Genomic DNA, 47143 nt, shown 5'->3' on the forward strand with positions numbered 1-47143 from the left:
CTATCCGTTGCCTTGAAGCCGCCATGGATCATGATAAAAAAATCATGCTGGTTGCGCAGAAAGAAGCATCAACGGATGAGCCGGGTGTAAACGATCTTTTCACCGTCGGGACCGTGGCCTCTATTTTACAAATGCTGAAGCTGCCTGACGGCACCGTTAAGGTGCTGGTCGAGGGGCTGCAGCGTGCGCGTATTACCACGCTGTCTGATGATGGCGAACACTTCGCGGCAAAAGCGGAATACCTTGAATCGCCGCAGCTTGATGAGCGTGAGCAAGAAGTGCTGGTTCGCACCGCGATTAGCCAGTTCGAAGGCTATATCAAGCTGAACAAAAAAATCCCACCGGAAGTGCTGACGTCGCTGAACAGCATCGACGATCCTGCGCGTCTGGCAGACACCATCGCTGCGCACATGCCGCTTAAGCTGGCGGACAAACAGTCCGTACTGGAGATGTCCGACGTTAACGAACGTCTGGAATATCTGATGGCGATGATGGAATCGGAAATCGATCTGCTTCAGGTTGAGAAACGCATTCGCAACCGCGTGAAGAAGCAGATGGAAAAATCTCAGCGCGAGTACTATCTGAACGAGCAGATGAAGGCTATTCAGAAAGAGCTCGGCGAGATGGACGATGCGCCGGACGAAAACGAAGCGCTGAAGCGTAAGATCGACGCGGCAAAAATGCCGAAAGAGGCAAAAGAGAAAGCCGAAGCAGAACTGCAGAAGCTGAAAATGATGTCTCCGATGTCGGCCGAAGCGACCGTCGTGCGTGGCTACATTGAGTGGATGGTACAGGTTCCGTGGAACGCCCGTAGCAAGGTCAAAAAAGATCTGCGTCAGGCACAAGAGATCCTCGATACCGACCACTACGGTCTGGAACGTGTTAAAGATCGCATCCTTGAGTACCTTGCGGTTCAAAGCCGTGTGAACAAGCTCAAGGGCCCGATCCTGTGCCTGGTAGGACCGCCGGGGGTGGGTAAAACCTCTCTGGGGCAGTCCATTGCCAAAGCGACCGGACGTAAATACATCCGTATGGCGCTGGGCGGCGTTCGTGACGAAGCTGAAATCCGCGGTCACCGCCGGACCTATATCGGCTCTATGCCGGGCAAGCTGATCCAGAAAATGGCGAAAGTGGGCGTTAAAAACCCACTGTTCCTGCTGGATGAGATCGACAAAATGTCGTCCGATATGCGCGGCGACCCTGCGTCTGCCCTGCTTGAAGTGCTGGATCCGGAACAGAACGTGGCGTTCAGCGATCACTATCTGGAAGTGGACTACGATCTTAGCGATGTCATGTTCGTGGCGACCTCTAACTCCATGAACATTCCTGCTCCACTGCTGGATCGTATGGAAGTGATCCGTCTTTCGGGCTACACCGAAGACGAAAAGCTGAACATCGCCAAGCGCCACCTGCTTTCTAAGCAGATTGAGCGTAACGCGCTGAAAGAGAGCGAAATTACGGTAGAGGATAGTGCGATTATCAGCATTATTCGTTACTACACTCGTGAAGCGGGCGTGCGTAGCCTGGAGCGCGAAATCTCCAAGCTGTGCCGTAAAGCGGTGAAGAAGCTGCTGCTGGATAAGACCCTGAAGCACGTTGAAATTAACGGCGACAACCTGCACGAATATCTCGGCGTTCAGCGCTATGACTATGGTCGCGCGGACAATGAAAACCGCGTCGGTCAGGTGACGGGGCTGGCGTGGACGGAAGTGGGCGGCGATCTGCTGACCATTGAAACCGCCTGCGTACCGGGTAAAGGCAAACTCACGTATACCGGCTCGCTGGGTGAAGTGATGCAGGAGTCCATTCAGGCTGCGCTGACCGTGGTGCGTGCGCGCGCGGAAAAACTGGGTATCAATGCGGACTTTTACGAGAAACGCGATATCCACGTTCACGTACCGGAAGGGGCAACGCCGAAAGACGGCCCAAGCGCCGGTATCGCCATGTGTACCGCGCTGGTCTCCTGCCTGACCGGCAACCCGGTTCGCGCCGATGTGGCGATGACCGGCGAAATCACCCTGCGCGGCCTCGTGTTGCCGATTGGTGGTTTGAAAGAAAAACTGCTCGCGGCTCACCGCGGTGGGATTAAAACCGTCCTGATCCCGCATGAAAACAAGCGCGATCTGGAAGAGATCCCGGACAACGTGATTGCCGATCTGGATATCCATCCGGTGAAGCGCATTGAGGAAGTTCTGGCGCTTGCGCTGCAGAACGAGCCTTATGGAATGCAGGTTGTAACCGCAAAATAGTGACCTCGCGCAAAGAGCGTCAATAAAAACAAGGTTGGTAGGCTAATTCGTGCTTGCCAGCCTTTTTTTGTATAGCTAATTTAGATCCCTGATTGGGCCAGCCTCAACAACGGGTGTTGTAAGGTCATGGCAGGCCTGATATAACTGCTGCGCGGTCGCGTTGTGAAGGATTCAGGCGCGATATAAATTATAAAGAGAGGAAGAGAAGAGTGAACAAATCTCAACTGATTGACAAAATTGCTGCGGGTGCTGATATCTCCAAAGCTGCGGCTGGACGTGCGTTAGATGCTTTAATTGCTTCTGTTACCGAATCTCTGCAGGCTGGGGACGACGTAGCGCTGGTTGGTTTTGGTACTTTTGCTGTTAAAGAGCGTGCTGCCCGTACTGGCCGCAACCCTCAGACCGGCAAAGAGATCACCATCGCTGCTGCTAAAGTTCCGGGCTTCCGCGCGGGCAAAGCGCTGAAAGACGCAGTAAACTGATCGCATTCTTGCATCAGGGAAGTTAAAAAGTTAAGGGCGCATCATTTGATGTGCCTTTTTTGTTTGTCCAGAGCCTATTTATGCGAGTTTATGCATGTTCTGGGCTGACAATTGCCCCGGTTTCTTGTCACAATACGCCTTTATGCGCAGCGGTCGGGATTTGCCGTTAGCGTGAGGTCACCTGTCACCTACAGCGGAGTGTGGTTACACCATGATGGACAGCTTACGCACGGCTGCTAACAGTCTCGTGCTCAAGATTATTTTCGGTATCATTATCCTGTCGTTCATTTTGACCGGCGTGAGTGGTTACCTGATTGGCGGTAGCGCAAACTACGCCGCACAAGTGAATGGCCAGGAAATCAGCCGTGGGCAGTTCGAGAATGCATTTGCCGGTGAACGTAACCGCATGCAGCAACAACTGGGCGAACAGTTCTCTGAACTGGCGGCAAATGAAGGCTATATGAAAACGCTGCGCCAGCAGACGCTGAATCGTCTCATTGACGAAGCGCTGATGGATCAGTACGCCAGAGACCTTGGTCTTGGGATCAGCGATGATCAGGTGAAGAAGGTAATTTTCTCCACCGCGGCTTTCCAGACGGACGGCAAGTTCGACAACAACCGCTACAACGCCATCATCAGCCAGATGGGGATGTCGGCCGATCAGTACGCTCAGGCGCTGCGTAACCAGCTGACGACTCAGCAGCTGATTAACGCCGTTGTGGGTACCGATTTCATGCTCAAGGGCGAAACTGACGAACTGGCGGCGCTGGTTTCTCAGCAGCGCGTCGTGCGTGAAGCCACTTTCGACGTTAACGCGCTGGCTGCAAAACAGCAGGCGAGCGACGATGAAGTGAACAGCTACTACGAGCAGAACAAAAGTAACTTTATGGCGCCTGAGCAGTTCCGCGTGAGCTACATCAAGCTCGATGTGGCAGCAATGCAGGGCGACGTATCAGATGCGGATATCCAGTCTTACTACGATCAGCATCAGGATCAGTTCACTCAGCCACAGCGTAACCGTTTCAGCGTAATTCAGGCTAAAACCGAAGCCGATGCGCAAGCTGCTCTCGACGAGCTGAACAAGGGCGCTGATTTCGCAACGGTCGCGAAAGAGAAATCCACCGACATTATCTCTGCCAAAAACGGCGGTGACATGGGCTGGCTGGAAGACGCTACCACGCCTGAAGAGCTGAAAAACGCCGGCCTGAAAGAGAAAGGCCAGCTGTCAGGGGTGATCAAATCGTCCGTGGGCTTCCTGGTCGCACGTCTGGACGACGTTCAACCGGCAAAAACCAAGCCGCTGGCTGACGTACGTGATGAGATCGCCGCGAAAGTGAAGCAGGAAAAAGCACTGGATACCTTCTATGCGCTGCAGCAGAAGGTGAGCGATGCGGCCAGCAATGACAACGAATCGCTGGCCGGTGCTGAGCAGGTTGCAGGCGTAAAAGCTGTTGAGACCGGCTGGTTCGGTCAGGACAGCCTGCCGGAAGAGCTGAACTTCAAACCGGTTGCCGATGCTATCTTCAACGGTAGCCTGGTGGGCGAGAACGGTAGCCCGGGCAGCAACTCTGACATCATCACTGTTGATGGCGATCGTGCCTTTGTGCTGCGCGTGAGTGAGCACAAGCCGGAAGCGATCAAGCCGCTGGATACTGTGAAAGATCAGATCGTCGCGCTGGTGAAGCATAACAAAGCTGTTCAGCAGGCGAAGCTGGATGCTGAGAAGCTGCTGGCCGAATTGAAAGCCGGTAAAGGTGACGACGCGCTGAAAGCGGCGGGCCTGAGCTTCGGTGCCGCGAAAACGCTGAGCCGCACCGGTCAGGATCCGATTAGCCAGGCCGCATTCGGCCTGACCCAGCCGGCGAAAGACAAACCGAGCTTCGGTATCGCTAACGATATGCAGGGCAATGTGGTGGTTCTGGCACTGGACGAAGTGAAAGCGGGTACCATGCCGGAAGAGCAGAAGAACGCGATGGTGAAGGGGATTACGCAGAATAATGCCCAAATCGCTTTCGAAGCGCTGATGAGCAACCTGCGTAAAGAAGCCAAAATCAAGCTGGGCGATATCATTACTCAACAGCAGTAATTACGTCACTGCTCGCAGATTTTCGCAACGTAATGCAATAACAAAAGGCCGCTTTCGCGGCCTTTTCCATTTCTGCAATCTGCTGTTTGTTCTCCAAATGCGGCCCGCTTATTGTGATGTGGCTGTCAACAAACAAGGAGACAACAGCATGAAACATGGAATCAAAGCCCTCTTTATGACGCTTGCCCTCGTCACGGTGGGAATGAGCCACAGCACGCTGGCGGCCACTCAGGCGGGTAAAACGGAGGCCACGCAAAGTAAGGTCGAGGCGTCTACACCCAAGCCGCCGGAGGCGAAAGCCCCCACAGGCGGCAAAACTGCAGAGGCATCAGGGGAGCGGGTAAGCATTAATGCCGCGTCGGCAGAAGATCTGGCGCGGGTAATGAACGGCGTGGGTCTGAAAAAAGCGCAGGCGATAGTCAGCTACCGTGAAGAGTACGGTCCCTTCAAAACACTCGACGACCTGACGCAGGTTCCCGGCATTGGCGGGTCGCTGGTGGAGCGGAATCTCGCGCATCTGATGCTGTAATAACTTGCACAGTGGCAAAAATTTGCCAGGATAAAGAGGTCATACCAGTTATGGCCTCTGAATCTTATAAATAACAACCCTGAAGGTTATTGTGCTATGCAGACCCAAATCAAAGTTCGCGGCTTTCATCTTGACGTTTATCAGCATGTTAATAACGCCCGTTATCTCGAGTTTCTTGAAGAGGCGCGTTGGGATGGGCTGGAAAACAGCGACAGTTTTCAATGGATGACGGCGCAGCGCATCGCGTTTGTCGTGGCGAATATCAATATTAACTATCGCCGTCCAGCCGTGCTCAGCGATGTGTTGACCGTGACCAGTCAGCTTCAGCAGTTAAACGGCAAAAGCGGTGTGCTAAGTCAGGTCATTACGCTAGAGCCCGAAGGGCAGGTGGTGGCGGACGCGTTAATTACCTTTGTCTGTATCGATCTGCGCACGCAAAAAGCGCTGCCGCTGGAAGGGGAGTTGCGTGAAAAACTGGAGCAGCTAATTAAATAACCCACTGCGAGGGCCGGGCGAAAAGGCTTTTCACCCGGCAACACGACGGTTACTTAAGACCGGTTTTGTTTTTCAGGGCCGACATCACCGACGGCTTATCCGCCAGGTACTGATTCAGGCCGTTGGCCCGCAGGTTACAGGCGGCGCACTGACCGCAGCCATCGCCCTGAATACCGTTATAGCAGGTCAGCGTTTCGCTACGCACCAGTTCCAGCTTGCCCCAGTAGTCCGCCAGTGCCCAGGTTTCGGCCTTGTCGAGCCACATCAGCGGCGTTTCAAAGCGAATATCTTTCGCCATCCCGAGGTTCACCGCGTGGTTGAGAGCCTTCACAAACTCATCCCGGCAGTCCGGGTAGCCGGAGAAATCGGTTTCGCACACGCCGGTGATCACCGCTTCGGCCTGGACCTGATACGCATAGATGGCGGTCAGCGTCAGGAAGAGGATGTTACGTCCCGGCACGAAGGTATTAGGAATACCGTCTGCATTCGGCTCATAGTCCGGCACCGGGATGCTATCGCGCGTCAGGCTGCTCACCGCCAGTTCGTTTAACAGAGTGACATCCAGAACCTTATGCGCCCGCGCACCGAGTTGGACCGCCAGTTTCTGTGCAACCTTGATCTCTTCGCTATGGCGCTGGCCATAGTCAAACGTCACACAATGGACTTCATCATATTGATGTAAAGCCTGAACCAGACAGGTGGTGGAATCTTGCCCCCCACTGAACACAACAACGGCACGTTTCATTATTCTTTCCAACTTTGACGAGTAAAGACGCATGGTAACGTCTGCCCGTGACGGCGACCAGCTTCTTCACGCTTTCGGGGCCGGTAGCCAGGCTTCGGTAAAGTTAAACCAGCCGCGCGGGTTGAGCCGGATGCCGTTCACCCCCGGCGGGGCGCTGATTTGGTACTGATAGTTAAACAGCGGCGTCAGCACCGCGCTCTCCATCAGTCGGGCGAAGACTGCTTTTAATCCCTGATGGCGTTCTTCGGCATCGGGTCGGGACTGAACGGCATCAAGGGTTGCCATCAGATGGGCAAACTGCGGTGCGCTGAGCAGATGCGGCCACAGCGCATCGCAGCGTAACCACTGTTCAAGGGTATATTCCGGCGCTTCGCCAATTAACCTATCGCCCATCATGATATCGGCATCAGCAAGCGACGTGCAGCCATCCCAGTTTTTGGCATCATGAAAAATCACCGTCAGCTGACATCCTTCCTGCGCCAGATAGCGCTTGAGCTGTTCAGCCATGGTATGTAACTCCACCGGCAGGTGATATGCCAGGGTCAGCCTCTCGGGCAGGGGGATACACTTTGCCTGCGGCCATTGGGGAATGGTCCATCCCGGCAGCAGTTCCTGCGTTGGGGTGATCAGGTTTTCGTCCAGCGGCAGCGTATGCAGCAGCGACGACTGATGAATGATCTCCACCAGCCTGCGGGCCTGCATTTCGCTGAGCCGTCCGCTCTGTTTCAGCGTGAGGTAACAAAAGCCAAGGCTGATACTGTTACTGACCAGCCGTAAACTGGCGAGTTCTTCCGGCTCGCCAATGGCAATTTGTACCGGATGACGGCAGCTGGTGCCTAAATCCTGGTCAAACAACTGGGGGGTGATCCAGAATTCGATCGCTTTCAGCAGCGGATGCCCCAGATGGTACTGCTCGTGGCTTTCCAGCCGAACCAGATCCGGGTCGAACAGGGTCAGCCGAAACGGTCCGCTGCCCGTCAGCGGCTGTTCCGGGTGCGCCAGGCGACTGCAATAGCTTGCCAGACGGTGCGCCAGCCAGTAGTCCGGCTGATGCAGCACAAACGTCAGGCACTGAGGATGCGTCAGCTCGATCTGCTTTACGCTGTTAAACAGTTTGCGCAGCGCGGGCAGGGTCAGCAGCATCATCAGCCGTTTCTGCAGTTGGCCCGTCTCGATCTTGTCGCCCGTATGCCAGTGCAGCGTGGAGCGGATGTAAAAATGCCAGCGTAACCCGTCAGCAGAAATCTCCCAGTGATGGGCCAGATCGCCAGTGGGTTCACTGTAGGTGTCGTTAAAGCGCGTCAGCCCGGAAAAAATTTCTCCCACCAGATGCTGTTCTGCGCGCCCCGGTAAAAAGCCCGGATGCAGCGGGTCGAGCGGGCGATAGTAGGGAATACGCAGCGTAGGGGTGTTGTTCTGCCACTGTCCGCCCAGAAAAGGGTGCAGCAACGCGCGCAGCGCCTGGGGGGCAAGCTGGGCCAGCTCCAGCGCATTATGCTGCTGACCGCTTTTTAGCGCCTCTTCCATCATTGCATTGCGTAACGACTCCGGCGTCACGTGAAAGCGCAGGTCGCCGCGCTTTCCGCGTCCGGACTGCGCGTGCCAACTTAGCCAGCCTGCATCCTGCGCCTGACGCAAAAGTGTGCGCACATGACGTTCACTGCAAAAGCAGCGGCTGGCCAGTTCGGCCACGGTCACCTGTTGCGGCCCACCTGCTGAGGGTTGCCACAGCCGTTGGTACTGATTGAGTCGATTAAGCAGTCGCATATAAAAACCCGGAACAATAATGTTTAACTATTCAGTATTACTTCCGTATATATCACGCAATACTGATGCACAAGTTAAACCCTTCACATTTTCGGGAGCACTATGGCGCGGTTGGCTGCATTTGATATGGACGGCACCTTGTTAATGCCGGACCACCGTTTAGGCGACAAAACCCTGCGTGCGCTCAAACGACTGCACGAGCGCGACATTACCCTCACCTTCGCCACCGGACGACATGTGCTGGAAATGCGCCATTTGATGGGCGCGCTATCGCTCGACGCGTTCTTGATCACCGGCAACGGGACGCGCATTCACTCGCTGGAAGGGGACGTACTCTATCGCCAGGATCTGGCGCCGGACGTTGCCGAACAGGTCTTGCATACCAGCTGGGACACTCAGGCCAGCATCCACGTTTTTAACGATACCGGCTGGCTGACCGGCCAGGAAATTCCGGCCCTGCTCGAGGCGCATGTTTACAGCGGCTTCCAGTATCAATTGACCGACCTGCGCCGGATCCCGGCCCACGCGGTAACCAAAATCTGTTTTTGCAGCGATCACGACGATCTGTGCCGTCTGCGCATTCAGCTCAACGAGGCGTTGGGCAGCCGCGCGCACCTGACCTTCTCCGCGCTGGATTGCCTGGAAGTGCTGCCGGTGGGATGCAACAAAGGTTCCGCCCTGGCGGTGCTGAGCGACCATCTCGGCTTCAGTATGCAGGAGTGCATGGCGTTTGGTGATGCCATGAATGACCGGGAGATGCTGGGCAGCGTCGGCCGCGGCTTGATTATGGGCAATGCGATGCCGCAGCTGATGGCTGAACTCTCGCATTTGCCGGTTATTGGACACTGCCGTAATGAAGCAGTGTCCCATTTTCTAACTCATTGGCTGGACACACCCGATCTTCCTTATTCCCCCGAATAGTGAGACCCTTCCAGCAAGCCAGACGAATGTCTGGCTTTTTTTATTTTAGCAGTCGGGCAATTTCTGCTGACCACGGCGTCACATCGCCAATGTTAGCCTTTACCCACTCTGCGTTGTAATAGGTGTCGAGGTAGCGCTCACCGCTGTCGCACAACAGGGTAACGATGGAGCCAGTTTGCCCCGCCTCGCGCATCCGCGCGGCCAGCTGTAACGCGCCCCACATGTTGGTGCCGGTAGAGGCGCCCACCTTGCGGCCCAGCTGCGTTTCCAGCCAGTGGGCGGTGGCAACGCTGGCGGCATCCGGCACCCGCAGCATCTCGTCGACCACATCGGGAATAAACGACGGCTCGACGCGCGGGCGGCCAATCCCTTCAATTTTGCTGCCCACCGGGCTGCGCAGGGAGAGATCGCGCTGCTGCCAGTAGTCGAGGAACACCGAGTTTTGCGGATCAACTACCATCAGGCGTGTATCGTAGCCCTGACAGCGAATATAGCGGCCAATGGTGGCTGAAGTCCCGCCTGTACCGGCGCTCATTACGATATGGGCGGGCACCGGGTGAGGTTCGCTCTGCATCTGACGGAAGATACTGTCGGCAATATTGTTATTGCCGCGCCAGTCCGTCGCGCGTTCGGCGAAGGTGAACTGGTCCATATAGTGGCCATTCAGCTCGCGGGCCAGCATCTCTGAGGCGGCATAGATTTCGCAGGCGCTCTCTACGAAGTGGCAGCGACCGCCGTAGAATTCAATCTGTTCGATCTTACGTTTAGCGGTACAGGACGGCATCACGGCAATAAAGGGCAGGCCCAGCAGACGCGCGAAATAGGCCTCAGAGACGGCGGTTGAACCGGATGACGATTCAATAATGGTGGTGCCTTCATTGATCCAGCCGTTACATAGCCCGTACAGGAACAGCGAACGCGCCAGACGGTGTTTAAGGCTGCCGGTAGGGTGAGTGCTTTCGTCTTTCAGATAGAGCTGAATACCCGCAAACCCCGGCAGAGCAAGGCGAATAAGGTGTGTATCGGCCGAGCGCTGATAATCGGCATTAATTTCGCTGATGGCGTGTTTAACCCAGGTGCTATTCATCACAGTAATCCGTTTGTCATTTTGTGCCCAGCATAGCGAAAAGCACAGAAAAAATTGTTGCTATCTGACCTTTAAAATACAATGTCAGGAGAAAAATTTTCTCTGCGGGGTGGGTATGCTAGATAAAATTGACCGTAAGCTGCTGTCCTTGCTGCAAAGTGACTGCACCCTCTCTTTGCAGGCGCTTGCGGATGCCGTTAATCTGACCACCACACCCTGCTGGAAACGCTTAAAGCGCCTTGAAGATGAAGGTATCCTGCTGGCACGCGTGGCCCTGCTGGATCCCGAAAAACTGGGGCTTGGATTGACCGCGTTTGTTCTGATAAAAACGCAGCATCACAGCAGTGACTGGTACTGCCGGTTCGTTACCGTGGTATCCGATATGCCGGAAGTGCTGGGCTTCTGGCGCATGGCGGGCGAATACGACTACCTGATGCGCGTTCAGGTGGCGGACATGAAACGCTATGATGACTTCTATAAACGGCTGGTGAACAGCGTGCCCGGTCTGTCGAATGTCACCTCCAGCTTCGCGATGGAACAGATAAAATACACCACCGCCTTACCTATTGAATAACTGCCGGATTACAATCCTCAGGAATAGACCGCGTGCGATTATTTGCTCAGTTAAGCTGGTACTTTCGCCGGGAGTGGCAACGCTACCTCGGCGCAGTGGCCCTGCTTATTATCATTGCCATTTTGCAGCTCATCCCGCCAAAAGTGGTGGGCTACGTCGTGGATGGCGTGACCGAACAGCACTACACCACCGCACGGGTGATGATGTGGATTGGCACGCTTGTGCTGACCGCCATCGTCGTCTATCTGCTGCGCTACGTCTGGCGCGTGCTGCTGTTTGGTGCCTCCTATCAGCTTGCGGTAGAACTGCGGGAAGATTTTTATCGTCAGCTTAGCCGCCAGCACCCGGAATTTTATCTGCGCCACCGAACCGGCGATCTTATAGCCCGCGCCACCAATGACGTTGACCGGGTAGTGTTTGCCGCTGGGGAAGGGGTGCTGACGCTGGTGGATTCGCTGGTGATGGGCTGTGCGGTGCTGATCGTGATGTCCACCCAAATCAGCTGGCAGCTGACGCTGCTGGCCCTGCTGCCGATGCCGCTGATGGCGCTGGCGATCAAACGCTATGGCGATCAATTGCATCAGCGCTTCAAGCTGGCGCAGGCGGCGTTTTCATCCCTGAACGATCGAACCCAGGAAAGCCTGACCAGCATCCGGATGATCAAAGCTTTTGGCCTGGAAGATCGCCAGTCGGCGCTGTTTGCCGCCGATGCTGCTGATACCGGCGCCAAAAACCTGCGCGTGGCCCGCATCGATGCCCGCTTTGATCCCACTATTTATATCGCCATCGGCACCGCCAACCTGCTGGCGATTGGCGGTGGCAGCTGGATGGTGATTAACGGCTCCCTGACGCTCGGGCAGCTGACCAGCTTTGCCATGTATCTGGGGCTGATGATCTGGCCGATGCTGGCTCTGGCCTGGATGTTTAACATTGTTGAGCGCGGGAGCGCCGCTTACAGCCGCATACGCGCCATGCTTGCCGAAGCGCCGGTAGTGAATGACGGCAGCGAAACGGTGCCGGAAGGGCGCGGCGAGCTGAACGTGGCTATTCGCGCGTTCGCCTATCCGCACAGCGAACAACCTACGCTCGAAAACCTGCACTTTACGCTGCAGCCGGGGCAAATGCTGGGCATCTGCGGCCCGACGGGCGCCGGGAAAAGCACCGTGCTGTCGCTTATCCAGCGCCATTTTGATATCGATCAGGGTGAGATCCGCTTCCACGATATCCCGCTCACGCAGCTGCAGTTAGACAGCTGGCGCAGCCGTCTGGCAGTGGTCAGCCAGACGCCATTCCTGTTCTCGGATACCGTCGGCAACAACATTGCGCTGGGTTGCCCGCAGGCGACCCGGGAAGAGATCGAGCACGTGGCCCGCCTCGCCAGCGTGCATGAAGACATCCTGCGCCTGCCGCAGGGTTATGAAACCGAGGTCGGGGAGCGGGGCGTGATGCTCTCCGGCGGGCAGAAACAGCGTATTTCCATCGCCCGCGCGTTGCTGCTGAATGCCGAAATCCTGCTGCTGGACGATGCGCTCTCTGCTGTGGACGGACGTACCGAACATCAGATCCTGCACAATTTGCGCCAGTGGGGAGAAGGGCGTACGGTGATCATCAGCGCGCATCGGCTGTCGGCCCTGACCGAAGCCAATGAAATTCTGGTGATGCAGCACGGGCACATTGCCCAGCGCGGCGAGCATGAACAGCTGGCTGAACAGCCAGGATGGTATCGCGATATGTATCGCTATCAGCAACTGGAAGCGGCCCTCGATGACGCGCCGGAAATCAACGAGGAGGCCGCCGATGCGTAGTTTTTCCCAGCTGTGGCCAACCCTTAAGCGCCTGCTGGCCTACGGTTCGCCGTGGCGCAAACCGCTGTCGCTGGCGGTGGTGCTGCTGTGGGTCGCCGCGATTGCCGAAGTGAGCGGTCCGCTGCTGATCAGCTACTTTATCGACAATATGGTGGCCAAAAGCTATTTGCCGCTGGGGCTTGTCGTCGGGCTGGCGGTCGCTTATATCGGCTTGCAGCTGCTGGCGGCCGGGCTGCATTACGTCCAGTCGCTGCTGTTTAACCAGGCCGCCGTCGGGGTGGTGCAACAGCTGCGAACCGACGTGATGGATGCCGCGCTTCGCCAGCCGCTGAGTGAATTTGACACTCAGCCGGTCGGGCAAATTATCTCCCGCGTCACCAACGATACGGAAGTGATCCGCGATCTGTACGTCACGGTGGTGGCGACGGTGCTGCGCAGTGCGGCGCTGGTGGGGGCCATGCTGGTGGCGATGTTCAGTCTCGAGTGGCGAATGGCGCTGGTGGCGATGGCGATCTTCCCGGCGGTAATGATCGTGATGATCATCTATCAGCGTTACAGCACTCCGATTGTGCGGCGTATGCGCGCCTATCTGGCGGATATCAACGATGGCTTTAACGAAGTCATCAACGGTATGAGCGTCATTCAGCAGTTCCGTCAGCAGGCGCGATTTGGCGAGCGAATGGGTGAGGCCAGCCGGTCGCACTATATGGCCCGCATGCAGACGCTGCGGCTGGACGGTTTTTTACTGCGCCCGCTGTTAAGCCTGTTCTCTGCACTGGTGCTGTGCGGCTTGCTGATGCAGTTTGGCTTCGCCGCAGGCGGGACCATTGAGGTTGGCGTGCTGTATGCCTTTATTAGCTATCTGGGGCGGCTTAATGAACCGCTGATCGAGCTGACCACCCAGCAGTCGATGTTGCAGCAGGCAGTGGTCGCCGGTGAGCGCGTCTTTGAGCTGATGGACCGACCGCGTCAGGCCTACGGGAATGATAATCGCGACCTGCAAAGCGGCACTATCGAGTTTGAGAATGTCTCCTTTGCCTATCGCGAGGATCGGCTGGTGCTGCAGGATATCAACCTGACGGTGCCGTCGCGCAGTTTTGTCGCACTGGTCGGGCATACCGGCAGCGGGAAGAGCACCCTCGCGAGCCTGCTGATGGGTTACTACCCGCTGACCGAAGGCGAAATTCGTCTGGACGGTCGCCCGCTGGAGACCCTGAGTCACGCTACGCTGCGTAAAGGGGTGGCGATGGTGCAGCAGGATCCGGTGGTACTGGCCGATACCTTCTTTGCCAACGTCACCCTGGGCCGCCCGTTTACGGAGGAGCAGGTGTGGGAAGTGCTGGAAAAAGTCCAGTTGGCGGCGCTGGCACGCGGCCTGCACGACGGCATTCACACCCGACTGGGCGAGCAGGGTAATAATTTGTCGGTCGGGCAAAAGCAGCTTCTGGCGCTGGCTCGCGTCCTGATTGACACCCCGCAGGTGCTTATCCTCGACGAAGCAACGGCCAGCATCGACTCCGGTACCGAACAAGCCATCCAGCAGGCGCTGGCGGCGGTGCGCGAGCACACCACGCTGGTCGTCATAGCCCATCGCCTGTCGACAATTGTAGAGGCGGATACCATTCTGGTGCTTCATCGCGGGCAAGCGGTTGAGCGCGGCACCCACAAGCAACTGCTTGAGGCGAAAGGCCGTTACTGGCAGATGTATCAGCTGCAGTTGGCAGGTGAAGAGCTGGCCGCCAGTGTGCGGGAGGAGTCGCTCAGCGCCTGATGCACTAAAAACAGGCAACTTACCGGCCGCTGAAACGGTTGGTGCAAAAATGAAACGCATCATGCACTGTCATGGTGCGTTTTTTTTCGCCAGTTATTCGCGACGCCTCGTATTCCCGCTCTTTTCACTTTTGGCACACCGCTTGCAATACCTGATCTGTTCGCAAGCCAATACCGAATTCTGACTGGAGGGGATATATGAAGCTGGTTACCGTGGTAATCAAACCATTCAAACTTGAAGACGTGCGTGAAGCGCTGTCTTCCATGGGTATTCAGGGTCTGACCGTCACCGAAGTGAAAGGCTTTGGTCGACAGAAGGGGCATGCGGAGCTGTATCGCGGCGCCGAATACAGCGTCAACTTCCTGCCAAAAGTGAAGATTGACGTGGCGATTGCCGACGATCAGCTGGATGAAGTTATCGACGTGATTAGTAAAGCAGCCTACACCGGCAAAATTGGCGACGGCAAAATTTTCGTTGCTGAGCTGCAACGCGTTATTCGCATTCGTACGGGTGAAGCCGACGAAGCGGCACTGTAAAACACCTGGCACACAGTGATAGGGATCAAAAAGATGAACACAACAACACTTAAAGCAGGTCTGGGGTCTCTGGCACTGCTGCCAGGACTGGCAATGGCTGCCCCTGCGGTGGCCGACAAAGCCGACAACGCCTTTATGATGATTTGCACCGCGCTGGTGCTGTTTATGACTATTCCGGGGATTGCGCTGTTTTACGGCGGCCTGATCCGCGGCAAAAACGTCCTCTCCATGCTCACCCAGGTGACCGTGACCTTTGCGCTGGTCTGCGTGCTGTGGGTGGTCTACGGTTACTCGCTGGCCTTCGGTGAAGGCAATGCCTTCTTCGGCAGCTTTAACTGGGCAATGCTGAAAAATATCGAACTGACCGCCGTGATGGGTAGCTTCTATCAGTACATTCACGTGGCGTTCCAGGGCTCCTTCGCCTGTATCACCGTCGGGCTGATTGTCGGCGCGCTGGCGGAACGTATTCGTTTCTCCGCGGTGCTGATCTTCGTGGTGGTATGGATGACGCTCTCCTATGTGCCGGTGGCGCATATGGTCTGGGGTGGTGGTCTGCTGGCCGCACACGGTGCGCTGGACTTTGCAGGCGGTACCGTTGTTCACATCAACGCTGCGGTGGCGGGCCTGGTGGGTGCTTACCTGATTGGCAAACGCGTCGGTTTTGGCAAAGAAGCCTTCAAACCGCACAACCTGCCGATGGTCTTTACCGGTACCGCGATCCTCTACTTCGGCTGGTTTGGCTTTAACGCCGGTTCCGCAAGTGCCGCTAACGAAATCGCTGCGCTGGCATTCGTGAACACCGTCGTGGCGACCGCAGGTGCAATCCTCGCGTGGATCTTCGGTGAGTGGACCGTGCGCGGTAAACCTTCCCTGCTGGGTGCCTGTTCTGGTGCGATTGCCGGTCTGGTCGGTATCACCCCAGCCTGTGGCTTTGTGGGTGTCGGCGGGGCGTTGATCATCGGTCTGGTGGCGGGTCTGGCGGGTCTGTGGGGCGTAACCGCACTGAAACGTGTACTGCGCGTTGATGACCCTTGTGATGTGTTTGGTGTGCACGGCGTATGCGGCATCATCGGCTGCATCATGACCGGTATCTTCGCCTCAACGTCGCTGGGCGGCGTGGGTTACGCAGAAGGTGTCAGCATGGGTCATCAGGTTCTGGTCCAGCTGGAAAGTATCGCTATCACGGTAGTCTGGTCGGGTGTGGTCGCCTTTATCGGCTACAAACTGGCGGACATGACGGTGGGTCTGCGTGTTCCGGAAGAGCAGGAACGCGAAGGTCTGGACGTCAACAGCCACGGCGAGAACGCGTACAACGCTTAAGTAAAAGCAAACGGCAACCTGAAGGTTGCCGTTTTCTTCTTTGCACCCTCTCCCTGTGGGAGAGGACCGGGGTGAGGGCATCAGACCGCATGCTTTTATCCCCGGTTACGCATTACCCCTTCCTGCACCGTCGATGCCACCAGCACACCCTCCTGGGTATAGAACTCACCGCGAACAAATCCGCGCGCGCTCGACGCCGAGGTACTCTCCACGCTGTACAGCAGCCATTCGTTCATATTGAACGGACGGTGGAACCACATGGAATGGTCGATGGTCGCCACCTGCATGCCTTTTTCAAGGAAACCGACCCCGTGCGGCTGCAGGGCAACCGGCAGGAAGTTGAAGTCCGAGGCATAGCCGAGCAAGTACTGATGGACGCGGAAGTCTTCCGGAACCGTGCCGTTTGCGCGGATCCACACCTGACGTGCGGGCTCAGCAGGGTGCCCCTTCATCGGGTTATGGAACTCAACCGGGCGGATCTCCAGCGGTTTATCGCAGAGAAACTTCTCTTTAAGCTGCGGGGGCAGGAGGTGCGACAGCGCGCGGGCGATGTCGGTTTCTGAACGCAGGTCGTCCGGCGCTGGCGCAGGCGGCATGCTTTTCTGATGCTCATATCCCGGCTCTGGCGCCTGGAAAGAGGCGGTCATATAGAAAATCGGTTTGCCGTTCTGGATGGCGGCAACGCGACGGGCGCTGAAGCTGTTGCCATCGCGCAGGACTTCAACGTCATACACGATCGGTTTTTGGCTGTCACCGGGGCGCAAGAAGTAGCTGTGAAACGAATGCACCAGACGGTCTTCCGGTACCGTCTCTTTGGCGGCATAAAGGGCCTGGCCTACAACCTGGCCGCCAAAAACCTGGCGCAGACCCAAATCTTCGCTTTGTCCCCGAAAGAGTCCTTCTTCAATTTTTTCCAGGTTTAATAATGTCAGCAGATTGCCTAGTGCTTGACTCATAGTCGTCCTCAATGAATACGCCGTGGCGAAAGATAGGCAGAGTATAACGCAGAATAGCAAGTGGTCCGATGGGTGCAATAATCTGAATAACGAGGCGATTCCAGGCATAAATAATTGCTATGTGCCACACTTACTTTCGTTATCTTTATGTTAGCCACTCATCTGGCGGTATCGATCCCGCTGGTGCATTGATGATAAGGAGAACTCAATGAAACTCGTGCACATGTTAAGTGGTTTAGCGGTAGCGGTTGCTCTTTCTGCCTGTGCGGATAAAAGTGCAGACATTCAGACGCCAGCGCCAAACCCTAACACTTCTGCCGCGACGACGGCGCCCGTTATTCAGCAGCCAAATGTTTCAGGTACGATCTGGATCCGTCAGAAAGTGGCATTGCCACCGGATGCGGTATTAACCGTGACCTTATCTGACGCTTCGCTGGCGGATTCCCCGTCAAAAGTGCTGGCGCAGAGCGCGACGCGTACTGAAGGTAAGCAAGCCCCGTTTAAATTTGAACTGCCGTTTAACCCGGCAGATGTCCAGCCTAACGCGCGTATCCTGCTGAGTGCGGCGATCAGCGTAAACGACAAGGTTGTGCTGATGACCGATATCGTGAAGCCGGTCATTAATCAGGGCGGTACGAAAACCGATCTGGTGCTGGTGCCCGTTCAGCAGACTGAGCTCCCGCTTCAGCCATCCGGCGGAGCCGTCAATACGGTTCCTTCGACCTCACCAACCCAGGTTAATCCGTCTTCGTCAACGCCTGCCCCGACCCAGCTTTAACTCGTACGCCCCTCATTGTGAGGGGCGGTTCAATAGCGCCAGCGGTAGCGCAGCAAATCTATCTGCCCACTCCCCGAAACCTGCACCCCTTCAGACAGCAGCGCCTGACGCTGGCGCTGGAGATCCGGGCCGGTTAAGGAAATGGCACCGCTGCGGTTAACCACCCGATGCCAGGGGAGGGTGCTGCCTTCCGGCAGACGTTTTAGTACGCCTCCGACCTGTCGCGCCGCACGCGGTGAACCCGCAAGACGTGCAACCTCGCCGTAAGTGGTCACCGTGCCTTCGGGGATAGAGGCCACTATCTGCCAGACTCGCTGAGGAAAAGTATCGTGCTGGTCCATTTTTACTCCTGTGTGGAGCCTAAGAATAAGGATTACCTGACCAGATGGGAAGAAAGCGCGCACTCTGTAAACGTTTTGGGTAATAAACCATCACCCGGACGCGGTTAACTTGCATTTGCTATCCTGTACAGTGATAATGCGCCAGCGCGTTGGTTAACAACGCTCTCAATGGGGGCTCTGTTGGTTCTCCCGCAACGCTACTCTGTTTACCAGGTCAGATCCGGAAGGAAGCAGCCAAGGCAGACGACGTGTGTGCCGGGATGTAGCTGGCAGGGCCCCCACCCATTTCTGGGTATCAATCATCAAGACGCGCCAGGCGTCGCCATCCAGTCTCTCCCCCTTAAACGCAATAGCCCTGATAAACATACGTATATTTTATCTTTTCATCCCTGCCTTTTTATTTTCGCGATTGTCATCATACTGAAATATGGCTGTCATTATTTTGTCATAAATGTTGTGCAGTGTGAGTGTGACATTTTTATGATATATAAGCAGAGAATATATATCTGGATAATAATGTTAACTTCGTGTATTAAATTAAGAAATTATTGCCAGGGATGTGAAAAACATGACGACTGCGGTCCTGAACGTAAAGATTGACGAAGCGTTAAAAGAAAGACTTCGTCATTATGCTGAAGTAAACAATGAGAATTTAAGCGTTACCACAGAGAAACTGCTGTTACTGGCATTCGCGGCAGCAGAAGAGGCGGGAGTAACGGAAGAAGATATCGATAATCAGCACACGGAAGAAGAGAACGTAACCCCATTTACTCCTAAAGAAATCAAAGCATTACGTAAAATTCTGAAGAAGAGAAAATGAAACAACATCAGCAAACCACCGCCAGTGACTACTCAGAAGCCTGCCTGCTTCTGCGCTCTGGCTATGTCAAACATGTCCGCCTTGGCTGGGATGTTGGCAGTGATGAGTTCTTTCGAATTGCGTCTGACTGGTGTGATACCGGCGCAAAAATAAAGAAAGAAGGCGATAATTTTGTTATTTCGCTCAAAGGTTTTCCTATTCCTGCTCAGCACTGATCGCCCGCTGCTGAAAATGTCTGACTGTAATCATTACAGTCAGACGTTTTTAACATCCTGCTCCCCGTCATTTGTGCAATTGCTCACTCTTTCTTGTAATAAATATCAGCATTGCAGTCACCTTTGTTAAGCGCAGAGATTAAACCAGCATTTGCTTTAATGATTGCTCGCTTTTATTGATGCCCAGCCACAGCGGTTTAAGCCGCAGCAGCGCACTCTCCAGCTCGGCAGGTTCGAGTGAAAAAGGCATCCGCAGATAGCGATCAAAGGCCCCGGAAAGACCAAAGCGCGTACCGGTCCCCAGATGAATACCGGCAGCCTCTGCACGCGCGGCCAGCTGGGTAGCCAGCATATCCGGCAGTTCAATCCAGAATGAAAGACCGCCCTGCGGCATCTGAAAGCGCCAGTCCGGAAAATGTTCCCTGAGCAGCGCCGCACAGCGATCGCGCCGCTCACGCAGCATCAGCCGTCGGGCGGGTAAAAATGTGTCGCTGTTGTCGATAAGCCACAGAGTTGCCAGCTGTTCCAGCAGAGGGGAGCCCAGATCGAGCGTATCGCGGGTCTGGGCAAGGGTGGCGATAGTCCGTGCCGGAGCGCGAATCCATCCCAGACGCAGACCGCCCCAGAAGCTTTTTCCCGCCGAACCCAGGGTGATAACCGTGCCGTTCGGGCAGAAGGCCGCCAGCGGCGGCGGTGGGGGGGCATCGAACCACAGATCGACCATGGTTTCATCCACCACCAGCGTGGTGCGTGACCGGGCGGCAACCGCCGTAATGGCCTGGCGGGTGCTCACATCCATGCAGCGTCCCGTGGGGTTGTGAAAATCGGGCATCAGGTACGCCAGGCGCGGCGCAGTCTGGGCGAGGATGGCGGCAAAGCCGTCACTGTCCCAGCCGGTCTGCGGCAGCGACACGCCGACCGGTCGGCACGAGGCCCCCTGGATGGCGGCGATCGCCAGCGGATAGGTAGGGTGATCCACCACCACCCGGTCACCCGGACCGGTGAGCATGCGCAGCACCAGCGCCAGCCCGCTGACGGCACCGTTCACTACCATCACTTCTTCTGCCCGGGTGGGCAAACCGCGTGCCGTATAGCGTGCAGCGATGGCCTCGCGCAGGGCCAGGAGCCCCAGCTGATCGTAGCCGGTTTGCGTCAGATGCTGCGTAATGGCGGTCAGCGCGTGGGTATACGCCTGATGGATCTCCGGCCCGGCACCCAGCGCGGCGGTAGAAAGATCCAGCGCCGCGCTGGCATGGGCGCGGGTAGGGAGCGTCCGTGTGTCGGGCAGGATCACCCGCGATCCGCTTCCGTGTCGGCTTTCAAGATAACCTTCATCCCGCAGGTGCGCGAGGGCGCTGCTGATGGTGGTCCGGCTGACGTCCAGAGTTAAGGCCAGCTCGCGCTCGCCGGGCAGACGGGTATCCAGCGCCAGCCGCCCGTCAAGGATCAGCAGGCGCAGCGCGTCGGCCAGCTGTCGCCAGAGCGGAATACGGGAGGCGCTCTGCTGCCAGTGACCCAGCAGGCGAGCTAACGACTGACTTCCAAATCGACGTGATGACATATGCAGTCCACTTTTTCAAAACTGGACATTAATCATAGTGCCATTTCAGGTAATGATGAAAGCAGAGACCATCGAAGAGAGAAACACCATGTCGCGTCGATTACTGCAGCTTTATGTCGGATTGAGCCTGTACGGGCTGTCTACGGCGATGTTTATTCGGGCGGATCTGGGCGCCGATCCGTGGAACGTGTTCCATCTGGGGGTGGCAAAGCTGCTGGCGATGGATATCGGCACCATCATGATCCTCACCGGTGCGCTGGTGCTGCTGTTCTGGATCCCGTTGCGACAGCGCCCGGGCCTTGGCACCATCAGTAACGTGATTGTCATTGGGCTGGCCGCCGATGCGTGCCTGTCCCTGATCCCCACTCTTGATTCACTGCTGGCGCGCAGCGTGCTGCTGGCGGCAGCGGTGATCGTCAATGCGCTGGCGACTGGCATGTACATAGGTGCAGGCTTTGGTGCCGGACCGCGTGACGGCCTGATGACCGGGATCAATGCCCGTACCGGCTGGTCGGTGCGTAGCGTGCGCACGGCAATTGAAATCTCCGTTCTGCTGATTGGCTGGGCGTTGGGCGGCACGTTTGGCGTGGGAACCGTACTGTATGCGTTAAGCATTGGCCCACTGATCCAGATCTGCCTGCCGTGGTTTCGTCAGCGGCCGAAGGTGATCATCGCCCCAGAACCGGAACGCGTTGTCTGAATTTGCGAAGCGCTCACAAGCTTTGTGCGCCGGGGTGTGACAAAATAGTCGCATCCGTTATCGCAACGCAGACCCCATGAAAGCCATAACCCTTTACGACGTCGCCCGCCTGGCGGGCGTTTCTTATCAGACCGTTTCACGCGTCATTAACGATGCGGCGCATGTCTCCGCCCGTACCCGGGAAAAAGTGCAGCAGGCGATGGCTGAACTGCACTATGTTCCCAATCGCGGGGCTCAGCAGCTGGCGGGGAAACGCACCCGTACGCTGGGGCTTATCACTACCGATCTGGCCCTGCATGCGCCGTCGCAAATTGCCTCGGCGGTCAAATCCCGCGCGGGCGAACGCGGTGCGAGCGTCCTGATCTCAATGGTCGAACATCCCCAGCAGTGCCTGGCGGCAGTGCAGGAGCTGCTGGCGCAGCGGGTCGAGGGCTTACTGGTTAACGTGCCGCTGGAAGATAAGCAGGCAGAGGATCTGCAGGCGCAGGCCGGTTCGGTGCCGGTGTTATTTCTGGATGTCTCGCCCACCGCCCGGGTGCATAGCCTGGTGTTTGACGCACAGCAGGGGGCTACGCTTGGGGCGCAGCATCTGCTGGCGCTGGGCCATCAGCGGATCGCCCTGCTCGGCGGGCCGCAAAGTTCGGTCTCCGCGCGGGCGCGCCTTGCGGGCTGGCTGTCGGTTCTGAGTGCGGCGGGTGTGGAACCCTGCGCTGTTGCTCAGGGCGACTGGAGTGCCGCCTCGGGGTATGAAAAAGGCCATCAGCTGCTGGCGGCGGCCACGCTGCCTCAGGCCATTCTGGTGGCAAACGATCAAATGGCACTGGGCGTGATGCGCGCCTGTGCAGAGAAAGGGGTCGCCGTTCCCGGGCAGCTTTCGGTGGTCGGTTTTGACGACACCGCCGACAGCGCATGGTTTACCCCGCCGCTGACCACTGTCCGTCAGGCGTTTCGCGAAGCCGGACTGCGCAGCGTCGAGTGGCTGCTGGTCCGGCAGGGGCAAACCGAGCCCGCGCAGATGCAGATCCCGGTGATGCTGGTGGAGCGCCATTCCACGGCCCGCCACGGCGTGCCGCAGGGCAGCGAAGAGCTGGCCCAGCAGCTAAAATCCCTGGCGATCCTCGCCGAGCAGCTGGCGCGTCGCTAAGACTTTTGTGATCGTCATCGCTTTGCCGCGTTCTGCTGCTTTACCCTGCAACCCTGTCAGGGCATTGTAGAGAAAATTGTGAGCGCTTCGCAAAGAGGTAATTATGTCCCATCCTGCTCCGCTGACTCTCAGCGCCCTGATCACTCGCCGTGACTGGGAAAATCCCGGTGTCACCCAATGGAATCGACTCGCCGCGCATGCGCCGCTTAACAGCTGGCGTGAAGAGATAGCTGCGCGGGAAGAGGGCCGGACGCCTTCCACCCGCTCGCTAAATGGCGACTGGCAGTTCAGTTTCTTCAGCGCCCCGGAGCAGGTTCCCGACGGCTGGACGGTAGAAGACTGCGCGGATGCTGTCACGATGCCAGTGCCCTCTAACTGGCAAATGCAGGGCTTCGATACCCCGATCTACACCAACGTCACCTATCCAATCGCCGTTACGCCGCCGTTTGTTCCGGCCGAAAATCCCACCGGTTGTTACTCGCTCACATTCGATATGGACGCCAGCTGGCTGGAAAGCGGCCAGACGCGGCTGGTGTTTGAAGGTGTCAACTCGGCATTTTATCTCTGGTGCAACGGCCAGTGGGTGGGTTATTCCCAGGACAGCCGTCTGCCTGCGGAATTTGACGTCACGACCTTCCTGCGGTCGGGCAGCAACCGGCTGGCGGTGATGGTGCTGCGCTGGTGCGACGGCAGCTATCTTGAGGACCAGGACATGTGGCGGATGAGCGGAATATTCCGCGACGTGACCCTGCTGCATAAGCCTGACACCCACATCGCCGATTACCATGTCGTCACGGAACTCAATGCCGATTACGACCGCGCCCGGCTCCAACTGGGGCTGACCCTGGGTGGGACGGACTATGCAGACTGCAAGGTCGACTTTACGCTCTGGCGCGCCGGAGAGCGCGTCTCCAGCGTCACCGGACATCCAGGGTCGACGGTGGTCGATGAGCGCGGTAACTGGCAGGAGCGCGTCAATGTCTCGATGCCGGTGACTGAACCGGCCCTGTGGAGCGCCGAAACGCCGGAACTCTATCGCTTAACCATTGTGCTGCGCGATGGGCAGGATCAGGTACTTGACGTTGAAGCCTGCGACGTCGGTTTCCGTCAGGTCGAAATCAGTAACGGCCTGCTGAAACTCAACGGCAAACCGCTGCTGATCCGCGGGGTGAACCGTCATGAACACCATCCTGAGAACGGGCAGGTGATGGATGAAGCCACCATGCGCCGCGACATCGAGCTGATGAAGCAGCACAATTTTAACGCCGTGCGCTGCTCGCATTATCCGAATCACCCGCTCTGGTACCGGCTGTGCGACCGCTACGGGCTGTACGTCGTGGATGAGGCCAATATCGAAACGCACGGCATGGTGCCAATGAGCCGCCTGGCTGACGATCCGCGCTGGCTGCCGGCGATGAGCGAGCGCGTAACCCGTATGGTGCAACGTGACCGTAACCATCCGTCGATCATCATCTGGTCGCTGGGGAATGAATCGGGTCACGGCGCCAACCACGATGCCCTGTACCGCTGGGTGAAGACCACCGATCCGACGCGCCCGGTGCAGTACGAAGGAGGCGGTGCCAACACCGCCGCGACCGACATTGTTTGCCCAATGTATGCCCGCGTCGATCAGGATCAACCCTTCCCGGCGGTGCCGAAATGGTCGATTAAAAAGTGGATCGGCATGCCGGATGAAACGCGCCCGCTGATCCTCTGTGAGTACGCCCACGCAATGGGCAATAGCTTTGGTGGCTTCGCCAGTTACTGGCAGGCCTTCCGTAAACACCCGCGCCTGCAGGGCGGGTTCGTCTGGGACTGGGTTGACCAGGCACTGACGAAGCACGATGAGCAGGGTAATCCGTTCTGGGCCTACGGCGGTGATTTTGGTGATACCCCTAATGACCGGCAGTTTTGTCTGAACGGGCTGGTTTTCCCGGATCGCACGCCGCATCCTGCCCTGTTTGAGGCCCAGCGCGCGCAGCAATTCTTTACCTTTACGCTGCAGAGCCACTCGCCGCTGGTCGTCGAGGTGCACAGCGATTATCTGTTCCGCCCGACGGACAACGAGCAGCTGCGCTGGTCTGTGGTTCGTGAAGGGGAGGTGCTGGCAACGGGCGAGACGGTACTTGATATCGCGCCACAGGGCGTTCAGCGGCTGGCGATCACCCTGCCACAGTGGGATGCCGCACCGGGTGAGGTTTGGCTGAATGTGGAAGTCTGGCAGCCGGCGGCCACGCCGTGGTCCGCGGAAAACCATCTGTGCGCCTGGGACCAATGGTCGCTGCCTGCGCCATTAACGATCGCCCCGCCGACGCCAGCGGGAGAAACGCCGCAGCTGAAGGAAGAGAGCGATGGGCTGGTGGTCACGCATCAGCAGCAGCGCTGGGCGTTTAGCCGCATTAGCGGAAACCTGACTCAGTGGTGGCGAGCGGGCGAGGCGACGCTGCTGTCGCCGCTCTGCGATAACTTTACCCGCGCCCCGCTGGATAACGATATCGGCGTCAGCGAAGCCACGCGCATCGACCCGAACGCCTGGGTGGAGCGCTGGAAGGCGGCGGGGATGTACAACCTGACACCGCGTCTGCTGCAGTGCGACGCTGAACAGCTGGCGCAGGCAGTGACTATCGTTACCCTGCATGCCTGGGAGCACGAGGGCCAGGTGCTGTTCCTGAGCCGTAAATGCTGGCGTATTGATAGCCTCGGGGTGCTGCACGGCGACGTGGAGGTGCAGGTGGCAAGTGATATGCCTGAACCGGCACGCATCGGCCTGAGCTGCCAGCTGGCGCACGCGCCACAAACGGTAAGCTGGTGTGGATTGGGGCCGTATGAGAACTACCCTGACCGTAAGCTGGCCGCCCGTCAGGGACGTTGGGAACTGCCGTTGGCAGAATTGCACACGCCGTATATTTTCCCCACGGAAAATGGCCTGCGCTGTGATACCCATGCTCTGAACATCGGTCACCACCAGCTGCGCGGTGATTTCCACTTCGGCGTAAGCCGCTATAGCCAGACGCAGCTGCGTGAGACAACCCATCACCATCTGCTGCGCGAAGAGCCCGGCTGCTGGCTGAATGTGGATGCGTTCCATATGGGCATCGGGGGCGATGACTCGTGGAGTCCCAGCGTGTCGCCGGAGTTCATCCTGCAGAATAAGAGGCTGCATTACACCTTTAGCTGGCAGCAGAACTAAACTTAATCGGCTGAGGCGGCTGCACCATGTGGCCGCACATTCACTTCGGAGGTTTATCTGATGAAGTATGTCGATGGTTTTGTGGTGGCCGTTCCCGCACAAAATAAGGAGGCTTATCGCGAGATGGCTGCGAAAGCCGCGCCGCTGTTTAAAGAGTTTGGCGCGCTGCGTATTGTTGAGTGTTGGGCAGATGACGTGCCCGACGGCAAATTAACTGACTTTCGTATGGCCGTGAAAGCGGAAGAGGGCGAAGAGGTGGTTTTTAGCTGGATCGAATACCCGTCGAAAGCGGTTCGCGATGAGGCGAATCAGAAGATGATGAACGATCCCAGAATGAAAGCCTTTGGTGAATCGATGCCGTTTGATGGCAAACGGATGATCTACGGCGGCTTCTCTCCCCTGCTCGACGAGTAAGCGTCAATCCCGGCGGCCATCAGGCCGTCGGGTACGTTATGTTTCCGGCTCGAAGTTGTTTTCAGCCCACTGGATAAAAGCCTCTTTCGGCAGGGCCTTACTGTACAGCCAACCCTGTCCGTACTGCACCCCGTGGCGCCGCAACCACGCCAGCTGGCCTGTAGTTTCCACGCCTTCTGCCACCATCGCCAGATTCAATGATTTGGCCATCTCAATAATATGTGGGGTGACGTTTTTATATTCCACGGCGTCAACAAATGACTTATCGATCTTCAGGGTATCCACATCCAGATCCTGCAAATAGCTGAGGCTGGAGTACCCGGTTCCGAAATCATCAATATAGACAGAATGGCCCGCACGCCGGAAACCGGCAATTGCCGGGGCGCTTACGGCAGGATCAGCAAAACCGCGCTCGGTAAGTTCCAGCGCAATCTGTGAAGGCGACAGCTGCCAGTGATTGAGCAGACGGCTTAACTGCGGGGGCACGGCGCCAGAGAGTAAATCCGCCGGGGCAAGGTTAATCGAAATATGCTGGTCGGGATGCTGGCGCAGCCACGCCCCCATATCTTCAAACACCTTTTCAATGATAAGCGCCGTCAGCTGAGGCGTCAGGCCCGTTTGCTCAGCAAGTGTGATGAAAACATCCGGAGACAGGTAACTGCCGTCTGGCTGTCGCCAGCGGGCCAGCGCCTCGGCCCCCACCATTCTGCCGCTGCTTAAGGCGACAATAGGCTGGAAATAGACCTGCAGCTCCCGGGCATTGATGGCATCCAGCAACTGGTGCCGTGGCGATTGTAGCCGCCGCAGAATACGCAGGACGAACCAGGCCGACACCAGGCTGAGTAATATCCCGATGGGTAGCCAGAAGAAAAGCTGGTGGTGCCAGCTCTCTTTTAACGGCGTCATGGAGGCCCATGCCACAATGGAAAACCCCAGTTCGGGCACGTTGCGGATGCTATACATCATGCCGTTATGCTGAAGATGACTGTTGCCTTCCTGCTGCAGTTGATGAAAAACCTGCATATCCAGATTGCCGCTGCTGGCGAAAATAATGTTATGAAGGGTACCGACCAGCGCAGCGTGAATCGGCCAGGCACCAAAGGGAATCACGTCTATCATCGAGGCCGGATCGATCATCACGAGGTACTGCTGTGTGCCAATCGCCGCCATATAGCGATCGAGGCCCAAATCGTTTTGCGCAGTCACCCATGCCCGGTAGCCGTCGGGTGTGACGCGGATTGGCGGTGGTAACGAGGCGGCGTGACTCACTTGTTCCAGCGAGGAACAGAGCGGTTTCAGATCGTCGATATAAATCACTTCCTGGACGTAGCGCCATGAAATCGCGGTGCGGCGCATGGTCATGGTGTGTTCCCGACTGCAGGGGATGCCTTTGAACGTTTCCATCTGCGCCAGGGCAGACTTCGCCTGCTCAAACACTCTGTCGGTACGGATCTGTACGCGCGACGAGTAACTCTCCAGATCGGAAAAAAACGTCTCCTCCGCATTACGGTGCGCCAGCCACACGCTCAGGCAAACAGGAATGAGTACTGACGCGATCAGTACGCAGGTCACCAGGCCCACCAGTTGTCGGGTTGTCATGCTCCTGTTTCCTTTTTAAAACGCCGGGAAAGGGCGGCGCGGAAGCTAATGACCATTAAGTGAAAAAGCCTGTTAAGCATAGCGGTATAGGATAGCGCTTACCTTGATTGTATTCACAGGGAAACATCCTGCACGCCTTCAGCAGGGTTGTTTTTCACACGACGCTCGGATATGCTAATTGTTATGTTATAACAAAACACTCAACGCACGGTATTCGACACGAGGTGAGATATGCAGGTTCTTAATTCTTTGCGCAGCGCCAAACAGCGTCACCCTGATTGCCAGATAGTAAAACGTAAGGGACGGCTGTATGTAATATGTAAATCCAATCCGCGCTTTAAGGCCGTACAGGGAAGAAAGAAGAGACGTTAATCGGGCCGGGGAGAGGGATCGCGCTTGCTGCTGGCAGTGACCCTGCTGGCAGCAAGCCGGTAACGCGGCTTAGCTTGCCGTGCGGGACAGGGTGAAAACGTCGTAAAATGAGAGTTCGCCTTTGGTGGCGACCATCTTCTGTAATTTTTCTTTTTCCTGCGCGTTCACTGCCGGGGAATGCAAAATGCTGTCGATCAGCTGACCCGGGACAAAACGGGTGTTGTACCATTCGCCGTTGTAGCAGACGCGAAAATCGAGCACATCAATATCTTCGTAGCGATAACGTGGATTAACGTCGAAAAAGAAGAAGGCATTAAACACCACAAACAGTACAACCAGCAGCCAGACGGAATCGATCAGGGTTTCTGACAGCAGCATCACCGCCAGCGTGGCCAGCAAGGCAGCGTACATGGCCAAAAACAGACCGGGATGTTTGCGAATAAAACTGATGCTAAAGCGTGGCTTGTTGTCGCGCTTTTCGCGAACGTTAAGGTCATTGATGGTTTCGGTAAGCAGGCGTTGTATCTCGGTCATCTTCTGCCTTTCAGGATAGTAACGAATAAACACGGGGATCCGTGCATTTTAAGTGACCATTTTGTTTGAAAAAAGTAACAGTTGCGCTAAGAAAAATCATAACAGTTGCCGGTATCAGGCAAGAAATCTGAGGTGGGCTGGTTTGGCGAACTGACGCCCTGGGGCGATAACCTTCGCCCACCCGGGTAAGAACCTGCTAACCACTCAGCGTGTGTCGCAGTTAAAAGCATGAGAATAAAACCGGAAAAGTTAGCCTGGCTGTTGCGGATGTCTGACCAGCAGGATCAACGTATAAATTTCCACACTGCCGTCGGGATTTTATCGTACAGCTTATTCATTGTAAGTTCGGCCAGACGATGATCCGCTGCTGAATAAAAGACCGCAAGCTCATTATCAGAAAGCTCATATTTATTTTTTTCAATGACACGTTCCAGGGTATCAATTGACTGACAACGTCGCAAACGCATCAAATAATCGATTTTTGTTAAGGGTTTATCGGACATAAATTCACCTAATTGTTTGTAATAGTTTTAGCTGGAGAAGCGAGTGGGTTAGCTCTGCTTGCAGTGACAAAACAACGAAAAAGCCGATTACCCGATTTACGCCATTTTTGCAAATCCTGCGCGTTAATGCCGTAGCTACTGAATAACATAAAAGTGTCATCCAGGTATTCGTCAATTTGCTCAATCATCTTATTATCTTCGTTATACTTAATTTTATAATTAAGCGCGAAGGTCGCTATATGCTCAATCAACTCGTTTAACTGCAAATTAATGGCAGAGGTTGGATCGTTTACCCAGCCATGGTTGCTTTCATCGAGGTTGGAAAGGCAGTCATGGTACAAGGATTCACAAAGGAATTTCAACTGTGCAATATCTTGCCTTTTGGGCGAGTATTCGTCCATAGCGCATCCCCTTCTGAGTGATTTTTTACTCACCGAACCGCGTTGTCGGGATGGGTACAACTGACTTACGTCAATGACGACTGCGACTTGTGTTTACGCTGTTGTCTTTAACTATAATCTACTCTGAAACGGATTTCACCGCGCTATTACGAAAAATTACAATTACGCAGCACATTACGCATTTTTCAGACTGAGCGGCTTTATTTTAACTTCTCGCCGGCACCCAAAAAACACCAGGAATTGTCTTAATAACTCAGATGCTACGCAACAATTTGAGAATTTCTGTAAGCGTATTCACTTAATTATGAGAAGCGGTATAACAGTGGCATAAAATATATAAGTCGCCAATAAGCTTATTTTATGATTTTCAATTGCGAAAAAAAAGGCCGCAAACGCGGCCTTTTTAACAGTTAAAGCAAAACCAATCACATTACACCGGGTGATTGTGCTCGATATCGTCGTTCTTACGGCTGAAGCGGCGACGAACCACCACAAAGAACACCGGAACGAAGAAGATAGCCAGCACGGTCGCGGTCACCATCCCGCCCATTACGCCCGTACCTACGGCGTTCTGCGCACCGGAGCCGGCACCGGAGCTGATAACCAGCGGCATAACCCCGAGGATAAACGCCAGTGAAGTCATCAGAATCGGACGCAGACGCATACGGACAGCATCCAGCGTCGCTTCAATCAGACCTTTGCCCTCTTTATCCATCAGATCTTTGGCGAATTCGACGATTAAAATCGCGTTCTTCGCCGACAACCCAATGGTTGTGAGCAGGCCCACCTGGAAGTAAACGTCATTCGTCAGGCTGCGGAATGTGGCCGCCAGCAGGGCACCGATGACCCCCAGTGGCACAACCAGCATAACGGAGAACGGAATCGACCAGCTCTCATACAGCGCTGCCAGACACAGGAACACAACAATCAGCGAAATGGCGTACAGGGCAGGGGCCTGGTTGCCGGACAGACGTTCCTGATAGGACATCCCCGTCCAGTCATAACCGATACCGGATGGCAGTTTACGCGCCAGTTCTTCCATCATATTCATGGCTTCACCGGTACTTCTTCCTGGCGCTGCCTGACCCAGAATCTCCATTGATGGCAGACCATTGTAACGTTCCAGACGCGGTGAACCGTATTCCCAGTGTGAGGTAGAGAACGCGGAGAATGGCACCATCTGCCCGTTACTGCCGCGAACATACCAGCTGTTGATATCGTTCGGCAGCATACGATACTGCGCTTCGGACATGACGTACACTTTCTTCACACGACCGCGGTCGATGAAGTCGTTGACGTAGCTACCGCCCCAGGCTGCGCCCAGAGTGGTATTGATGTCGCTGATCGATACGCCCAGCGCCTGGGCTTTTTCCTGATCGATATCGACTTTGTACTGCGGCGTATCTTCCAGGCCGTTCGGACGTACACCCACCAGCAGATCCGGATGTTTGGCCACTTCACCAAACAGCTGGTTACGCGCCTGAGTCAGTTTTTCATGGCCCAGACCACCCTGGTCGATCAGCTGGAAGTCAAAGCCGGTTGCCGTACCCAGTTCAACAATTGCTGGCAGGTTAAAGGCGAACACCATCGCATCTTTAATCTGCGAGAAGGTGCCCATCGCGCGGCCAGTAATGGCTTCAACTTTGTTCTCTTCGCCAGGGCGTTCACTCCAGTCTTTCAGAGAGACGAAGGCGATACCGGTGTTCTGACCACGACCCGCAAAGCCGAAGCCGTTAACCGCAAACACCGATTCAACGTTGGCTTTCTCTTTGGTGAGGTAGTAATCCGTCACTTCATCCAGCACCTTCTGGGTACGCTCTTGCGATGCACCCGCTGGCAACTGCGCCATCGTCAGGAAGACGCCCTGATCTTCGTCCGGCAGGAACGAGCTTGGTAGACGCACGAACAGATACGCCATGCCGACCACGATGATGATGTAGAGCAGCAGATAACGGCCGGTGCTGCGCAGGATGTTACCCACGCTGTCGGTGTAGTGATGCGTACTCTTATCGAACATGCGGTTAAACCAGCCGAAGAAACCGGTGGTAGCACCGTGGCTGCCTTTCGAGACCGGTTTCAGCATGGTGGCGCACAGTGCCGGGGTCAGGATCAGTGCGACCAGCACCGACAGGGCCATCGCCGATACGATAGTGATGGAGAACTGGCGGTAAATCGCACCGGTGGAGCCCCCGAAGAAGGCCATCGGGATAAATACCGCTGACAGCACCATCGCGATACCGACCAGCGCACCCTGGATTTGTCCCATCGATTTACGGGTCGCTTCCTTCGGCGGCAGCCCCTCTTCGGACATCACACGCTCGACGTTTTCTACCACCACAATGGCGTCATCTACGAGCAGGCCTATCGCCAGCACCATGCCGAACATCGTCAGGGTGTTTATTGAGAAGCCGAAGGCCGACAGGATAGCAAAGGTCCCTAACAGAACGACCGGAACGGCGATGGTTGGAATCAGCGTCGCACGGAAGTTTTGCAGGAACAGATACATCACCAGGAAGACCAGGATGATTGCTTCGACCAGCGTTTTGATTACTTCGTGAATGGAGATTTTCACGAACGGCGTGGTGTCATACGGGTAAACGATTTTCAGGCCTGATGGGAAGAACGGTTTCATCTTCTCCAGTTCAGCACGGATCGCTGTCGCCGTATCCAGGGCATTAGCGCCCGTTGCCAGTTTAATCCCCAGACCGGAAGCCGGCTGGCCGTTAAACTTGGCGACTACGTCGTAGTTTTCCCCACCCAGCTCAACCTTCGCAACATCGCGCAGGCGAACCTGTGAACCGTCCGGGTTCACTTTCAGCATAATTTTACTGAACTCATCTGCCGAGGTCAGACGGGTCTGGGCAATGATCGAGGCGTTCAGCTGCTGGCCTTTCACCGGCGGCGTGCCGCCTAACTGACCGGCTGCCACCTGGGCGTTCTGCGCTTTAATGGCGTTGATCACATCAACCGGGGTCAGCTGGAAGTTGTTCAGTTTGTTCGGGTCCATCCAGATACGCATTGCGTACTGAGAACCGAACAGCTGCACGTCACCCACACCAGAAGTACGGCTGATCGCATCCTTCATGTTGGCGCCCACGTAGTCGGAAATATCCTCCTGCGTCATGGTGCCGTTGGTGTTGATAACGCCAACAACCATCAGGAAGCTACTGGAGGATTTCTCCACGCTTACGCCCTGCTGTTGTACTTCCTGCGGCAGTAAAGGCATTGCCAGCTGCAGTTTGTTCTGCACCTGAACCTGCGCGATGTCCGCATCCGTACCGGACTGGAAGGTCAGCGTAATCTGTACTGTACCGGTGGAGTCACTGTTGGAGGACATGTACATCAGGTTATCGATACCGTTCATGTTCTGTTCGATAACCTGAGTGACGGTGTCCTGCACCGTTTTTGCATCAGCCCCAGGGTAGGTTGCGGCGATTGAAATAGCTGGCGGCGCAATCGTTGGATATTGCGCAACTGGCAGCTTCAGGATCGCAAGTCCCCCGGCTAGCATGATAATGATGGCGATCACCCACGCAAAAATGGGGCGATCGATAAAGAAATTAGGCATGTCTTAACGGCTCCTGTTTAAGTTAAGACTTAGGTTGTTCTGACTGACCGTTCGCTGAAGCTTGCTGCTGGTTGTCAGAGGTAACCTCTTGCGCTTTGACCTGGGCGCCCGGGCGAACTTTTTGTAATCCGGTAATGATGACGCGATCGCCATCTTTCAGACCATCGGTCACTAACCATTTATCGCCAATCGCCTGGGTTGCCGTGATCTGGCGAACTTCGACTTTATCTTCAGCGCCGATCACCATGGCGCTGGCTTCGCCACGCGGTGTACGGGTGACACCCTGCTGAGGAACCAGCAGTGCGGTTGGGTTCGTCCCTTCTTCGAGGCTGGCGCGAACAAACATACCTGGCAGCAGCGTATGATCCGGATTCGGGAAGATCGCGCGTAAGGTAATGGAGCCGGTCGTCTGATCGACAGTAACGTCGGAGAACTCAAGGCTGCCCGCTTGTGGGAACTTGATGCCATCGCTGGTGACCAGTTCCACTTTCGCTTTACCGTTCTCCTGCTTCAGCTTACCGCTCTCCAGCTCCTGCTTCAGACGCAGGAAATCGTTGCTGGACTGGGTCACGTCAACGTAAATCGGGTCCAACTGCTGCACGGTTGCCAGCGCGTTGGTCTGGCCGTTTTGCACCAGCGCACCCTCGGTAACGGACGATTTACCAATGCGGCCACTAATTGGCGAGGTCACTTTGGTATAGGCCAGGTTAATACGTGCGGTTTCAACTGCGGCTTTCGCTGCGGTAACGGCAGCGTTAGCCTGCTGAGCATCGGCCTGAGCACTATCGTATTCCTGTTGGCTGATGTATTGCGTACCCAACAGTTTTTGATAGCGGTTAACCGTCAACTGCGCAATCTTTGCCGCCGCCTGGGCTTTAGCCAGATCGCCTTTCGCACTTTCATACGCGGCTTGATAGGTTGCTGGATCAATCTGATACAGGGAGTCGCCCGCTTTAACATCGCCACCTTCGGTGAAGTTACGTTTCAGGATGATGCCACTCACCTGAGGACGCACTTCCGCGATGCGGTAAGCGCTGGTACGGCCGGGTAATTCTGTCGTTATCTGGAGAGGTTCGGTTTTGAGCGTTACAACGCCAACTTCTGGCACCTGCTGCGCTCCTTGTTGAGCCTGTTTCTCGTCACATCCTGTAAGCGCTAAGCTGCCTGAGAGCATCAGAACGATCGCCAGAGGCGTTAACCCTCTGTTTTTGTTCATATGTAAACCTCGAGTTTCCGATTTCAAATTGATCAATGGATCAAAAGTCCACAAACCCATTGCTGCGTTTAAATTATGGTCGTGCTATGGTACATACATTCATAAATGTATGTAAATCTGACTCCCGTAAATTCACCCACGTATGGCACGAAAAACCAAACAACAAGCACTTGAGACACGCCAGCACATTCTTGATGTTGCTATGCGCTTGTTTTCGCAACAGGGTGTCTCTTCGACCTCACTGGCACAGATTGCTCAGGCTGCTGGCGTAACCCGCGGTGCGATTTATTGGCATTTCAAAAATAAGTCTGATTTATTTAGTGAAATTTGGGAGCTGTCAGAATCCAGTCTTGGGGATCTCGAGACTGAGTATCGGGCAAAATTCCCTGACGATCCACTCTCAGTTTTGAGAGAAATTCTGGTCTATATCCTTGAGGCGACTGTTATTGAAGAGCGCCGCCGTCTGATGATGGAGATTATTTTCCACAAATGCGAGTTTGTCGGAGAGATGGCGATCGTGCAACAGGCGCAGCGCAGTTTATGTCTGGAAAGTTACGATCGTATTGAACAAACGTTGATGCACTGTATAAAAGCCAGGATGCTGCCGGCCAATTTGCTCACCCGCCGCGCGGCGATCCTGATGCGCAGCTATATCTCCGGCATTATGGAAAACTGGCTGTTTGCCCCGCAGTCGTTCGATCTGCACCGCGAAGCCCGCGACTACGTGGCTATCCTGCTTGAAATGTATCAGCTTTGCCCAACCCTGCGCGCCCCGTCCGATTCGCCCTCTGCCTGATAGCCCAGGAATTATCCTGGACCCAACAGTTGATGCTATTTTGCACCTGGCCGCCGTGATATTCTTCACGCCGGTCTCTTTGGTCATTCATCACACAAATTACTTATAACTATGTCGCACACCACACACAGACAGCATCCTATATTTATTCTTATTTTTCTCTTTTTTCTCAGTTTTATGGCGGTGCCTGCCGCGTTTGCCCGTGCTGATAATGCCAATGACACGCCAACGCGTGCAGATGTGCAAACCCAGCTCGATGCGCTGAGCAAACAAAAAGAGCTTAATCCCCAGGATAAACTGATTCAGCAGGATCTGACAGAGACCCTGGAAACGCTCGATAAGCTTGAGCGCATCAAAGCCGAAACCACCCAGCTGCGCCAGAGAGTGGCGCAGGCGCCCGAAGCCATGCGTAAGGCAACTGATAGCCTGAGCGCCCTGGGTGATGTGGATAACGACGATGAAACGCGCAAAACGCTGGCAACACTGTCGCTACGCCAGCTCGAATCGCGGGTGACGCAGGTGCTGGATGATCTGCAAAACGCACAAAGCGATCTTGCGACCTACAACAGCCAACTGGTCTCTCTGCAAACGCAGCCCGAGCGCGTGCAGAATGCGATGTACACCGCGTCTCAACAGCTGCAGCAGATCCGTAACCGTCTGAATGGCACCTCTGCGGGCGAAGCCGCCCTGCGCCCGACCCAGCAAACGCTCCTGCTCACTCAGCAACTGCTGCTTAACGCGCAAATTGACCAGCAGCGTAAGAGCCTGGAAGGCAATACCGTGCTGCAGGATACCCTGCAAAAACAGCGCGATTATGTCACCGCCAATATCAACCGCCTTGAGCACCAGCTGCAGCTGCTGCAGGAAGCGGTCAACAGCAAGCGGCTTACCCTGACGGAGAAAACCGCGCAGGAGGCCGTTAACCCGGACGAAACCGCGCGTATTCAGCAAAATCCACTGGTAAAGCAAGAGCTGGACGTTAACCATCAGCTTAGCCAACGTTTGATTACGGCGACAGAAAACGGCAACACCTTGGTTCAGCAGAACATCAAGGTCAAAAACTGGCTGGATCGTGCTCTGCAGTCTGAACGCAATATTAAAGAGCAGATCGCGGTGCTGAAAGGCAGCCTGCTGCTGTCCCGTATCCTGTATCAACAGCAGCAGATATTACCTTCTGCCGATGAGCTGGAGGATATGACCAACCGCATCGCGGACTTGCGTCTTGAACAGTTTGAGGTCAACCAGCAGCGCGACGAGATGTTCCAGAGCGATGCCTTTGTCGCCAAAGTAGAAGAAGGGCACGCCAGCGATGTGAATGATGAAGTCCACGATGCGCTGTTGCAGGTGGTGGATATGCGTCGTGAGCTGCTGGATCAGCTGAACAAACAGCTCGGCAACCAGCTGATGATGGCCATCAACCTGCAGATCAACCAGCAGCAACTGGTGAGCGTTTCCAAAAGCCTGCAGGAGATCCTGACCCAGCAAATCTTCTGGGTTAACAGCAACAAACCGATGGACTGGGACTGGATTAAATCCTTCCCGGGTATGCTGAAAGACCAGATTAAAGCGATGAAAATCACCGTTAACTGGGAAAAAGCAGGCCCTGCGGTGGCAATTGCGTTCCTGGCCGGTTTGCCGCTGCTGCTGATTGCTGGCCTGATCCGCTGGCGTCTCGGCTGGTTGCGAAAGTACCAGGCGAAGCTGGCAAATGAAGTGGGGCAGTTGCGTAACGACAGTCAGCTTCATACCCCGAAAGCCATCCTTATCGATCTGATCCGCGCCATGCCGGTGTGCCTGCTGATACTGGCGGCGGGGCTGATCCTGCTGACCATGCAGCTCAACATCAGCGATCTGCTGTGGGCCTTCAGCAAGAAGCTGGCACTGTTCTGGCTGGTCTTCGGCCTGTGCTGGAAAGTGCTGGAAAAAGACGGCGTGGCGGTAAGCCACTTCAATATGCCTGCCCAACTGACCAGCCACTGGCGGCGCCAGATTGTGCGCGTCAGCCTGGCGCTATTGCCGCTTCACTTCTGGTCGGTGGTGTCGGAACTTTCTCCGCTGCATCTGATGGACGACGTTCTGGGGCAGTTTGTCATCCTGCTGAACCTGCTGCTGATTAGCGTCCTGATGTGGCCGATGTGCCGCGACAGCTGGCGTGATAAAGAGTCCCATACCATCCGCCTGGCGACGGTGACTATCCTGTCAATCATTCCGCTGGCGCTGATGATCCTGACGGCAACGGGCTATTTCTATACCACGTTACGCCTGTCGGGCCGCTGGATTGAAACCGTCTACCTGGTGATCATCTGGAACCTGCTGTACCAGACCGTACTGCGCGGCCTGAGCGTGGCGGCCCGTCGTATTGCCTACCGCCGTGCGCTCGCGCGTCGGCAGAATATGGTGAAAGAGGGGGCAGAAGGCGCAGAGCCGCAGGAAGAGCCAACCATCGCCCTGGAGCAGGTTAACCAGCAGACGCTGCGTATTACCATGCTGGTAATGGTAGCGTTATTTGGCGTGCTGTTCTGGGCTATCTGGTCTGATTTAATCACCGTTTTTGCCTATCTCGACAGTATTACCCTGTGGCACTACAACGGCACCGAAGCGGGCGCCGCGGTGGTGAAAAACGTCACTATGGGGAGCCTGCTGTTCGCGCTGGTCTCGTCGATGGTCGCCTGGGCGTTGATCCGCAACTTACCGGGCCTGCTGGAAGTGCTGGTGCTTTCACGCCTGAACATGCGTCAGGGGGCATCCTACGCCATTACCACCATCCTCAACTATGTGATTCTGGTGACGGGCGCGATGACCGTTTTCGGCTCACTCGGGGTCTCCTGGGATAAACTGCAGTGGCTGGCCGCGGCGCTGTCGGTCGGCCTTGGTTTTGGCTTGCAGGAGATCTTCGGTAACTTCGTCTCCGGTCTGATTATCCTGTTCGAACGTCCGGTGCGAATCGGCGATACGGTGACCATCGGAACCTTCTCCGGGACCGTCAGCAAGATCCGCATCCGTGCGACCACCATCACTGACTTCGATCGTAAAGAGGTGATCATCCCGAACAAAGCATTCGTGACCGAGCGCCTGATCAACTGGTCGCTCTCCGATACCATCACCCGCGTGGTGATCCGTCTCGGCGTGGCCTACGGTTCCGATCTGGATAAAGTGAAAAAAATCCTGCTGCAGGCGGCAAGTGAGCATCCAAAGGTGATGCACGATCCGGAACCGGCGGTGTTCTTCACCACCTTCGGGCCGAGCACCTTAGATCATGAGCTGCGACTGTACGTGCGTGAACTGCGCGATCGCAGCTACACGGTGGACGAGCTGAACCGCACCATCGAGCGTCTGTGCCGTGAAAACGACATTAACATCGCCTTTAACCAGCTTGAAGTTCACCTGCGCAATGAAAAGGGTGACGAGCATACGGAAGTGAAGCGCGAGGTTAAGGGCGACGACCCTCACCCTAACCCTCTCCCTTAAAGGGAGAGGGAACCGTCTGGAGCAGGCTGAAAAATTATCACCGGTCTGCTTTTCTCCCTCTCCCTTTTAGGGAGAGGGCAGGGGTGAGGGGAGTTTCCCTTCAAAATCCCGCTTCACAATATCCAGCGCTTTCAATACCGTCTCGGCCGGTAAATCGTGGTTTTCCAGCAGCATAATTAAATCGACGGCCAGCTTGACCTCGTCCGGGGCATTTTCCAGTGACATCATGTTCTCCAGTTAACGGGTCATACGCGCAATCACGCGCTCAATATCATCCAGTGCTTTACGGCAGCGTTCAAGGCGGCCGTCGAGGGCGGTGATTTCACGCATCAGTCGCTGCTGCTCTTCCAAGGTGTCGGTCTGGTTCAGCTTCATCTGGCGTTCCTCTTTCATTTCACCTAGCCGACGTTCAAACTCCTGATGCTCCAGGCGCTTGCGCTGCCATTTTGTTGCCCCCGCAGAGGCGCTGTCCCAGAGGCGCAGCGGCCAGGCAGCGATCTCCCGGTGCAGGGCGGCAATCTGCTCTGCCAGATGGGTCGCCAGCCAGGCGACCTGCTCAGTCTGCGCTTTTTCTACCGCGTGGCCCAGTTCATCAAGATTGTGCTGGGCTTCATCCAGATAATCTTTCATTACGGTGCTGCGGGTGCGGAACAGCTGCCGGTCAAAACGCGGCTTCAGGGTTGCGTGCTGCATCAACGGGGCGGCCTGCGTTCGCAGGGCCGTCAGCTGATTTTGCAGCGTCTGTAAAAGCAAGGCTGTTTTCAATCCGCTCTCCAGTGGTACAGTAGCCGTTCAGTTTGATAACGATTCGCATTATGCAGCGTACTATTTTAATCATCATTGGCTGGCTTGCGGTAGTGCTTGGCACGCTGGGCGTCGTATTGCCCCTTCTGCCGACCACGCCCTTCATCCTGCTGGCGGCCTGGTGCTTTGCCCGCTCGTCGCCGCGTTTTCACCACTGGCTGGTGCATCGCTCGTGGTTTGGCGGTTATCTGCGCCACTGGCAGCAGTACCGGGCCATGCCGCCCGGGGCCAAGCCGCGCGCGATTGCGCTGATCCTCGTGACCTTCGCCATCTCATTATGGCTGGTTCACATCCTGTGGGTGCGGATACTGCTGCTGGTGTGCCTTGGCTGCCTGCTGATTTTCATGTGGCGTATCCCGGTGGTTGATGAAAAGCAACAAAAGTCATAATCCGCAGAATGGCTGTTGCAATTCTCGTGCGCAGCCAGTAAATTCGACCGTTTTCGAGCACGGGTGCGGCTGGTTAAAGGTTAAACAAATGTTACTTTGACCCAACCGTTATGCGCTCCGTGAGCAACACCGTTTTCATCAGGCACACACTTATGACCGCAACTGCGCAGCAGCTTGAATATCTTAAAAACAGCATCAAAAGCATCCAGGATTATCCGAAGCCGGGTATTCTTTTCCGCGATGTCACCAGCTTGCTGGAAGACCCGAAAGCGTATGCTCTCAGCATTGAATTGCTGGTTGAGCGTTATAAGGACGCCGGGATCACCAAAGTGGTTGGCACCGAAGCGCGTGGCTTCCTGTTTGGGGCGCCGGTAGCGCTGGCAATGGGTGTCGGTTTTGTGCCGGTGCGCAAGCCGCGTAAACTGCCGCGTGAAACCATCGCAGAAAGCTACGAGCTGGAATACGGCACCGATCAGCTGGAGATCCACATCGATGCGATCCAGCCTGGCGATAAAGTGCTGGTGGTTGACGATCTGCTGGCAACGGGCGGCACCATTGAAGCCACCGTTAAGCTGATCCGGCGTCTGGGTGGCGAAGTGACCGACGCGGCCTTCATCATTAACCTGTTCGATCTGGGCGGCGAACAGCGCCTGGAAAAACAGGGCATCACCAGCTACAGCCTCGTGCCTTTCCCGGGACATTAATCCCCCTCCCACAACCTCGCCCAACGGGTGAGGTTGTGTTAGCATTACCCCCTGATTATCCACCTTCCAGCGTTGCAGAGCCCGCCCATGAGTTATCAGGTGTTAGCCCGAAAATGGCGACCCCAAACCTTTGCTGACGTTGTCGGCCAGGAACATGTGCTGACCGCCCTGGCGAACGGCTTATCGCTAGGACGTATCCATCACGCTTATCTTTTTTCCGGCACCCGTGGCGTCGGTAAAACCTCTATTGCCCGTTTGCTGGCGAAAGGCCTTAACTGCGAAAGCGGGATCACCGCGACGCCGTGTGGCGTGTGTGACAACTGCCGTGAAATCGAGCAGGGGCGCTTTGTCGATCTGATTGAGATCGATGCCGCCTCACGCACCAAAGTCGAAGATACCCGCGATCTGCTGGATAATGTCCAGTACGCGCCGGCACGCGGCCGCTTTAAGGTCTATCTGATCGACGAAGTGCACATGCTGTCCCGCCACAGCTTTAATGCCCTGCTGAAAACGCTGGAAGAGCCGCCTGCGCACGTTAAATTCCTGTTGGCGACAACCGATCCGCAAAAGCTGCCGGTCACCATTTTATCCCGCTGCCTGCAGTTCCATCTGAAGGCGCTGGACGTCGGGCAGATCCGCGATCAGCTCGAGCATATTCTTAATGAAGAGCAGGTGACGCACGAGCCGCGTGCCCTGCAGCTACTGGCCCGTGCGGCCGATGGCAGCCTGCGCGATGCGCTCAGCCTCACCGATCAGGCGATTGCCAGCGGTGACGGTGTGCTCTCTACGCTTGCGGTCAGCACTATGCTTGGCACCCTGGATGACGATCAGGCGCTGTCGCTGATTGAGGCGGTGGTCGAGGCCAACGGCGAGCGCGTGATGACGTTAGTGGATGCTGCAGCCTCACGCGGCATCGAGTGGGAAGCTCTGCTGGTTGAGATGCTGAGCCTGCTGCACCGTATTGCTATGGTACAGCTCTCGCCGGCAGCACTCGGTGCCGATATGGCCGCGATTGAACAGCGGATGCGCGAGCTGGCGCGAACCATTCCACCAACGGATGTGCAACTCTACTATCAAACCTTATTGATGGGTCGCAAGGAGCTGCCGTTCGCACCGGACCGACGTATGGGCGTTGAAATGGCCCTGCTGCGTGCGCTGGCGTTCCATCCGCGAATGCCGCTGCCTGAGCCCGAGGTTCAACCACAGTCATTCGCCCCGGTCGCCCCCACGGCGGTGTTGACGCCGATGCAGGTGCCTGCCCAGCAGAGTACGCCGCCACCGCCGCGCCATGATGTGCCGCTGTCGGATGCCACCAGCCAGGTGCTCGCCGCCCGCAATCAGCTTCAGCGCGCGCAGGGAGCACCCAAGCCAAAAAAGAGTGAACCGGCAGCGCCAGGCAGAGCGCGGCCGGTAAATAACGCTGCGCTTGAACGTCTGGCATCGGTCTCGGATCGCGTCCAGTCGCGTGCCGCGACAAGCCCTTCTGAGCCACAGACTCCGGTGAAGAAAGAGGCGTATCGCTGGAAATCCACCGCCCCGGCCGAAGCGGTCAAGGTGGAAATCACCACGCCGAAGGCGCTGAAAAAAGCGCTGGAGCATGAGAAGACGCCGGAGCTGTCCGCTAAGCTTGCCGAAGAGTCGCTGGAACGCGACGCCTGGGCGGCTGAGGTCAGCCAGCTGAAGCTCCCTAAACTGGTGGAACAGGTCGCGCTGAACGCCTGGTGCGAGCAGGAAGGCAATCGTGTCTGCCTGCATTTGCGCTCGGGCCAGCGCCACCTGAACTCGGCGAGCGCGCAGCAGGTGCTGACCGAGGCGCTTGGTACATTACGGGGGGCACCGGTTGAATTGACTATTATAGAAGATGATAATCCGGCGGTGCGAACGCCGCTTGAGTGGCGTCAGGCCATTTATGAAGAGAAGCTCGCGCAGGCGCGTGAGTCCATTATCGCGGATAATAACATTCAGACCCTGCAGCGCTATTTTGATGCAGATCTGGATGAAGAGAGTATTCGCCCCATTTGATCGTGAGTCTGACTTACGGTTGTTATCTGTAACGTGACTGAAGAGAGAAGCCTATGTTTGGTGGTAAAGGCGGTCTGGGTAACCTGATGAAACAGGCCCAGCAGATGCAAGACAAAATGCAGAAGATGCAGGAAGAGATCGCACAGCTGGAAGTGACTGGCGAATCGGGCGCAGGTCTGGTCAAAGTCACCATCAACGGCGCGCATAACTGCCGTCGCGTGGAGATTGATCCAAGCCTGTTCGAAGACGACAAAGACATGCTGGAAGATCTGGTTGCTGCTGCATTCAACGATGCTGCGCGTCGTATCGACGAAACGCAAAAAGAGAAAATGGCGTCTGTGTCCTCCGGAATGCAGCTGCCACCGGGCTTTAAGATGCCGTTCTGATGCAAACCAGTCCGCTGCTTACGCAGCTAATGGAAGCGCTGCGCTGCCTGCCGGGCGTTGGCCCGAAATCAGCGCAGCGCATGGCGTTTACCCTGTTGCAGCGCGATCGCAGCGGCGGAATGCGCCTGGCGCAGGCGCTGACCCGCGCCATGTCAGAAATCGGTCATTGTGCCGATTGCCGCACCTTTACCGAACAGGACGTGTGCAACATCTGCACCAATCCGCGTCGTCAGGAAAACGGTCAGATCTGCGTGGTGGAGAGTCCGGCGGACATCTACGCCATCGAACAGACCGGGCAGTTTTCTGGCCGCTATTTTGTGCTGATGGGGCATCTTTCGCCGCTGGACGGTATTGGCCCGGACGACATCGGTCTTGACCGGCTGGAGCAACGGCTGGAAGCCGAAACGCTGACCGAGGTGATCCTCGCCACCAACCCGACGGTAGAAGGGGAGGCGACCGCCAACTATATCGGTGAGCTATGCGCGCAGTATGGCGTGGCGGCCAGCCGAATTGCCCACGGCGTTCCGGTGGGCGGCGAGCTGGAAATGGTCGACGGCACCACGCTGTCGCACTCGCTGGCCGGGCGTCACAAGCTTATTTTCTGAACAAACGGAGGCTGCTTTCACGGCCTCCGCTTGAAAAGTTTCCCCTCTATCCCCATCTCTCCCTCAACGCTTTTAAACCCCATTAAATGGCATTGTTGAGGTCGACTTAGTATGAAAGGACAAGAAACCCGCGGTTTCCAGTCAGAAGTTAAACAACTTCTGCACCTGATGATCCATTCTCTTTATTCCAATAAAGAAATCTTCCTGCGTGAGCTTATCTCTAACGCCTCTGATGCGGCAGATAAGCTGCGTTTCCGTGCGCTCTCTAAGCCAGAGCTCTATGAAGGTGACGGCGATCTGCGCGTGCGCGTCTCTTTTAATAAAGAGAACCGCACCCTGACTATCGCTGATAACGGGATCGGGATGACCCGCGATGAGGTCATTGACCATCTCGGCACCATCGCCAAATCCGGCACCAAAGCGTTCCTGCAATCGATGGGTTCCGATCAGGCGAAAGACAGCCAGCTGATTGGCCAGTTTGGCGTGGGCTTCTATTCCGCATTCATCGTGGCGGATAAAGTGACCGTACGCACCCGTGCAGCGGGCGAAGACGCTGAAAGCGGCGTGTTCTGGGAATCCCACGGCGAAGGTGAATATACCGTTGCCGACATCACCAAAGCAGATCGCGGCACCGAGATCACCCTGCACCTGCGCGAAGGGGAAGACGATTTCCTCAACGACTGGCGCGTGCGCTCCATCATCAGCAAATATTCTGACCATATCGCCCTGCCGGTCGAGATCGAAAAACAGGAAGAGCAGGACGGTGAAACCGTGCTTTCCTGGGAGAAGATCAACAAGGCCCAGGCGCTGTGGACGCGTAACAAGTCTGAAATCAAAGACGACGAGTACAACGAGTTCTATAAGCACATCGCCCACGACTTTACCGATCCGCTGACCTGGAGCCACAACCGTGTGGAAGGGAAGCAGGAGTACACTAGCCTGCTGTACATCCCGGCGCAGGCGCCGTGGGATATGTGGAACCGCGATCACAAGCACGGCCTGAAGCTGTACGTCCAGCGTGTGTTCATCATGGACGAAGCCGAGCAGTTCATGCCGAACTACCTGCGCTTTGTGCGCGGCCTGATCGATTCTAACGATCTGCCGTTGAACGTCTCCCGTGAGATCCTGCAGGACAGCACCGTCACTCGCAATCTGCGTACCGCCCTGAGCAAACGTGCGCTGCAGATGCTGGATAAGCTGGCGAAAGAGAGCGCGGAAAAATACCTCACCTTCTGGAAACAGTTCGGTCTGGTACTGAAAGAGGGCCCGGCAGAAGATTCAGCCAACGTTGAAGCGATTGCCAAACTGCTGCGCTTTGCCTCCACGCACACCGACTCTGCCGAGCAGACCGTGTCGCTGGAAGAGTACATCGGGCGAATGAAAGAAGGGCAGGAGAAGATCTATTACATCACCGCAGACAGCTATGCTGCGGCGAAGAGCAGCCCGCATCTGGAGCTGCTGCGTAAGAAAGGCATCGAAGTGCTGCTGCTTTCCGATCGCATCGATGAGTGGATGATGAACTACCTGACCGAGTTCAGCGGCAAGTCATTCCAGTCTGTGGCGAAAGCCGATGAATCCATCGACAAGCTGGCGGACGAAGTGGACGAAACCGCGAAAGAGGCGGAAAAAGCCCTTGAGCCGTTCGTTGAGCGCGTGAAAACCCATCTGGGCGAGCGCGTGAAAGAGGTGCGTTTCACTCATCGTCTGACCGACACGCCAGCCATCGTCACCACCGATTCTGACGAGATGAGCACCCAGATGGCGAAGCTGTTCGCCGCGGCGGGCCAGAGCGTACCGGAAGTGAAGTACATCTTTGAGCTGAACCCGGATCACGCGCTGGTGAAACGTGCGGCAGAAACCCAGGACGAAGCTCGCTTCGCCGAGTGGGTCGAGCTGCTGTTGGATCAGTCCCTGCTGGCCGAGCGCGGCACGCTGGAAGATCCAAACCAGTTCATTAAGCGCGTGAACGCGCTGCTGCTGGCGTAAGACCCAACAACACCCCTCACCCTAACCCTCTCCCCTGTGGAGAGGGCCGGGGTGAGGGCATTCAGGCCGCATCCTCTAATATATTCCCCTCATTAACCGTTTCAGCCTCCCCGCCTTTCTTGAGCCATACCCGTCTTGATGGTATTGTTTAGCGCTTTTGAAAAATTGAACCAACTTTTGAGGGGATTTTCGCAATGCGTATTATTCTGCTTGGCGCTCCGGGCGCGGGTAAAGGAACTCAGGCTCAGTTCATCATGGAGAAATACGGTATTCCGCAAATCTCTACGGGTGACATGCTGCGTGCCGCTGTTAAATCTGGCTCTGAGCTGGGCAAACAGGCAAAAGACATCATGGACGCCGGCAAACTGGTGACCGATGAGCTGGTTATCGCGCTGGTTAAAGAACGCATTACGCAGGAAGATTGCCGCAACGGTTTCCTGCTGGACGGCTTCCCGCGTACGATTCCGCAGGCTGACGCCATGAAAGAAGCGGGCATCAACGTGGATTACGTGCTGGAGTTTGATGTACCAGATGAGCTGATCGTCGATCGCATCATTGGTCGTCGCGTACATGCTGCTTCTGGCCGCGTTTACCACATCAAATTCAATCCGCCGAAGGTGGAAGGTAAAGACGACGTGACCGGCGAAGAGCTATCCACGCGTAAAGACGATCAGGAAGAGACCGTGCGTAAACGCCTGGTGGAATACCATCAGATGACCGCGCCGCTGATTGGCTACTACTCTGCAGAAGCGCAGGCGGGTAACACCCAATACGCAAAAGTAGACGGTACTAAGCCGGTTGCTGAAGTCCGTGCAGAGCTGGAAAAAATCCTCGGCTAATCGCACCTTTCTCACCCGGCTATCCGGGTGAGAAAAATTCTCATTTCTCCTTTCGCTGCAATTGGTTCCGTTTACGCGCTTTTCAGATACAATTATCAGCCAGTCAAATGGTTATGAGGCGTGAATGAGTCAGGCGAAAACCGGCATCCTGCTTGCCAATTTAGGTACCCCCGAAGCCCCCACCTCCGCAGCGGTTCGCCGTTATCTGCGCCAGTTTTTGAGCGACACACGCGTTGTGGATACCCCGCGCCTGCTGTGGTGGCCCTTGCTGCGCGGTGTGATCCTGCCGATCCGTTCCCCGCGCGTGGCAAAACTGTATCAGTCGGTCTGGATGGATGAAGGTTCGCCGCTGATGGTTTACAGCCGCCGCCAGGAAAAAGCGCTGGCCGCCCGTCTGCCGGATATGCCGGTGGTGCTGGGTATGAGCTACGGCAAACCCTCGCTGGAAAGTGCGGTTAATGAACT

The 47143-nt window shown here is 56.1% G+C and carries 43 protein-coding genes, 1 other RNA gene and 1 other annotated feature; of the genes, 30 read left to right on the plus strand and 14 right to left on the minus strand.

What is annotated here, in order from left to right; translation table 11 throughout:
* From lon to ACRDD5_RS12120, 5 genes are all read left to right on the plus strand, one after another.
* The coding region (gene lon, locus ACRDD5_RS12100; RefSeq protein WP_438676897.1) for an endopeptidase La at positions 1–2249 on the plus strand (2249 nt) is incomplete at its 5' end.
* A 209-nt stretch (positions 2250–2458) separates the two neighbouring features.
* Entirely contained in the window at positions 2459–2731 is a 273-nt protein-coding gene (hupB, locus tag ACRDD5_RS12105) for a nucleoid-associated protein HU-beta (protein WP_002444653.1), read from the plus strand.
* 211 nt (positions 2732–2942) lie between these two features.
* Positions 2943–4817, plus strand: coding sequence for a peptidylprolyl isomerase (gene ppiD / locus ACRDD5_RS12110; protein WP_438676898.1), 1875 nt, complete (start codon positions 2943–2945; stop codon positions 4815–4817).
* A gap of 148 nt (positions 4818–4965) precedes the next feature.
* The gene (locus ACRDD5_RS12115) at positions 4966–5346 is read left to right on the plus strand and encodes a helix-hairpin-helix domain-containing protein (protein WP_438676899.1); all 381 of its coding nucleotides are present in this window, start codon (positions 4966–4968) and stop codon (positions 5344–5346) included.
* 96 nt (positions 5347–5442) lie between these two features.
* Positions 5443–5841 (plus strand): YbgC/FadM family acyl-CoA thioesterase, encoded by a 399-nt coding sequence (locus ACRDD5_RS12120; RefSeq protein ID WP_271280931.1) that lies wholly within the window; start codon positions 5443–5445, stop codon positions 5839–5841.
* Between the two features lie 49 nt (positions 5842–5890).
* Here ACRDD5_RS12120 and queC read toward each other — a convergent pair whose 3' ends face one another.
* Together queC and ACRDD5_RS12130 are read right to left on the minus strand one after the other, a co-directional pair.
* A complete protein-coding gene (gene queC, locus ACRDD5_RS12125; protein WP_271280932.1) occupies positions 5891–6586 on the minus strand; it encodes a 7-cyano-7-deazaguanine synthase QueC in 696 nt (231 codons plus the stop codon).
* Between the two features lie 66 nt (positions 6587–6652).
* Positions 6653–8353 carry an SgrR family transcriptional regulator gene (locus ACRDD5_RS12130; RefSeq protein WP_438676900.1) on the minus strand — a complete coding sequence of 567 codons (1701 nt, stop codon included), beginning with the start codon at positions 8351–8353 and terminating at the stop codon, positions 6653–6655.
* A gap of 102 nt (positions 8354–8455) precedes the next feature.
* Here ACRDD5_RS12130 and cof point away from each other — a divergent pair, with 102 nt between their 5' ends.
* The gene (gene cof / locus ACRDD5_RS12135) at positions 8456–9274 is read left to right on the plus strand and encodes an HMP-PP phosphatase (protein WP_438676901.1); all 819 of its coding nucleotides are present in this window, start codon (positions 8456–8458) and stop codon (positions 9272–9274) included.
* 40 nt (positions 9275–9314) lie between these two features.
* Here the strand turns inward: cof and ACRDD5_RS12140 are convergent, their stop codons facing one another.
* Positions 9315–10364, minus strand: coding sequence for a PLP-dependent cysteine synthase family protein (locus ACRDD5_RS12140; protein WP_438676902.1), 1050 nt, complete (start codon positions 10362–10364; stop codon positions 9315–9317).
* A gap of 112 nt (positions 10365–10476) precedes the next feature.
* On the opposite strand from ACRDD5_RS12140, the gene ACRDD5_RS12145 reads away from it, so the two are divergent.
* The 5 genes from ACRDD5_RS12145 to amtB all read left to right on the plus strand — a co-directional run bounded on the left by ACRDD5_RS12145 (position 10477) and on the right by amtB (position 16367).
* Positions 10477–10935 (plus strand): Lrp/AsnC family transcriptional regulator, encoded by a 459-nt coding sequence (locus ACRDD5_RS12145; RefSeq protein ID WP_271280936.1) that lies wholly within the window; start codon positions 10477–10479, stop codon positions 10933–10935.
* 32 nt (positions 10936–10967) lie between these two features.
* Complete coding sequence (locus ACRDD5_RS12150) at positions 10968–12740, plus strand: SmdA family multidrug ABC transporter permease/ATP-binding protein (protein ID WP_438676903.1); 1773 nt, start codon at positions 10968–10970, stop codon at positions 12738–12740.
* Positions 12733–14511 (plus strand): SmdB family multidrug efflux ABC transporter permease/ATP-binding protein, encoded by a 1779-nt coding sequence (locus ACRDD5_RS12155; RefSeq protein ID WP_438676904.1) that lies wholly within the window; start codon positions 12733–12735, stop codon positions 14509–14511. The genes ACRDD5_RS12150 and ACRDD5_RS12155 overlap by 8 nt, the downstream gene beginning before the upstream one ends.
* Positions 14512–14708: 197 nt before the next feature.
* A complete protein-coding gene (glnK, locus tag ACRDD5_RS12160; RefSeq protein WP_032616849.1) occupies positions 14709–15047 on the plus strand; it encodes a P-II family nitrogen regulator in 339 nt (112 codons plus the stop codon).
* Positions 15048–15080: 33 nt separating this feature from the next.
* Complete coding sequence (gene amtB, locus ACRDD5_RS12165; protein WP_271280939.1) at positions 15081–16367, plus strand: ammonium transporter AmtB; 1287 nt, start codon at positions 15081–15083, stop codon at positions 16365–16367.
* Positions 16368–16462: 95 nt separating this feature from the next.
* Here the strand turns inward: amtB and tesB are convergent, their stop codons facing one another.
* Positions 16463–17323 carry an acyl-CoA thioesterase II gene (gene tesB / locus ACRDD5_RS12170; protein WP_271280940.1) on the minus strand — a complete coding sequence of 287 codons (861 nt, stop codon included), beginning with the start codon at positions 17321–17323 and terminating at the stop codon, positions 16463–16465.
* A 208-nt stretch (positions 17324–17531) separates the two neighbouring features.
* Between tesB and ACRDD5_RS12175 the strand changes: the two genes are divergently transcribed.
* Positions 17532–18101 (plus strand): YbaY family lipoprotein, encoded by a 570-nt coding sequence (locus tag ACRDD5_RS12175; RefSeq protein WP_438676905.1) that lies wholly within the window; start codon positions 17532–17534, stop codon positions 18099–18101.
* Between the two features lie 29 nt (positions 18102–18130).
* Here the strand turns inward: ACRDD5_RS12175 and ACRDD5_RS12180 are convergent, their stop codons facing one another.
* Positions 18131–18442 (minus strand): MGMT family protein, encoded by a 312-nt coding sequence (locus ACRDD5_RS12180; RefSeq protein ID WP_418939592.1) that lies wholly within the window; start codon positions 18440–18442, stop codon positions 18131–18133.
* Between the two features lie 178 nt (positions 18443–18620).
* Here ACRDD5_RS12180 and ffs point away from each other — a divergent pair.
* From ffs to ACRDD5_RS12195, 3 genes are all read left to right on the plus strand, one after another.
* An RNA gene (gene ffs, locus ACRDD5_RS12185) (signal recognition particle sRNA small type) lies at positions 18621–18717 on the plus strand.
* A gap of 293 nt (positions 18718–19010) precedes the next feature.
* The gene (locus ACRDD5_RS12190; protein WP_271280942.1) at positions 19011–19262 is read left to right on the plus strand and encodes a hypothetical protein; all 252 of its coding nucleotides are present in this window, start codon (positions 19011–19013) and stop codon (positions 19260–19262) included.
* On the plus strand, positions 19259–19477 hold the full coding sequence (locus ACRDD5_RS12195; protein ID WP_271267747.1) for a hypothetical protein: 219 nt from the start codon (positions 19259–19261) through the stop codon (positions 19475–19477). Before ACRDD5_RS12190 ends, ACRDD5_RS12195 begins: the two co-directional genes overlap by 4 nt.
* 139 nt (positions 19478–19616) lie before the next feature.
* On the opposite strand, the gene ACRDD5_RS12200 is transcribed toward ACRDD5_RS12195, so the two are convergent.
* Positions 19617–21038 (minus strand): PLP-dependent aminotransferase family protein, encoded by a 1422-nt coding sequence (locus tag ACRDD5_RS12200; protein ID WP_438676906.1) that lies wholly within the window; start codon positions 21036–21038, stop codon positions 19617–19619.
* A gap of 88 nt (positions 21039–21126) precedes the next feature.
* Here ACRDD5_RS12200 and ACRDD5_RS12205 point away from each other — a divergent pair, with 88 nt between their 5' ends.
* From ACRDD5_RS12205 to ACRDD5_RS12220, 4 genes are all read left to right on the plus strand, one after another.
* Positions 21127–21738 carry a YczE/YyaS/YitT family protein gene (locus tag ACRDD5_RS12205; protein WP_271280954.1) on the plus strand — a complete coding sequence of 204 codons (612 nt, stop codon included), beginning with the start codon at positions 21127–21129 and terminating at the stop codon, positions 21736–21738.
* Positions 21739–21814: 76 nt separating this feature from the next.
* A complete protein-coding gene (locus ACRDD5_RS12210) occupies positions 21815–22882 on the plus strand; it encodes a LacI family DNA-binding transcriptional regulator (protein ID WP_438676907.1) in 1068 nt (355 codons plus the stop codon).
* A 103-nt stretch (positions 22883–22985) separates the two neighbouring features.
* Positions 22986–26072, plus strand: coding sequence for a beta-galactosidase (locus tag ACRDD5_RS12215; protein ID WP_438676908.1), 3087 nt, complete (start codon positions 22986–22988; stop codon positions 26070–26072).
* A gap of 60 nt (positions 26073–26132) precedes the next feature.
* Positions 26133–26486 (plus strand): DUF1428 domain-containing protein, encoded by a 354-nt coding sequence (locus tag ACRDD5_RS12220; RefSeq protein WP_271267752.1) that lies wholly within the window; start codon positions 26133–26135, stop codon positions 26484–26486.
* Between the two features lie 36 nt (positions 26487–26522).
* On the opposite strand, the gene ACRDD5_RS12225 is transcribed toward ACRDD5_RS12220, so the two are convergent.
* Positions 26523–28085: an EAL domain-containing protein gene (locus tag ACRDD5_RS12225; protein ID WP_438676909.1), complete on the minus strand. Its 1563-nt coding sequence runs from the start codon at positions 28083–28085 to the stop codon at positions 26523–26525.
* Positions 28086–28316: 231 nt separating this feature from the next.
* Between ACRDD5_RS12225 and ykgO the strand changes: the two genes are divergently transcribed.
* On the plus strand, positions 28317–28457 hold the full coding sequence (ykgO, locus tag ACRDD5_RS12230; protein ID WP_003859006.1) for a type B 50S ribosomal protein L36: 141 nt from the start codon (positions 28317–28319) through the stop codon (positions 28455–28457).
* A 69-nt stretch (positions 28458–28526) separates the two neighbouring features.
* On the opposite strand, the gene ACRDD5_RS12235 is transcribed toward ykgO, so the two are convergent.
* From ACRDD5_RS12235 to acrA, 5 genes are all read right to left on the minus strand, one after another.
* Positions 28527–28991: a YlaC family protein gene (locus ACRDD5_RS12235; protein ID WP_271280947.1), complete on the minus strand. Its 465-nt coding sequence runs from the start codon at positions 28989–28991 to the stop codon at positions 28527–28529.
* Between the two features lie 284 nt (positions 28992–29275).
* Positions 29276–29494, minus strand: a complete 219-nt coding sequence (locus tag ACRDD5_RS12240) for an HHA domain-containing protein (protein WP_271267755.1) — start codon at positions 29492–29494, stop codon at positions 29276–29278.
* Between the two features lie 8 nt (positions 29495–29502).
* On the minus strand, positions 29503–29895 hold the full coding sequence (gene tomB / locus ACRDD5_RS12245; protein WP_438676910.1) for an Hha toxicity modulator TomB: 393 nt from the start codon (positions 29893–29895) through the stop codon (positions 29503–29505).
* 430 nt (positions 29896–30325) lie between these two features.
* Positions 30326–33463 (minus strand): multidrug efflux RND transporter permease subunit AcrB, encoded by a 3138-nt coding sequence (acrB, locus tag ACRDD5_RS12250; RefSeq protein ID WP_438676911.1) that lies wholly within the window; start codon positions 33461–33463, stop codon positions 30326–30328.
* Positions 33464–33485: 22 nt separating this feature from the next.
* Positions 33486–34679: a multidrug efflux RND transporter periplasmic adaptor subunit AcrA gene (gene acrA, locus ACRDD5_RS12255; protein ID WP_438676912.1), complete on the minus strand. Its 1194-nt coding sequence runs from the start codon at positions 34677–34679 to the stop codon at positions 33486–33488.
* 142 nt (positions 34680–34821) lie between these two features.
* Here acrA and acrR point away from each other — a divergent pair, with 142 nt between their 5' ends.
* Positions 34822–35475: a multidrug efflux transporter transcriptional repressor AcrR gene (acrR, locus tag ACRDD5_RS12260; RefSeq protein WP_271280951.1), complete on the plus strand. Its 654-nt coding sequence runs from the start codon at positions 34822–34824 to the stop codon at positions 35473–35475.
* 111 nt (positions 35476–35586) lie between these two features.
* Positions 35587–38943 carry a mechanosensitive channel MscK gene (mscK, locus tag ACRDD5_RS12265; protein ID WP_438676913.1) on the plus strand — a complete coding sequence of 1119 codons (3357 nt, stop codon included), beginning with the start codon at positions 35587–35589 and terminating at the stop codon, positions 38941–38943.
* Positions 38944–39009: 66 nt separating this feature from the next.
* On the opposite strand, the gene rsmS is transcribed toward mscK, so the two are convergent.
* Together rsmS and priC are read right to left on the minus strand one after the other, a co-directional pair.
* A complete protein-coding gene (gene rsmS / locus ACRDD5_RS12270; protein WP_438676914.1) occupies positions 39010–39171 on the minus strand; it encodes a pleiotropic regulatory protein RsmS in 162 nt (53 codons plus the stop codon).
* Positions 39172–39180: 9 nt separating this feature from the next.
* Positions 39181–39708, minus strand: a complete 528-nt coding sequence (priC, locus tag ACRDD5_RS12275) for a primosomal replication protein N'' (RefSeq protein ID WP_438676915.1) — start codon at positions 39706–39708, stop codon at positions 39181–39183.
* Positions 39709–39758: 50 nt separating this feature from the next.
* Here priC and ACRDD5_RS12280 point away from each other — a divergent pair, with 50 nt between their 5' ends.
* The 8 genes from ACRDD5_RS12280 to ACRDD5_RS12315 all read left to right on the plus strand — a co-directional run.
* Complete coding sequence (locus ACRDD5_RS12280; RefSeq protein ID WP_271283344.1) at positions 39759–40136, plus strand: DUF454 family protein; 378 nt, start codon at positions 39759–39761, stop codon at positions 40134–40136.
* A 152-nt stretch (positions 40137–40288) separates the two neighbouring features.
* Positions 40289–40840, plus strand: a complete 552-nt coding sequence (gene apt / locus ACRDD5_RS12285) for an adenine phosphoribosyltransferase (protein WP_271283345.1) — start codon at positions 40289–40291, stop codon at positions 40838–40840.
* An 87-nt stretch (positions 40841–40927) separates the two neighbouring features.
* The gene (gene dnaX, locus ACRDD5_RS12290; protein WP_438676916.1) at positions 40928–42862 is read left to right on the plus strand and encodes a DNA polymerase III subunit gamma/tau; all 1935 of its coding nucleotides are present in this window, start codon (positions 40928–40930) and stop codon (positions 42860–42862) included.
* Positions 42192–42256, plus strand: a sequence feature (DnaX frameshifting element). It overlaps the preceding gene by 65 nt.
* A gap of 53 nt (positions 42863–42915) precedes the next feature.
* Entirely contained in the window at positions 42916–43248 is a 333-nt protein-coding gene (locus ACRDD5_RS12295; protein ID WP_271267765.1) for a YbaB/EbfC family nucleoid-associated protein, read from the plus strand.
* Positions 43248–43853, plus strand: coding sequence for a recombination mediator RecR (gene recR, locus ACRDD5_RS12300; protein WP_271283352.1), 606 nt, complete (start codon positions 43248–43250; stop codon positions 43851–43853). Before ACRDD5_RS12295 ends, recR begins: the two co-directional genes overlap by 1 nt.
* A 111-nt stretch (positions 43854–43964) precedes the next feature.
* Positions 43965–45839, plus strand: a complete 1875-nt coding sequence (gene htpG / locus ACRDD5_RS12305) for a molecular chaperone HtpG (protein WP_271283353.1) — start codon at positions 43965–43967, stop codon at positions 45837–45839.
* Between the two features lie 194 nt (positions 45840–46033).
* A complete protein-coding gene (gene adk / locus ACRDD5_RS12310; protein WP_271283354.1) occupies positions 46034–46678 on the plus strand; it encodes an adenylate kinase in 645 nt (214 codons plus the stop codon).
* 124 nt (positions 46679–46802) lie between these two features.
* Positions 46803–47143: ferrochelatase (locus ACRDD5_RS12315; protein ID WP_438676917.1), on the plus strand; the 341-nt coding region annotated here is incomplete at its 3' end.

Source organism: Silvania sp., from assembly GCF_051656365.1.
In the GTDB taxonomy this organism is placed as follows: Bacteria; Pseudomonadota; Gammaproteobacteria; order Enterobacterales; family Enterobacteriaceae; genus Enterobacter; species Enterobacter hatchlandensis.

Coding starts and splice junctions, on each gene's coding strand:
- ppiD (WP_438676898.1), top strand. CDS start 2,943: ATGATGGACAGCTTACGCACGGCTGCTAACAGTCTCGTGCTCAAGATT.
- ACRDD5_RS12115 (WP_438676899.1), top strand. CDS start 4,966: ATGAAACATGGAATCAAAGCCCTCTTTATGACGCTTGCCCTCGTCACG.
- ACRDD5_RS12120 (WP_271280931.1), top strand. CDS start 5,443: ATGCAGACCCAAATCAAAGTTCGCGGCTTTCATCTTGACGTTTATCAG.
- queC (WP_271280932.1), bottom strand. CDS start 6,586: ATGAAACGTGCCGTTGTTGTGTTCAGTGGGGGGCAAGATTCCACCACC.
- ACRDD5_RS12130 (WP_438676900.1), bottom strand. CDS start 8,353: ATGCGACTGCTTAATCGACTCAATCAGTACCAACGGCTGTGGCAACCC.
- cof (WP_438676901.1), top strand. CDS start 8,456: ATGGCGCGGTTGGCTGCATTTGATATGGACGGCACCTTGTTAATGCCG.
- ACRDD5_RS12145 (WP_271280936.1), top strand. CDS start 10,477: ATGCTAGATAAAATTGACCGTAAGCTGCTGTCCTTGCTGCAAAGTGAC.
- ACRDD5_RS12155 (WP_438676904.1), top strand. CDS start 12,733: ATGCGTAGTTTTTCCCAGCTGTGGCCAACCCTTAAGCGCCTGCTGGCC.
- glnK (WP_032616849.1), top strand. CDS start 14,709: ATGAAGCTGGTTACCGTGGTAATCAAACCATTCAAACTTGAAGACGTG.
- amtB (WP_271280939.1), top strand. CDS start 15,081: ATGAACACAACAACACTTAAAGCAGGTCTGGGGTCTCTGGCACTGCTG.
- tesB (WP_271280940.1), bottom strand. CDS start 17,323: ATGAGTCAAGCACTAGGCAATCTGCTGACATTATTAAACCTGGAAAAA.
- ACRDD5_RS12175 (WP_438676905.1), top strand. CDS start 17,532: ATGAAACTCGTGCACATGTTAAGTGGTTTAGCGGTAGCGGTTGCTCTT.
- ACRDD5_RS12180 (WP_418939592.1), bottom strand. CDS start 18,442: ATGGACCAGCACGATACTTTTCCTCAGCGAGTCTGGCAGATAGTGGCC.
- ACRDD5_RS12190 (WP_271280942.1), top strand. CDS start 19,011: ATGACGACTGCGGTCCTGAACGTAAAGATTGACGAAGCGTTAAAAGAA.
- ACRDD5_RS12195 (WP_271267747.1), top strand. CDS start 19,259: ATGAAACAACATCAGCAAACCACCGCCAGTGACTACTCAGAAGCCTGC.
- ACRDD5_RS12200 (WP_438676906.1), bottom strand. CDS start 21,038: ATGTCATCACGTCGATTTGGAAGTCAGTCGTTAGCTCGCCTGCTGGGT.
- ACRDD5_RS12205 (WP_271280954.1), top strand. CDS start 21,127: ATGTCGCGTCGATTACTGCAGCTTTATGTCGGATTGAGCCTGTACGGG.
- ACRDD5_RS12210 (WP_438676907.1), top strand. CDS start 21,815: ATGAAAGCCATAACCCTTTACGACGTCGCCCGCCTGGCGGGCGTTTCT.
- ACRDD5_RS12215 (WP_438676908.1), top strand. CDS start 22,986: ATGTCCCATCCTGCTCCGCTGACTCTCAGCGCCCTGATCACTCGCCGT.
- ACRDD5_RS12220 (WP_271267752.1), top strand. CDS start 26,133: ATGAAGTATGTCGATGGTTTTGTGGTGGCCGTTCCCGCACAAAATAAG.
- ACRDD5_RS12225 (WP_438676909.1), bottom strand. CDS start 28,085: ATGACAACCCGACAACTGGTGGGCCTGGTGACCTGCGTACTGATCGCG.
- ykgO (WP_003859006.1), top strand. CDS start 28,317: ATGCAGGTTCTTAATTCTTTGCGCAGCGCCAAACAGCGTCACCCTGAT.
- ACRDD5_RS12235 (WP_271280947.1), bottom strand. CDS start 28,991: ATGACCGAGATACAACGCCTGCTTACCGAAACCATCAATGACCTTAAC.
- ACRDD5_RS12240 (WP_271267755.1), bottom strand. CDS start 29,494: ATGTCCGATAAACCCTTAACAAAAATCGATTATTTGATGCGTTTGCGA.
- tomB (WP_438676910.1), bottom strand. CDS start 29,895: ATGGACGAATACTCGCCCAAAAGGCAAGATATTGCACAGTTGAAATTC.
- acrB (WP_438676911.1), bottom strand. CDS start 33,463: ATGCCTAATTTCTTTATCGATCGCCCCATTTTTGCGTGGGTGATCGCC.
- acrA (WP_438676912.1), bottom strand. CDS start 34,679: ATGAACAAAAACAGAGGGTTAACGCCTCTGGCGATCGTTCTGATGCTC.
- acrR (WP_271280951.1), top strand. CDS start 34,822: ATGGCACGAAAAACCAAACAACAAGCACTTGAGACACGCCAGCACATT.
- mscK (WP_438676913.1), top strand. CDS start 35,587: ATGTCGCACACCACACACAGACAGCATCCTATATTTATTCTTATTTTT.
- rsmS (WP_438676914.1), bottom strand. CDS start 39,171: ATGATGTCACTGGAAAATGCCCCGGACGAGGTCAAGCTGGCCGTCGAT.
- ACRDD5_RS12280 (WP_271283344.1), top strand. CDS start 39,759: ATGCAGCGTACTATTTTAATCATCATTGGCTGGCTTGCGGTAGTGCTT.
- apt (WP_271283345.1), top strand. CDS start 40,289: ATGACCGCAACTGCGCAGCAGCTTGAATATCTTAAAAACAGCATCAAA.
- dnaX (WP_438676916.1), top strand. CDS start 40,928: ATGAGTTATCAGGTGTTAGCCCGAAAATGGCGACCCCAAACCTTTGCT.
- ACRDD5_RS12295 (WP_271267765.1), top strand. CDS start 42,916: ATGTTTGGTGGTAAAGGCGGTCTGGGTAACCTGATGAAACAGGCCCAG.
- recR (WP_271283352.1), top strand. CDS start 43,248: ATGCAAACCAGTCCGCTGCTTACGCAGCTAATGGAAGCGCTGCGCTGC.
- htpG (WP_271283353.1), top strand. CDS start 43,965: ATGAAAGGACAAGAAACCCGCGGTTTCCAGTCAGAAGTTAAACAACTT.
- adk (WP_271283354.1), top strand. CDS start 46,034: ATGCGTATTATTCTGCTTGGCGCTCCGGGCGCGGGTAAAGGAACTCAG.